This is a genomic window from Methylobacillus draconifructus (genome assembly GCF_045984385.1).
Taxonomy (GTDB): domain Bacteria; phylum Pseudomonadota; class Gammaproteobacteria; order Burkholderiales; family Methylophilaceae; genus Methylobacillus; species Methylobacillus flagellatus_A.
Genome location: NZ_JBJQIJ010000003.1, coordinates 459,021 through 515,495 on the forward strand (window position 1 = coordinate 459,021; position 56,475 = coordinate 515,495).

Sequence of the window (56,475 nt, forward strand, 5' to 3'; positions counted from 1 at the left end):
CTTAGTGACAACCGACAAGGGCAAGGCCCCGAGCGCGCCTTGTGAGGGATTTTTCATGTCGATGATGTCCGCCCCTCCTGCCAAGGCCTGCAATGCCTCTTCCGCGGAGGTCACACTAACCAGCAACTTGCTCATGCCTGGTTTCCCCCTGTCATTGCCGCCTTGTGGTTCTCGACCTTGTCGACAAGCCATTGCCAGGCCTCCAATTCACGCTCGCCAGCCGTCTTTTCAATCGCAATCTTCAAATAGTTGATCTCGGTTTCAATCTTTTCCATAGGCAGCATATGCAGGCGGCTTACCAGTACCGCCAACTCGATGACGGCGGCTTGCGCGCGGTTGAAACCGCGAAATGGCGCGTGGATTTCTTCATGAATCACGCGGAAATAAAGCTCGGGACGTGTCTCGTCGTCCTTGATTTCCAACAACTCCAACTCCTGATGCATCAACGCGGATGCCAACACCACGCCGTTGACCTTGCTGGCCCTGGCGAGCGGCCAATCATGGCGCCCGGTCAAGCCGCCGGCAAAAGGCCGTACGTCGTCGGTAAAGTTCAGGACGGCATACCGCGTCTCTAGTAGGTTGTCCAACGTCACGGAAGGCCGGAACGGCGCAATCAATACCAGGCCGTTGCGCTCCCTGACCCCGAAAGGAGCAATATGGACTTTTCCCTCGCTGCTGATCGAGGTCAGTATGCTTTCATAAATCATGCTTCAGGCGCTTTCCCTATTCTACGAGGCCCGCAAGTGGCCTCCTCAGCAGGCTGTTCGACTTTGCCTTCTTTTTCAACCTTGCGGGGTCCGCAAGCTGCGTCTTCCTTGCCTTGCTCGGCCCGCTTCTCTCTTTTTTCCTTCAGGGCGGCATCCCGGTGCTCCACCCTGCCTTCCGGATCTTTCGCCAACGTAGCGCAGCCCCATTCCAGTTCTTCGTCCTGGCTGTAGCGTTTCTTCAATTGCCAGGCGATCTGGGCGCGCGCCAGCTCTACGCCAAGGTAAAAGGCATGGGAACCGTCCTGTTCCACGTTGAGGTAGGGATAAAGCTTGAAAGGATCGGTATCGCAATGGATGCCATCGCGATTGAAGACATGCATGCCGTCCCGGCTGATGATGATACGGAAGCTCGGGTCCTTGATCTGGGAAGCCAACTCCTGCACTTCTTCAGGCGTGTAGGTAAAAGGGCGCTTGTCGTGCAGCCCCAGCAGGCCGTCGCTGTAATCCCTAGGCAAGCGGTTTTCCTCACGGGCCGCATACATGATGCGGCGTGCGACGTCAGCCTCGGCCACCGCATACACGGCATGGGAACTGACGGAGGTGGCCAGCACGGCATTGACCTTGAGCTCGGTAATGATGCCGAACAGCATCGCATTGATGCCTGTGGTGTCGGCATCCGTCAGCTCGGTCAAGTTCCCTACTCCCATCATGATCTCGATGCCCGGATAGCGCTTCCTGAGCCGCTGGTAGCGCACGATGGAATCGGTGAAGCCGAACGGAATGGGGTCCAGGATCGCATCCGCAATGAAGGGCCTGCCACGCTTCAACATGCCTTCTATGGCACGGTAAAGCGATCTCTGGTTGGTTGGCGTGGTGGGGATCAGGATGGGCGTGGACGCCACTTCGTCGGCAACCCACAAGGTTTTTTCAGTCAGGCTCAATAAGTAGTCCGCACCCGCTCTGCCGGCCAGCAGCAGATCGTCCGTGTTCAACGAGTCCACGCTCACCTTGAAGCCCTCCTGCTTCAAGGCTTGGATGGAATCCTTGAGGTGAGGGAAAGGCGTATTGGGCAAACACCCGAGATCAATCACGTCGGCGCCTTGGCAGCGAAACTCTTGCGCACGCGCCACTACGCCATCCACGGTCAATTGTGGCGCCTCGACAATCTCGGCGAAAATCTTGACGTCGAATTTGGACAAATCCACTTCGCGCCCTCCCCGGCCAAAAAACTGCGGTAAATCCTTGAGGTCATCAGGCCCGCGCACGACAGGAACGCCGTATTTTTCCACAAGCAGATCCAAATCGCCCTTGCACAGCCCTGGCACAATAATGCGGTCCGCGCCTCCCGCATCGGGTAAGCGCCGCATGATCAGCTGGGGCGTCAACAAGGCTGCAACCGAGACGCCGAGCTGTGCTATGCGGTAGCTGAACTCGGTAGGCTGCATGTCTTCAAGCACTTTATGCAGGCTTTTTTCTGCGAGCTTTCCTGTCAGGAATAGGATGTTTTCAGACATGCGAGCCTAGCCTGAATTGCTGCTTGCAATTGCTGCATATCACTGACCACCGTGGTGTCTTCATAGGTCTGGAGCCTTACGATATTGTCCAGATCAATACGGCGCGGGAACACCTTGACCATATTCTCCCGCGGAGCCTCCGACTCCACTTCGGGAGCGGTATCGCATGCAAACACGATACTTGGCACACCACACTTGCCCGCCTGGGCATATACATTGGTCACAAGGGTATCAGAAATTCCATATACCATCTTGGCAATGGTGTTGGAGGTTGCCGGTGCGATGACGACGCTATGATAAGTACCGTAGTAGAACATCTCCACCGGCACCGAGCTTGCCGTCTTGTCCTGGAAGACCTTGGCGACGCGGTGCTTGAAGCCGTACTGCTGGAGCACCTCTGCGGCCGCACGGCTCAGGAACAGATCCACATCGTCAAGGCCGTCAATAATCTCCAGGCATTCCCGCAGATAATGACCCGAACCAGTGATTGCCCAGGCCAACCTCGGCTTTTCTACCGTTTTCACGCCTGTCTTAAACTCCGAAAGGATGGCGCAGCACAATCGTTTCATCGCGCTCCGGGCCTGTGGAGACGATGTCCACCGGGACCTCGCACAATGCTTCCAGGCGCTTGAGGTAGTTGCGGGCATTCTGCGGCAGGTCTTCCCAGCGGCTGATGCCGAAGGTGTTCTCGTCCCAGCCCGGCAACGTCTCGTAAACCGGTTGGCAACGCGCGACATCGTCCGCTCCCACCGGCAGCAAATCGACTGGCTTGCCGTCCAACTCATAACCGGTACAGATATTCAGTTCCTTGATGCCGTCCAGCACGTCGAGCTTGGTAATGCACAAGCCCGTCAGGCCGTTGATGCGCGCGGAACGGCGCAAGGCGGCCGCATCGAACCAGCCGCAACGGCGCTTGCGCTTGGTCACGGTACCGATCTCGCGGCCCTTGTCCGACATCTGGAACCCTGGCGAATCCTCGGTTTCGATGTCCAATTCGCTTGGGAAAGGACCGCCGCCAACGCGGGTGGTGTAGGCCTTGGTGATGCCGAGCACATAATGCAGCATGCTCGGGCCGACCCCGGTGCCAGCCGCAGCCTGGCCGGAGATACAATTGGAGGACGTCACGTACGGATAGGTGCCGTGATCGACGTCGAGCAATGTGCCCTGCGCGCCCTCGAACAAGAGGTTCTGCCCAGCCTTGTTGGCCTCGTAGAGCGCAGCCGAAATATCCGTCACCAGCGGTTGCAGCAACGGTGCCTTGGACAAGGCGTCATCCAGTTGCTGCTGGTAGTCCACGGCCTCGACATTGAGGTATTTGGTCAATACGAAGTTATGGTAATCCAGCACCTCCCTGAGCTTTTCCGCAAAGCGCTCGGGATAGAACAAGTCGTAAACGCGCAGGGCGCGACGGGCGACCTTGTCTTCGTAAGTCGGGCCTATGCCCTTGCCTGTGGTGCCGATCTTGCGGCCAGGTTCGCGTGCAGCCTCGCGCGCCTTATCGAGGCGCACGTGGTAATCCAGGATCAATGGGCAGCCCGGGCTGACCTTCAAGCGGTTGCGCACTTCCAGGCCGGCCTTTTCCAGGCCGTCAATCTCGAACAAAAGATGGTTGGCATCGAGTACCACGCCGTTGCCGATATAGCAATTGACGCCTTCGCGCACGATGCCGGAAGGAACGAGGTTGAGCTTGTATTCCTTCTGCGAGGCACCTTGACCGATAACCAGGGTATGGCCGGCATTGTGGCCTCCCTGGAAACGCACGACACCCTGCGCATGGTCTGTCAACCAGTCTACGATCTTACCTTTACCCTCATCCCCCCACTGGGTACCGATAACGACGACGTTCTTACTCATGAATAGATCCAATAGATAGAGTTATAACTCGGGAGCGGCCACTACGACCCACTCTCCATTTTGCTGGACCAGGTTGCGATCGCAACCCAGCTCCGCACGATAGGGCTCTTGCCCTGGCAAATCTTGAATGACCACCTGCCCTTGCGCACGCAAACCTTCGATCACCAGGGCGAGGGAAGCATCTGCAACGGCGGGCGCGAAAATGGCGCCTGCCGCCTCGGCGACAGGCAATGAGCTGACCACGCCGCGCAAGTCCAAGCTGAACCCGGTCGCTGGCCGGGCCCGGCCGAAAATGGCGCCGACCTCGTCGTAGCGGCCGCCCCGAGCCAACGGCCCGGCATATCCCTGCGCATAGGCAGCAAAGACGATGCCGCTATGGTAGTGGTAGCCGCGCAACTCAGCGAGGTCAAAGCATACCTTGACGTCCAGGTCGGCCAACCCTGCGCCGACCGCCTTGAGGTCGCGCAGCGCCTGCTGGATTTTTGCCGTCTGCGGCAAACGCTTGGCAGCTTGCTCAAGCACGCTGATATCGCCGCTCAGCTCGGTCAGGCTGTACAAGGCTTCCAGGGTATCCGGGTTTAAATTCCGTCCCAGCTCGCGCACCGCCGACTGGTCTTTGCTTTGCAAGGCCGCGTACAGCTCCTGCTCCTGGGCTTCGCCGATCCCGGCATTTTCAAGCAGGCTGACAAAGATGCCGACATGACTGACATCGATATATAAAGTATCCAGGCCAACCGCATGCAAGGCCTTGACCATCAGCCTCTGGATTTCGATATCGCTCTCGACGCCCGCGTGCCCATAGAGCTCAGCGCCGACATGCAAGGGTTCGCGGCTGCGCGCGAGACCGTCTGGCGACGTGCGCAGGACGCTGCCGGCATAACACAAGCGCGTCACGCCCTGGTTGTTCAGCATATGGGCGTCGATACGAGCCGTTTGCGGCGTCATATCCGCCCGGATACCCATGAGCTTACCGGTCAATTGATCGACCACCTTGAAGGTGGCGATATCAAGGTCATGGCCGATACCGGTCGTCAGCGATTCCATGTACTCCATCATGGGAGGAATCACATATTGATAACCGTGCACTTTGAACAAGTCCAGCAAGCTGCGACGCAATTGCTCGACGCGGGCAGCCTCGGCCGGGAGTACATCTTCGATGTATTCAGGAAGTAACCAGTTACGCATTATTTTCTATAAGGTTTAAGGCTAGTGCAGCAATAGCACAATCAACAGGCCTGCCAGCATGGATGCCAGCCCGACGAAACGCAACTGCCCATCCTTCATTTCCACCATGCGCTGAAAGGTCTGCCTCCAGGTATGCGGTGCGATCAAGGGCAATATACCCTCGATCACCAGCACCAAACCAAAGGCAAGCAGCAAGCTGGAAGTCAAGATGGGCGTTCCTGCTTACTTGGCGGCGCTACCCGCGCGGCTGGAGTTACGCATGTATTTGAAAAAATCCGAACCCGGGTCAAGCACCATGACGTCGCTCTTGCTCTTGAAGCTATTGCGATACGCATCGAGACTACGATAGAACGCATAGAATTCAGGGTTCTTGCTATAGGCCTGGGAATAGATTTCCGCAGCCTTGGCATCACCCTCGCCCTTGATCTTCTGCGCCTCGCTGAAGGCTTCGGCAATGATTACCTCGCGCTGCCTGTCGGCATCTGCACGAATCTTTTCCGCCTCGCCAGCGCCCTTGGAGCGCAACTCATTGGCAACCCGCTTACGCTCGGCTTCCATACGCTGATAAACAGACTCACTGACTTCTTGAGGCAAATCGACACGGCGCAAACGTACATCCAGCACCTGGATGCCCATTTGGCGTGAGTCACGGTCCGCACGCTGACGCAGGATGTCCATGATCTTGCTGCGCTCGCCGGATACTACTTCATGAATGGTGCGTTTACCGAATTCGGCACGCAGGCCGTCATTGACTGTCTGCGACAAGCGGCGCTCAGCCTGCAATTCGTCACCTTTCACCGAAACGTAGTATTTGGCAGGGTCGACGATACGCCACTTGATGAAGGAATCCACCAGCACGTTTTTCTTTTCGCTGGTCAGGAAGCGGTCAGGTTCTACCCAGTTCAAGGTCAATATACGCTTATCGAAATAACGCACGTTATCCACCAACGGCACCTTAAAGTAAAGTCCCGGCTCCTTCTTCACCGATACAATTTCGCCCAGGCGGAACACCAAGGCATATTCGCGCTGGTCCACGCTAAAGGCAGACAGGCTCAGCAGCAGCAAGGCTGCGATCAGGCCCAAGAGCACTGTTCCAAGATTTCGCATTATCGGCTCTCCCTGTCTCGGCTACGGAATGAGTCCCGTGAACGCTGGATATTGACGTCAAGCTCGGAAGTGCTGCTTGGCACTACAGGCTGCACGCTGGATGCGGCAGCCGGATTCGCGCCGGAAGCCGACAGCAGCTTATCAAGCGGTAAGTAGAGCAGACTGTTGTTGCCCTTCTGGTCGACCACGACCTTGCTGACGCTGGACATGATCTGCTCTTGCGCATCCAGGTATAGACGCTGGCGCGTGACTTCAGGAGCGCGCTGGTATTGCGCCAATACTTGCTCAAACCGACTGGCATTACCCTTGGCCTCGTTCTCGACACGCAGCTTGTAACCCGCAGCCTCTTCCAGCAGGCGGGAAGCGGTACCGCGCGCACGCGGAATCACGTCATTGGCGTAGGCGTAGCCTTCGTTCTTCTGGCGCTCAAGATCCTGGCCAGCCTTCACGGCATCGTCAAATGCCGCCTGCACCTGCTCTGGCGGCTGGGCGTTCTGCATCGTGACATTGACGATGTTCACGCCGGTGGAGTAACGATCCAGGATTTCCTGCATCAGTTGCTTGGCCAGTACGGCAATTTCCTCGCGCCCTTCATACAACGCGAAGTCCATCTTGCTCTTGCCGACGATCTCGCGAATCGCGGTCTCGGCAATGCCGCGCACGGACTCTTCTGCAAAACGGTTGTTGAACAAGGTTTCTTCTACGTTCTTCAGGTTGTACTGCACCGCGAACTGCAGGTCGATGATGTTTTCATCGTCCGTCAGCATCAAGGACTCCCTCAACTCGCGGCCACGGCCGGAACCTCCCTCGGCAGAGCGGTAGCCCACCTCTATGGTGCGTACCTGCTCCATATTCACCACGGTGACGCTTTCGACTGGATACGGCAGGTGCCAGCGCGGGCCGGGCATGGTGGTTTCCACATGCTTACCAAAACGCAACACGACGCCGCGGGACCCTTGGTCCACGATATAGAAGCCTGTCGCAAACCAGATGACGGCCACCAAGCCTAGCACAGGCAGTACCGGGATCGTCCTTGCTTCGGGATTAGGTTCACCACCCGATCCACCATTCTTGCCGAACAAACCGTTCAACTTGCGGCTGAACTGCCGGAACACTTCATCCAAATCGGGCGGACCATCGTTGTTACGATTGCCCCAACCGGGATCGTTAGCCATGCATCACTCCGAAAAATCAAAAAATTATGCGTTTAGATAGGATTGCGACAGCTTTTCCTGCAATCCCTGCTGATGTTCGAGCAAAGCTTGACGCAAGAGGTCAAGCCCTTCCCCTGCCTTGGCAGAAACACGCACTTTCGAGATTCTACCATATTCGTCGCGATCAAGCCCCGGCGGGATTCCGACACGATCAATCTGGTTCAGCACCAATACTTGGGGCACATCCTGGGCGCCAATCTCGGACAGGACAAGATTGACCTGCTCAATCTGCTCGTCACGGCTATCGCTGGCCACGTCGACGACATGGAAGAGCAAGTCGGCCTGCACCGCCTCTTCCAGCGTCGCGCCAAAGGCTTCCACCAGCGCATGCGGCAAATGCTTGATGAACCCCACCGTATCCGACATCACGACCGGGCCGCCATCGGGAATGTAGAGCTTGCGCGAAGTGGTGTCCAGGGTCGCGAACAGCTGGTCGGCCGCATAGACGCCAGACTGGGTCAGCCGGTTGAACAATGTGGACTTGCCAGCATTGGTATAACCGACCAGGGACACGGACAGGACCTGGGAGCGCCGGCGGGCGCGACGCTGCATGCCGCGCTGCTGCTTCAGCTTGGCAAGCTTTTCGCGCAACTGCTTGACGCGGATGCGCAGCATCCGCCTGTCGAGCTCGAGCTGGGTCTCACCGGGACCGCCACGGACGCCGATACCGCCCTTCTGGCGCTCAAGGTGGGTCCAGCCGCGCACCAATCGCGTGGACAAATGCTCAAGCTGGGCAAGCTCCACCTGCAGCTTGCCTTCATGGCTTTGCGCGCGCTGGGCGAAGATGTCGAGGATGAGCCCCGTCCTGTCCACGACGCGCGCCTCGAGCAACTGCTCGAGATTACGCTGCTGGGAAGGGCTTAGATCATGATTGAACACTGCGACCTTGGCATCCGCGGCCTCCATCGTGGCGAGCAATTCATCCGCCTTGCCGCTGCCAACAAAGAACTTGGGGTCGGGCTTGGGACGGCGGCTTTCTACCGTCCCTGTAATCGACATGCCCGCGCTAATGACGAGCTGTCGCAACTCCTGCAGGCTTTCCTCGTATCCAGGATCGCCAAAATCCACGCTTACCAGTACGGAAGCATCTCCACCGACTGGCCGGTCAAACATATGAACAAATACTTGGCAAGAATTAACCTTCGGACGAGGAGGAAGGCCCATGGGGAATAGAAACCGCACGGCCTGGCACAATGGTTGAAATTGCGTGCTTGTATACCATCTGGGTGACGGTATTCTTGAGCAGGATGACGTATTGATCAAAGGAATCCACTTGCCCCTGCAGCTTGATCCCATTGACGAGATAAATCGAAACAGGCACGTGCTCCTTGCGCAACGTGTTCAGAAAGGGGTCTTGTAACATCTGCCCTTTAACGCTCATTTTGATGCTCCTTTACCTTGTAGTTGTATATATAGGGAGTTTTATTCTTAAAAAGTAACTTTACGTGAAAAACTTTCCCCAAGCTAGCGCTTGCCACTAACAATCAGCAATTCCCTGCCTCTCAATTAGTGGGGCCTACAAGCTGAAAAACAAGTGCCTATTGTCAATTCAGTTCCGACACAACGTCATCAACTTGACACTAGGACTGCATAGAAACCAAATTGTTCTGTCCTTTACAGGCTTTTTCTCCCTTATAGCTGCGCCTGCAAGACTGCCTGCATCCGTGCCAGGCCCTCTTCCCTGCCCAGCAACGCCATCACCGCATCGATGCTGGGCGACTGGGCGCCACCGGTCAGCATCACGCGCAACGGCATAGCCACCTTGGGAAACTTGAGTCCATTGTTGGTGACGGCAGCCTCAATGGCTTCATGCAGCTTTTCCTGCATCCAATCTATCTCCTTCAGCTCGCCGAACAACGCATTCATGACCGGCAATATTTCGGGAGTCACGTGCTTTTCCAATGCGGCTGCGTCAATCTCGGGCTTGCGGTAGAAATACGCAATGCTGCTGGCAAGCTGGTTGAGGGTATTGGCGCGATCGCGGTATAGCGAAATCACCGCCTGCAGGTCCACGCCCGCGTTGACGGCAATGCCGGACCGCGCCAGGCGCCCGGCAACATCGTCCGCCAAACGCCTCAAGTCCGCCTGCTTGATATAGTGGGCATTGAGCCAGTTGAGCTTTTCAGTGTTGAACTGGGCGGCAGAAGGCGTCACATGGTCCAGCCCGAACCACTCGCAGAACTGGGCCATGCTGAAAATTTCGTCATCGCCATGCGACCAGCCAAGGCGCGCCAGATAATTCAGCACGGCTTCCGGCAAATAGCCGTCCTCGTGATATTGCATCACACTCACGGCGCCATGGCGTTTGGATAGCTTCTGGCCGTCATCGCCAAGGATCATGGAGAGATGGGCATATTGCGGGATGGCAGCGCCAAGCGCCTGCAACAGATTGATCTGGCGCGGCGTGTTATTGACGTGGTCATCGCCGCGTATCACCTGGGTGATCCCCATATCCCAATCATCGACCACCACGCAGAAATTATAGGTGGGCGTGCCATCCGCCCGCGCAATGATCAAATCGTCCAGCTCTTCATTTGCAATACTGATCCGCCCTTTGACCAGGTCATCCCAAACCACGTTGCCCGTGAGCGGGTTCTTGAATCGCACGACGGGCGGAATATCTGCCGGCACGGCCGGCAATGCCTTGCCGGCCTCCGGCCGCCAACGTCCATCGTAGCGGGGCTTCTTGCCTTCCTGCATTTGTCGCTCGCGCATCGCGTCCAGCTCTTCCCGGCTGCAATAGCAGTAATACGCGCTGCCTTCATCCAGCAGCTTCTGGATGACCTCCTTGTAGCGGTCCATGCGCTGCATCTGGTAGAACGGGCCTTCATCCCAGCTCAAGCCCAACCAGTTCATGCCGTCGAGAATGGCTTGCACGGCCTCCGGCGTCGAGCGCGCCACATCGGTGTCTTCGATACGCAACACGAACTGCCCTGCATGCTTGCGGGCATAAGCCCATGAAAACAAGGCGGTACGGGCACCGCCGATATGCAGGAAACCGGTAGGACTGGGGGCAAAACGGGTACGAACTGTCATGGGAAATCGCAATGGAAATAAACGAGGAATTTTAACATGGCGCCAGGGCGGCAGCTGAATTGAATCACTTCACAAAAGAAAACCGGGACACGCCCGGTTTTCCTTAACGTATAGCTATTGATGTTGCGTCGCTATTTACTGGCCTGCTTTTCAGGCTGATCGTATTGGGCGGTTTTCCACCCTCCGCCCAGGGCCTTGAAGAGATCGACGGTTGCGGTCAACCTTGCCTGTCGGCTCTGGATGAACGCCAGCGCGGCATCGTTGTAAACCCGCTGCGAATCGAGCACATCCAAATAAGCGGAATATCCCGACTTATAACGGTTCTCAGACACCTGCAACGCCTTCTTCGCCGCTTCCTGGCTGATATTCAAGGCATCTTCGCGTTCGCGGCTCTGGCGGACCGTCACCAACGCGTCGTTCACTTCCTTGAACGCAGTCTGGATAGAGCTTTGGTATGTTGCCAACGCCTGCTTTTGCCTTGCGGTTGCCTGGTCGACACGAGCTGACAACCTGCCCGCATTGAAAATAGGCAGGCTCAATCCCAGGCCGGTAGACCAGATACGGGATGGTGCATGCATGATTTCATTCAAGGCCGCACTTTCGCCGCCATAGGTTGCCGTCAGGCTGATGGTCGGGAACAAGGCTGCCTTGGCAACCCCGATTTGGGCATTTTCAGAGATCAAGGTCTGCTCGGCCTCGCGGATGTCGGGACGTGCCTCCAGCAAGCTGGAAGGCAGGTTTGCCGGAGGGATTGGAGGTGCTGGCAACTGGTGAATATCCCCTTCCGGCACCTTGAGCTCAAGGTCTCCCGTCAGCACGGCAAGCTGATGCTGCACGATTTCGCGCTGGCGCACCAGGTCGGCAATCTGCGCCACCAGATTGGAGTTGGCTACGTCGGCCTGATGCACGTCAAGGATGGAGGCAACGCCTCCCTCGAGACGCCGCTTGGTCAACGCCAGGCTTTCCTCACGACTCTTCAAGCTGTCCCGCGACACGGCAATCTGCGCCTCCAGGCTGCGCAACAAGAGATAGTTGCTGGCCACCAATCCCGATAAGGACAAGCTGACCGTATCCTTGGCGAAATAAGTGCCCAAGGCCTGGGCCCTTGCAGCCTCACGCGCACGGCGCAACCTGCCCCAGAAATCCAGCTCGAAGTTGGTTCCCAGCTGCAGGTTGTAATTCTCACGAATCGCAGGTACATGGGACGGCAACGGGAAGGCACCGGTTTCCGTCACTTTCTGGCGCACGCCGTTTCCGCTCAGGTCAATCTGGGGAAACAAGGCAGCGCCCGCTTCGCGCATGGCGGCATCAGCCTCTTCAATCCTGGCCACCGCCTTGACGATATCCAGGTTATCGGCAAATGCCTTGTCCATCAGCTCGTTCAAGACCGGGTCCTGGAATGTTTCCCACCATTTATCCAGATTCAATGCGGCCTGTGCGTCTGTCTGCGTAGCTTCAGACGCATTGAAACTAGCTGGCAGCTTCGTGTCTGGCCGATGGTAATCCGGCCCCACCATACAGCCGGCCAAAGCCAATGTAACGGCAGCATAAATTATGTTGTGACGTACCATCATGCTGTTTCCTTTTGGTCATCGTGATGCACGCGGCTGCTGGTCTGCCCAGACAACCAGGTAAAGAACATCGGGATAAATATCGTGGCAATAAAGGTTGCCAGCAGCATGCCGCCGAATACGCCCGTCCCCATCGAGCGGCGTGCGGCAGCACCTGCGCCTGTTGCAATCACCAACGGCACGATCCCCAGCACAAACGCCATCGAGGTCATGACGATCGGGCGGAAGCGCAAGCGCGCGGCTTCGATGGCGGCCTGTTTGATCGGCAAGCCCTCTTCCAGCTTCTGGCTCGCGAACTCGACGATCAGGATGGCGTTCTTCGCCGCCAGGCCGACCAATGTCACCAGGCCAATCTGGAAGTAGATGTCGTTAGGCATGCCGCGGAACAACACCGCCAGCAAGGCGCCCACCAAGGCGAATGGCACCGCCATGATGACCGCAAGCGGCAACGCCCAGGTTTCGAACTGTGCCGCCAGGATCAGGAACACCATGATAATGGCGAAGCTGAATGCAAAGATCGCTGCATTGCCGGTGAGCTTTTCCTGGTAAGCCTGGCTGGTCCAGGCGAGCTGGTAGCCGTCAGGCAAGGTATCGTGGGCGATCTGCTCGATCAGACTGATGGCATCGCCGGAACTGACGCCATACGCGCCGCCTCCCATGACCTTGGCAGCCAGCAGGCCCTGGTAACGCTCCAACTGCTCGGCACCAATAATCTCCTTCACCTTGCTCAGCGCCGACATCGGGATCATTTCCCCGCCGGCGGCCCGCACATATACGCGCCCGATATCTTCAGGCTTCATGCGGTAAGCTGGCTCCGCCTGCAATTGCACGCGATAGGTACGGCCGGAACGGTTGAAGTCATTGACATACAAAGTGCCCATCGTGCTTTGCAAGGTGGCGTAAACATCCGCAATCGGCACCCCTAGGGATAAGGCCTTCGCCTCGTCCACCTCGATCGACAGCTGCGGCACGGTCGGACGGAAGAAAGTATTGATGCCGGACAGGCGCGATTCCTTGCGCAAGGCGTCCATGAAGTTGTTTACCACCTCGGAAAGGTGGATCGGGTCGGTATCTTCGCGGCTCTGGATATACATTTCCATGCTGCCGGAACTGCCGAGGCCGCGAATCGCAGGCGGGTTGAACGCGATCGCCATGCCGTCCGGCTGCATCATGCCGATGCCGAACAAGCGCTGCACAATCTGCTCGGCAGTGGTGGTGCGTTCATCCCAATCCTTCATCCGCACGAACATGGTCGCGGCACTGGTCTTGTTGCCGCCGCCGATCAGATCAAAGCCATTGATCACGAACTGGCTGGCCACTGCAGGATCCTCGGCAATCGCCTTGCGTACGTTTTCCATGGTCCTGCTGGTGCGGGTGAGGCTTGCGCCGTCCGGCATGATGGCAGCAGTCACCACATAGCCCTGGTCCTCTGGAGGGACGAAGCTCGTCGGCACGATGCGGAACAGGTAGACCCCGGCCGCAATGATGCCAACAAACACGATCGCCCCGATGATCCGGTGACGCAAGGTCAAGCCGACCACGGAGGTATAGAAGTTGGTCAGCTTATCGAAGCCGCGGTTGAAAGGCCTGAACAGCTTCGATTCGCCATGGACGTGCTTGAGCAGGATCGCACAGAGAGCCGGCGTCAATGTCAGCGCGACGATACCGGAAATCACCACGGCAACAGCGACCGTCACGGCGAATTGGCGGTACAGTTCGCCCGCGATGCCGCCCATGAAAGCCACGGGAATGAACACGGCGCACAATACCAGCACGATGGCCACCACCGCGCTGGATACCTGCTGCATCGACTTGATGGCGGCATTCAACGGGGAAAGTTTTTCCTGGCTCATCAGGCGCTCGATGTTTTCCAGCACCACGATCGCATCATCCACCACGATACCAATCGCGAGCACCATGGCAAAAAGCGTCAGCGTGTTGATCGAGAAGCCGAACAACCACAACCCGGCAAACGTACCAATCAGGGAGATAGGCACCGCGATGATCGGGATCAAGGTAGCGCGCCAGCTCTGCAGGAACAGGAACACCACCAGCACCACCAGGATCATGGCTTCGCCCAGCGTATGCACCACCTCGCCGATCGAAGCCTTGACGAAATCGCTGGTGTCGTAAGGAATGCGGTAATCCATGTCCTCGGGGAAGCGCTGCTTCAGCTCCTCCATCTTGGCCTTGATCGCCTCGGCGGTATCCAGCGCGTTCGCCCCTGTCTGCAGGAAGACCGGGATACCCACCCCAGGCTGCCCTTGCAAGGTCGTGCGGATATTGTAGTTCTGCGCGCCCAGTTCGATCCGCGCCACGTCCTTGAGGTAAAGGACGCCGCGCGGGCCGTTGGCCTTGACGATGATATTGGCGAACTGTTCGGGCTCGATCAAGCGGCCCTTGGCTGTCACGGTATAGACGATCTGCTGGTCATCCGGCGCAGGATCCTGGCCGATCCGCCCTGCGGCATATTGCGCATTCTGTGCGGCAATCGCAGCTGCAATATCGCTGGTGGTCACGCCCAATTGCGCCATCTTGTCCGGGCGCAGCCAGATACGCATGGAGTAATCCTGCGTACCGAACACGGTGACATCGCCCACGCCCTTGATACGCTTCAACTCGTCCAGCACATTGATCGTGGCGTAGTTGCTGAGATACAGCGGGTCATAAGTCTTGTTCGGGGAAACCAGCATCAATGCCATCAAGATGTCATTCGACCGCTTTTGCACGATCAAGCCGGTCCGGCGCACGTCTTCAGGCAACCGCGGCGTGGCAATGTTGACACGGTTGCTGACGTTGAAGGTCGCCTGGTCCACATCCGTTCCCGTCTCAAAGGTGACGGTAATGGTCAAGGTGCCGCTGGAGTCAGCGCTGGATTGGTAGTAAAGCAGCCCCTCGATGCCGCTCAACTGCTCCTCTATCGGCGCGGCCACTGTCTTGGCAAGCGTCTCGGCGCTGGCGCCTGGATAAGTGGCAGTCACCATGACTGTCGGCGGGGCAATTTGCGGATATTGCGCGATAGGCAGCTGGAAGGCGGCGGCCAAGCCTGCAAGCACAATAATGATCGATACGACCGACGCAAAAATCGGCCTCGTAATAAAGAATCTCGTCATGATTGCCCTCTTTTAGGCCAGCTTGCCGCTGGTGTTGGCTGCGGACTTCTGCGGCTCACCTTGTGCCGGCGCACCTTCCTGGGCAGGAGGATGCGGCTGCAAAGGCGCACCGGGACGGATCTTGATCAGGTTGTCGATCACCACCTTGTCGCCAGCATTCAAGCCCTTGAGGATCACCCAGTCACGGCCGCTCCAGTCGCCAGTGACGACGGGGCGCACCGCGGCATGATTGTTTTCATCCACGACATATACAAAGCGGCCTTGCTGAGAATTCATCACCGCCACTTGGGGCACCAGGAAGACGCCATCACGCTCCCCCACCACGACCTTGGCGCGAACGAACTGGCCCGGCAATAACTTTTTATCCGCGTTGGCGAATGTTGCACGCAATTGTTGCGTGCCCAAGGCAGGATCAATCTGGCTTGCAGCAAAGTTGAGCTTGCCGCCCTCGTCATATTCCGAACCGTCCGGCAATTTCAAGGTGATCTTCTTTACGGTTTTTTCCGTGACGGCGCCGCCAAGCTGCTGAATCTCATTGTCGGAGAGGCTGAAACGTACCCAAATAGGAGACAGCTGCACCACAGTGGTCAGCAGGCTATCGTTGGCAGACACCAGCGCCCCCTCAGAGAACTGGAAGCGGCCGGAAATGCCGCTCACGGGCGCCGTCACCTTGGTATAGGAAAGATTCAACTCAGCCTCGCGCACGCTGGCCTGGTATTGCAGCAAAGATGCTTTTGCCACGTCGTCGTCGGAGACGGCATTATCATATTCCCGCTGACTGATCGAGTTCGACTCCAACAACCCTTTTAGCCGCTCCGCCTCACGCTTGGTCTGGGCAATCCTGGCCTGGGCCTGGACCAACTGGGCCTTTGCCTGCTCAAGCGCAATCTGGTATGGCTCGGGATCGATCTGGAACAGCACCTGGCCTTCCTTGACGGGCGCGCCTTCTTCATACAACCGCTTCAGCAGAATGCCGCCCACGCGGGGACGAATCTCCACCTCGCGCGCGCCTTCGGTTTGAGCCACGGCCTCGGCAGAGACAGGAACGCTGGCGGGCTGCAGCTCGACGACACTAACAGGCAATGCCTGGGGGCCTGCCTGCCCGGCCTGCTGCTCGCCCTTGCTACAGGAAGCCAAGGCAAAAGCCGCCATCATGGCCAGCACGATTTTTTTACTGGAATTCAACCCTCTTGCATTGGTATGAACTGGATTCATCACGCGCACCCTCATATATAACCCCATGTCTTATAAACAAATTACTTGCTTACATTCACTAACGAATGTATATTATATACAATCACGTTTGTATGTAAAACTGTTTTCTCGTCAGGGATATCTTAAAGCACATGGCACGTAAAACTAAGGAAGACGCCGAACTCACCCGCCAGCGCATTATTACCGCTGCACGCGAAGTATTCGCCAAGCGAGGCGTGAGCCACACCACCATGGAGCATATCGCCACGCATGCACAAGTCACCCGGGGCGCCGTCTACTGGCACTTCGCCAACAAGATCGAGCTGTTTCAAGCCATGCGCGACCAAGCCATGCTGCCCTTCATTGAACAATTGGACGCTGCCGTACTGGATGATCAATCAGAAGACCCCTTGGCATCTATAGAGCAATTCTTTTGCAATACGATTAAAACGCTGGAAACAGACGCCTCAACCCGGCAAACCTATGAAATCATGATGGCAAAGTGCGAATATGTCGATGAATTCAATGAAGTGCTGCAACAAGTACTCATCACCTGCCAAAGCTTCATAGACAAAACGCAACTGCTTTACGAAAAAGCCAAACAAAAGGGCCTGATCCATCCGGAACTTGATCCCGCCACATTGGCTATGGATACGCAGTTATTCTTCGGCGGCGTGATCCACATGTGGATCAAGGATAACTCCAATTTAGGCTACCGTTCCCAGGCCATTGATTTCATTAAGCAACATATCCAGTTCCGCAGAATGACGCAAACCGGCCGTTGATTTCACCAACCTTGTAAAGTTCCAGCCATAACGATATGATTGGAAAAGTATTGGGAAAGGTAAATCGTGGATATTCACAGCGGCGAAATCTATGGCAAACAGACAGGCAGCAAGTTCGTCATGTATAACGTGCTCAAGGTCGGCAAGAATTCCATTATCCTGCAAAACATAGACAACCCGCTCAGCCTGTTTGAAACCACGCTGGCAAAACTGCAAGCATCCGGCTATGTGCGCATCAGCCAAACGCCTTACGTCAACATTCACGCCACCGGCAAGAAGCGCAAGTCCATCCGCAACCCCACGCGCTGCCCTCATACTCTGGATTTCCTGGAAGAGCGCGCTGATTCAGAGCGCCCCGCGCCCATCATGCCAGACCTGTTCAGCTAGCCCGGGCATTATTGCGTTCAATCCCTTACCGGCGGAGCAGCCCATAGTCGTGACCGTCTGAATTGACAATCTGCACTTCCACCAGATCGCCCGGCTGCAAACCATCCGCACCCGCAAGATAAACCACTCCATCAATCTCCGGAGCATCCGTTGCCGTACGGCCAATCGCTTGGTCGCCATTTACCTCATCAGTCAATACGGTACGGTTTCAATGCGCCCAATCTTGCGTTTTTGCTTTTCAGTGCTGATGCTTTCCTGCACTTCCATGAATCGCGCCAAACGCTCCTGCTTCAACGGCTCTGGCACATGATTACCCAGCGCATTCGCTGCAGCGCCATCCACTGCAGAATAAGCAAAACACCCTACCCGATCCAGTTGGGCTTCCTGCAGAAACTCAAGCAGGTGTTCAAAATCCTTATTCGTTTCGCCGGGGAAGCCGGCGATATAAAGTACTGCGGATGGTGATGCCGGGGCAAATGTCCCGCCAGGCCTTGATGCGCGCCAAGTTATTCTCGCTGCTGGCCGGCCGTTTCATCGCCTTGAGGATGCGCGGGCTGAAATGCTGCAATGGCACGTCGAGGTAAGACAGAATCAGTCCATCCGCAATCAGTGCACCAACTCGCCCGCTAGCCATATGGACGCCACGCCCAGCCCGATGAGGCCAACCTGCTGCAAGGTCGCACGCAATTCCGTCCGCTTGTGCAACCCGGGAATCAAGTCTGCGACAGCTACGTATATCATGCTGGCGGCAGCCAACCCAAGAATCGTGGGAATCCAGCCTTGCACCAAGCCTAGGGCGAAATAAGCCCCCACAGCCCCGACCAGGGTCGCCATGCTCGACACCAGGTTAAACAGCAATGCCTGCTGCTTGCTATACCCTGAATGCAGCAAAATCAGGAAATCACCCACTTCCTGGGGAATTTCGTGGGCGATGATGGCAACCGCAGTGACGAATCCCAGCCGCACATCCACTAAGAAAGCAGCCGCGATCAACACCCCATCCACGAAATTATGGAAAGTGTCGCCGATCATGATCATCAATCCGCTACGGCCATGATCATGATCCCCATGCTGGTGGTGATGAGCATCTACCGCATGCGCCTCACATGCTTCACCATGACAATGGCGCCACAACACCAGCTTCTCCAGCATGAAAAATAGCAGGATACCCAGCAGCACCGTAGCCGACATCACCTCAAGGCTGCTTGATATCTGAAATGCATGCGGGAGGATTTCGAGGAATACCGCCCCAAGCAACGCGCCTATGGCATAACTGATCAACATGGGCATCCAGGCGGCCTTGGCCTTGAGTGCAAAAAATGCCGCAGCGAGCACACTCAATACTCCGCCGGCGACACTCACCAAAATAATCATGAGCAATATGGACATAAGAATGAATTATAAGGGACACCTCAATTTTTATGAGCATAGCCTTGCGTTTTTTATAAAACCCATATAATGTTAATGCTAATAATTATTATTTGTAGTTGCAGGTAGATCCCTTACCTCCCCCCTACTGGGAAACTACCATGACTCCGGATAATCATCTTGCTCATAAAGAAGATTATCCATTTGCCCCGACGGTGAGAGTCCGTGGGGTTTTTTGTATGTAGTTGAGTACTAGCGCCTTCTCGGGGAAGGGACTGTCAGGTGCTCTCAAGCGAGGAATAAATCAATGAAAATGACAACCACATTTGCTGCTTTGGCTTTGGCTGGTAGCGCATTTTTCAGCAGCCAGGCTTTCGCTGCCGACAATGTTTGGTACGAAGACTATCCATGGGGTGACGTTGCAAATGCCACCGATTATGCCGAATGGAATACATTCGTTGGCAGACGCGATGCAACACCGCAATACGGCAGCAACGGCTACGTCAATGCGCAAGCTGGAGTATTTGTTACCAGCACTGGAAATCTCTATCACTTCACCAACAACGATGCGACTTACAACTTCCAGTTGACCAGCATTGGCGCAGTTGGCGATGTTTTTGATGTGTATCTCAAGGTCAAGACCAATGGCTCCACCTTCCTGCCTACAGCCACGCTTGACGGTGTATCAGCGACTAAAGTCACTCAATTCTTTGATGTTGTGGAATTTGAAGGCATGGGTTCTGGCTACGTGGAAGAAGCCTACTGGGTTTGGCAAGACGTCACGATTACCAGTGTAAACCAAGTATTCAACTTCAATGCCATTGCAAAATCCCACGTAGGCCTGGATCAACTGGCCCTTGCTACTGTAGCTGTTGCTGCCGTGCCTGAGCCAAGCGCCTACGGCATGATGGCAATCGGTCTAGGCATCCTGGGCTTCATGGGCAGCCGCTCCCGCCGCAAGAACATCGCCTGATCGTCATAATACTTCCGGCATTCACCGATACCGGCAACTGGACATAATGTCCAGATGCCGGTTTTTCTCGCCCATGCTCCAGCTCAATGCAGCCCATCATGAAAACCTTCCAAAAACCTGGCTATTTTCGCATCGCCTGCGCAGTGATGCTGTTTTTGCCAGTGTTAACAGGCTTGCCGGCACTAGCTGCCGATCAACAGCAAACCACTCCTGCAGTGGCAGTGGAGTCGACAGAAAATAAATCAACATTCAATAAGAATGAGAGAAAGCCATCCACTACGCGCCCCTCTTCAAAACCTCTCCCTCCTGAAGCCACAGTACTGCCGGAAGTCGGCGTCAGTGCCAGCCGCATTAAGCAGGATGCCGTCACTATCGACCGAACTCAAACCATTACGACCATAGAGGCCAAGGAACTGGAAAGAACGCAACCAGCCACTATTTTCGAGGCTGTTCAAAATGTGCCCGGTGTAACATTTGAAGGCGGGCCTCGACCAAGCGGCATGTCTTTCAACGTGCGAGGCTTTGCAGATAATGAAGACGTTCAAGTCCGTGTGGACGGCATCCCGAAAAGCTTTGAAAAATACCGGTTTGGCGGCACTTTTGCCGAGCCGGAACTATTGAAATCCATTGAGGTGCAACGAGGGCCGCAAATCTCCAGTGGCTCAGGCTCCATAGGCGGAACCGTCCTGCTCAGGACGAAAGACGCTGCCGACCTGCTGAAGCCCGGCCAGCGCTATGGCGCGCGCCTGAAATTTGGATACGCCAGCAATAACGATGAATTCCAGAAATCCTATCTTGTGTATGCACGCCCTCACGATGCAATTGATATTTTGTATAACCGCGCCTATCGAAACTCCAACGACATTACTCATGCTGACGGCAGCAAGCTTGAAGCGTCCAATGTAGACTCAACATCCCAACTCCTGAAAATCAGTATCTTCCTTACGGATACGCTCGAGCTTTCCACATCAGCCGTATTACTGGAAGAGTCCGGATTGCAACAATACGATGCAATAGGGGCGAATCCCGACTTATTCGGCAACGTGGACCGCACGATAGAAGACTACAGTATCTCTGAAACCATCCGCTGGAATCCCAACCATCCTTGGATCAATCTTGTTGCTACCGTGGGCAAAGGTCATACAAAAATGGACGACAATTGCTACTATGCGATCAATGTAAAATGCACAAGGAATTTAGGCACGAGATATGATCATTTGAAGTTTAAAAGTACGACGATCGACATTGCCAATACTGCTGATATTTTCAAGCAAGACACACTCAGCCTGTCATTATTGACCGGGTTGCAACACCGTAGCATCAGCAAGGAAATCAGCAGGACCTATTCACAGAACAGCAGCTGCCGTGACCCGCTTCGTGATCCGAACTACTCTTGCAATGACGGATTCTGGGCTGCAAGCGTTTCTGGTAAAAATACCTACTCTGCCTTTTACGTCCAACCAAGACTGCAAATCGACCGGCTGGGCATCATTCCCGGTGTCCGCATCGACCATTATGAAATGAAAATTCTGGAGCCTCGCGTCAAAAACCATCTGGCAGAAAAAGGCTTGTCCGACAGCATCAGTTTTACCCATAAAACTTACAGCCTTGGCCTGACTTTTGACTTAATTCCCAGGCAACTGACCTTGTTCGGAAACTATGCCCAAGGATTCCGTCCGCCATCCACCAATGAATACTTCTCATATTCGAGTGCAGCTGACTTTCCTTACAACGGCTACGATGGCGGCGAAGGAAACTGCGCAACCCCATCTACCAACTACATCTGCGGAGACGTATACAAGCTACAGAAGAGCGAATCACGTGAAATTGGCTTGAGCTATGAAAACCCACGCTTATTCAATAGTGAAGTGCAATTGATTTCAAAACTGACCTATTTCGAGATAGACACTGATCACCTATTACGCTCCTTCAGCATGGATCCAACCACAGGCATTGCAACGCAAGACGGTAAAGAAAAAAGAAAAGGCAATGAGTTCGAAGGGAGTCTGCTATACCGCGACTTCTATGCCCGGGCTTCCTTTTCCAATACTTGGGGTACAGAAATCAACAATGAAGAGCAATCGGCAAAACTTTATCGCATTCCCGCAAAAACCTTCAATTTGACCATGGGCACTCAGATACTAAAAAATCTGGGCTTCAATATCAGCTATAGAAAAGTATCTCCCCGCATGGCGTATATAGGCACTTCCGGGCTTAATATTCAGGACGGATACGAAATATTCAATGCAGGACTGTATTGGATCGCCGCCCCGAATCTTGCTTTTCGCTTGGTTGGTGAAAATATCAAAAACAAGGACTATTACCTAAATGCAAGCGGGGACCTTGGCGGATTCCAAGGCAACCGCGCCGCAGGCCGCAATATCCGCTTCATTACTGAAATAACCTTCTAATTTCAAATGCAAATGTATGTATATTGCTATTGCATCACTCAATGATAATTGTTATCATTTGTTTTAATGTTGCTATCAGTATGCAAGTATCATTCAAATAAGAAGCGGATAGATTTAACCTTATGTTGCCAGCAAAAGCCCCTGTAAAGACTTGCCTAATCAACCTATTGGATGAGTTGGTTGAGCATGATGGCTTCGGCAGCCTCAAGGTCGATATACGCCTGCTGCGTCGCGGGCAAAAAGAAATCATCATTGATTGCGGCAAACAGTACCGCTTTGTCGTGGACTTCCAGCCCGCAAGCAATGATCAGGATAAAAGCCAACATAACACGGCCGATTAATGGAATTGGTTTTCTGACCGTACCCGTTCATAGGGTGATGGTCATTGATTGCTCGACGGTGTGGGTCCGTGAGCCTAAATGTTGAATTGAATGTCTACGCCTTCAAGGGGAAGGGGTTGGTGGCATTCACTTTATAAAGGTATTCATGATGAAACTTTCAGCTTTAGCTCTCGCTACAGGTTTGGCATTCAGCTCTTCCGCTTTCGCAACTGTCAATGCTTGGGATTCCGCAAGCACACCTTGGGGTTCTGCAACAATTACAGACTACGCAGAATGGAATGAGTTTTCTTGGGACAGCGTAAGTGGCAACAACTTCACTGACGCGACCCCGGATGTGGCAGGCAGCGGCACTCTGACTGCTACTGGCACCCCTATCATCACATCCACCGACAATATTTACAGCTGGCAGGAAAATGCCATTTCCTACAACGCTGTGTTGAACACCTCAGCCACTGGAGTATTTGACGTTTATCTGCGTGTTGCTGTTGCAGGTCTTGAGCCATCCACCACAGCCTATCTGAACGGTGTGGCAGCCACAGCCGTAGAAACATTCTACCAATACAATGGCACTCAATTCGGCCTGGTCGATGCTGAGCGCGAATACTACTTCCTGTGGAGCGATGTCAGCGTTAATAGCAATCTCACCTTCACATGGACTGACCTGACAGCCCATACAAGCCTGGACCAATTGGCCCTCGCCACTGTTGCGGTTGCAGCAGTTCCTGAGCCAAGCACCTATGGCATGCTGGCACTCGGCCTCGGCGTGCTTGCCTACGCTGGCCGTCGTTCCCGCAAGAACAACGCCTAAACGCTAATCAACTAAAAGCAATATCACTAGCCCGTACTTTGTGCGGGCTAGTATCTTTATATTACATCGGGGTAATACATCATGACTTTTTCCATAAAAATGGCGGCTATCGCCTTGGCAGTAGGTACGACATTCGCCACGACATCGTTCGCTGCTACCAATGCTTGGGATTCCGCAACGCCATGGGACGACTCCCTGGTTGTGCAATATGCCGCTTGGGATAACTTTGCGTCTTCATTCCACAATACAACGCCAGAATATGGCGCAGGCGCTACGCTTACCGAAACCAGCACCCTGGCTTCCCTTACCAGCACCCAGAATATTTACAACTCTTTTGGCGTAAGCAACTTCATCGCCATCCTGCTCGGCTCGCCAACCGCCACCGGCACATTTGACGTTTACCTGCGTGCAGCTACCACAGGCACCCTGCTCAATACAGAAGCGACCCTGAACGGCGTATCCGCCACTTTGGTAGAAACCTTCCTGTTGTCAGGCCGTGGCGTAGAGCAAGAAGTTTATTGGAAGTGGAGCGATGTATCTGCAGCCGGTATCTATGTCTTCAATTTTGGTGCAGCTGAAACACACCTGAGCCTTGATCAACTCGCATTGGCCGTCGTTACCGCCGTACCGGAACCAAGCACCTACGCAATGCTCGCATTGGGTCTAGGCGTTCTCGGAGCGACTGCCCGGCGCGCTCGTAAGTAATTAGTCTTCAATTATTTTATTAAGTTAGGTATTAAAACAATGAACACAACATTATCTTCGATCGCATTGGCAACCTCTTTGATATTCAGCGGCTCCGCATTGGCGGCTGGCGGCGTCTGGGACTCTGCTGCACCGTGGGGTGATGCTGAACCAGTTCAATTAACAGAGTGGAATACTTTCGACACCTTATCCGGCGATTCCACCCCCGAAATTGGCGCAGGCACCATCAACCTTTCTCCTGCTGGTTTCACCTTCCAAAATGGTGATATCTATACCCTGTTCAGCCTGCCAACCATTACCGCCACCTTGGCTGGTACTGCAGGTGTTTTTGATGTGTACCTGCGTGTAGCCACTCAAGGCAACAGCCTGGCTTCCGAGGCTTCGCTTAACGGTGTTGCCGCCAATAGCATCCTGGCCTTTACCGATGGAGCAGATCAAGGTGCCGGTAGCGAGCAAGAACTGTATTGGGTTTGGAACAATGTAACAGGTGCAGATCTGTACACCTTCCAGTTCAAGGCTGCCGAAGCCCACATCCTGATCGACCAGGTAGCCCTGGCCACGGTTGCAGTAGCCGCCGTGCCCGAGCCCAGCACTTACGCCATGTTGGCTCTTGGACTGGTCATGCTCGGTGCTGCAAGCCGCCGTCGCAAGAAGTAAGTTTATTAGTTAGCCGTATGCCCGGCATGCATTTCACATGCCTGGTTTTGCTTGAACATTTATTTGGTCCTTCCTTATCCCATCATGACAATTGCCAGCTCCATCATGTCGAACCGCGGCACACTATTGGCACTTGTTTTATTCTCTGCCTTGCTACATCAGCCATTGCTCGGCCTGGCAGAAGAGTCTGAGGAAGATCAAGAACAACCTATTAAAAAAGTAGCTCCTACCCCAACATCTACACCAGCTCCGTCCGCCAGAAGCAATCCTCAAGATACCATTTTGCCGGAAACCAGCGTCAGTTCTTCCAGAATTCGTGACGTACGCATCAATAAAACACAGTCCATTACCAAGATAACTTCAGAAGACTTGGAAAGACGGCAAGTCTCGACTGTATTTGATGCTGTCAGGAATACTGCTGGCGTCAGTATCGATGGCGGGCCTCGCCTGAACGGCATGAGCTTTAATATCCGCGGATTTGAAAGCAATGATGTTGCAGTATCTGTAGATGGCGTATTGAAAAACTATGAAAAATACAGATCAAAAGGCACTTATATTGAACCTGACCTGTTGAAAACCATAGAAATCAGGCGTGGGCCGCAAATCAATAGCAACTCCGGCTTTTTAGGCGGTGCCGTCATTACCGTCACCAAGGATGCCGAAGACTTTCTTCGTCCAGGACAAATGGCAGGTGCAAGACTCAAATTTGGTTATGGCAACAACAATAACGAATACCTGCGCTCATATCTGGCTTATGCGCGTCCGCATGACAAAATTGATTTGATATACAACTATACCAATCGCCAGTCCAACAACATCATGCAGGGTAATGGCGAAGAACTTGCATATTCCAATCTCAATATCGTTTCTGAGCTTTACAAGATCACATTATTCCCGATCGACTCCCTGAGAATATCTACTTCACTCGCCAAGCTCACTCAAGGGGCGACCGTCCAGCAATACGATACACTGTCCCAGTTGGGTTCGGGCTTTTCCACGCCCTACGTGCTACGTGCGATTGATGAGGAAACCATCTCCCAAACTTGGGAATTCACGCCAGATACAAAATGGATAAACCTTAAGGCCAGCATAGGCACAGGACACACTGATCAGGACGAGACAACGCCAAGAGGCTGGCAAGGTAATGATACCAACCCGCTTCCCAACAACAGCTATTGCGATGGCAATTTTATTTTACGAAACAGCATCACCAATAATCCAATCATCCCATCCAACCCTAACAATACTGCGCGTGATAATGCCAGAATCTGTCGTGGAGACCGTTTGGATGCCTATCAATTCCACAATACTAATTTTGACCTGGCGAATACCGCTCAAATCTACGAAACCGATGGATTCGGCCTCAGCTTGTTGACCGGCATCCAATATGCCAAGCAAAAAACTGAGACTGAGCGCAGTTATGACAACCCTGCTTCCATGCGCTGGATGACGCAAGATGCCAACCCTGTCGCCTCATCCATCAAAGTGAGCACGGCGTTTTATATCCAACCGACAATACAAATCAAGCGGTTGACTATTACGCCTGGCTACAGAAAGGACTATACATCCTTAGAGGCGCTGGATGCCAATCGAGAGGCAATGGAGAAATCCAATCAACGTCATAAAATCCACGTCAATGAAGAAATCTATAATTTGGCGTTAGCCTATGACCTAATCCCAAAAAACCTCGTTATTTTTGCTAATTACGGGCAAGGTTTCCGTCCGATTTCTGCAGGCAACGCCTTCCTGATCTCCGGGTATGTTAATGGAGAACCAGCAGGCAGCTCAAGTCAATGTCCTAGAGACCATTCATCTTGCGACAATATATACAAGACCCAAAGGATCGAGAGCTCCGAAGCTGGTATCAATTACTCTACGAATCGACTGTTCAATCAACCTATCCAGCTAACATCCAAAGCAACTTTCTTCCATAGCCACACAAGCGACTCCGTCGTGGGTATCAGCAGCAACGCCCCAATCTACGGCACTCAAGTGCGCAATGGCTGGGAGTTTGAAAACAGCTTAAATTACAAAGCTTTTTATGCTCAAGCTTCCTATTCGCGGATTGCAGGAAAAACCTTGCTTGAGTCGGGGCAGCGCATACCAATCTACACCTTGCCTGGTAATGTTTTTAATCTCACATTAGGGTTTAGCATCACCTCAACGTTCGACTTCAACATCAATTACAGGCGGATATCGGACAAGCGTATTTTAAGCGGCTCAACAAATGGCATTAATGGTAGTCAAGGAACGCAAGACGGTTATGAATTATTCAATGCTGGAATACGCTGGAGCCCCTCTCAGCACCTGACTTTCCGCTTGGTCGGGGAAAACCTGGGCGATAAGCAATATAATCTTGACGGTGGTTTCGCCGGCGATCTCGGCCTACCCGGCCCTGGACGTAATATCAAATTCTATACAGAGCTTATCTATTAGCTCTATCATCAAATTATCAACTCATTTAGATCAAACCAAAGGAGTTATCATGAATCAATTGGCGACAACCGAACAGCAATACCAGGCCTTCCACAATGCCAAGAAGGAACAAAAACTGCGCAACCGTGAAGCGGCGCAAGCCATCGGCATCAGCGAAGGACAGGCCATCGCCAACGCCATCGGCCGCGAGACCGTACGCCTCAAGGGGCCGTTCCATGAGATCATCGCGGAAGTGCCAAAGCTGGGCCGCGTGATGGCGCTTACCCGCAATGAAAGCACCGTGCATGAGAAAGTCGGCACATACGAAAACGTATCGTTCGACCATGTCGGCCTGGTTGTTGGCCCAGACATCGACTTGCGCATTTTCTATTCGCAATGGAAGCATGGATATGCAGTAACCGAAGAAACCGAAAAAGGCACCCAGCGCAGCCTGCAGTTCTACGATGCCACCGGCACGGCGATCCACAAGATCCACCTCAAGGATTTCAGCAATGTGGATGCCTGGAACGACTTGGTACAAAAATACCGCAGCGACGACCAGACGCCGGGCCAGGAAGTCGAGGTGGCCAAGCCTGCTTCCGCAGAGACGCCCGACAGTGAAATCGACCAGGAAGGCTTCAAGGCCGCCTGGCTAGCCATGAAGGATACGCACGATTTCTTCATGCTGTTGCGCAAGTTCGGCGTTGGCCGCACCCAAGGGTTGCGCTTGGCGCCTGAGGGCCATGCGTACAAGGTGGATAACAATGCCGCCAAGCAAATGCTGGAAGCTGCCGCGGCAGACGGCACCAGCATCATGTGCTTTGTCGGCAATCCGGGCAATATCCAGATCCATACCGGCCCGATCAAGAACGTGAAGGAACTCGGCCCCTGGATCAACGTGCTGGACGAGTCGTTCAACCTGCACTTGCGCACCGACCTGATCGTGGAAACCTGGGTTGTCAAAAAGCCGACTGAGGACGGCATCGTGACTTCGCTGGAAGTGTTTGATAAAAATGGCGAAATCATGGCGCAGTTCTTTGGCGAGCGTAAGCCGGGCAAACCCGAGCTCGAAGCTTGGCGCAACATCGTGGCCCAGCTGCCGACACTGAAATAATCAAAGGAAAGCAATGAAAATCCGCGCCCTGTTGCTCGCTACCGGCTTGATGTTCGGTAGCCATGTTGCTATTGCGGCTGAGAAGCTGCTGACGATAGGTGGTGCCGTGACCGAGATTGTCTATGCCCTGGGCAAGGGCGACGAAGTCATTGCCAATGACATCACCAGCGTCTATCCCCAGGCCGCCGCCAATAAGCCCAAGGTAGGCTATATGCGGACCTTGTCCGCGGAAGGACTGGTGTCTACCGGTGCGACGCTGATCATCGCCGAGGCTGGCGCAGGCCCCCGCAACGTGATCGACCAGGTGCGCAATGCCGGCATCAAGGTGCTGCAGCTGCAGGAAAATTCGCATACCCCGCAGCAAGTGGCAGCGGATATCCGTACCATAGGCAAACAGCTCAACGCAAGCAGCACGGAGCAACTCGCCAAGCAATACGAAGCTGCCTGGAAAGAGGCGGAAGCCAAGCTTGCAAAGCTGCCCGACCATCCTCGCGTATTGTTTGTCATGAATAATTCAGGGCGCGGCGCCCAGGCGGCCGGCGACGATACTGCCGCATCGGCCGTCATCAAGTTGGTGCATGCCGAGAACGTGATGGCTTCGCAATACAAAGGCTACAGGCCGCTGACCGCTGAAGCGCTGGTGGCAGCCGCTCCCGATGTGATCATCACTACCAACGAGGGGCTGGAAGCCAGCGGCGGTTTGCAGAACTTCCTGAAAACGCCGGGCCTCAATATGACGCCCGCAGGCAAGAACAACCGGATTGTCAGCATGGATACGCAATACATTCTCGGATTCACTCCCCGCCTCCCCGCCGCGCTTGTCGAGCTGGGGCAAGCCATTCGCAAGCAATGAGCGGAGCGGCACCCTCCTTGCGAATGGCCTTGCCTGCAAGCCGTAGCCTGCAATTACGCAGCCGTGTATTGATCGGGCTGGGCGTGACACTTTTCATCCTCGTCGTACTGGCGGCAGGCATAGGCGCGGTCAGCATTGCGCCGTTGGACGTCGTCAAGCTGTTGACCAGCCCGCCCGGGTCTGCCGCATGGCAATCCATTCCGCAGGAGCACATGCAGCAAGCCATGGTGCTGTGGAATATACGCCTGCCCCGCCTGGCCCTCGGCATACTCACCGGCGCGGCATTGGCCGTATCCGGCGCGGCGATGCAGGCACTGCTGCGCAACCCGCTGGCAGAGCCCGGCTTGGTAGGCGTTTCGGGAGGAGCGGCCCTGTTTGCAGCGCTGGCCATTGTGCTGGGCGGCGCCTGGATGGCGGCATTGCACGACGTTATCGGCGAGTTCGCCCTCCCCATCTTCGCCTTCATCGGCAGCCTGATTGCCACTATCCTGATTTTCGTCATTTCAACGCGCCAGGGGCGCACCTCGATCGCCCTGATGCTGTTGGCCGGGATTGCCATCAGTTCGCTCTGCGGGGCGCTGATCGGCTTGATGACGTTTATCGCCTCGGATTTGCAGATGCGTTCGCTCAACTTCTGGTCCTTGGGCAGCCTGGGCGCCGCCACTTGGCCGATGGTCACCATGGTGGCTTGCCTGAGCGGCAGTTCCGTCCTCATCCTGCTCAAGCAATCCAGCGCGCTCAACACGCTTGCGCTCGGCGAAGTGCAGGCCAGTCTGTTGGGGGTTTCCGTACGCCGCCTCAATCAGGTATGCATCGGCGCGATTGCGCTTGCCGTGGGCGCCGTGGTGTCGGTGACGGGCATCATCGGCTTTATCGGCCTGGTGGCGCCGCACCTGGTGCGGCTGGCGATTGGCCCGGACCAGCGCCTGGTCATGCCGGCCTCCGCACTGGTAGGCGCCATCCTGGTGCTGCTGTCGGACTTGCTTGCGCGCACGATTGCCGTGCCGACGGAGGTGCCCGTCGGCATCATCACCGCCCTGCTCGGGGTGCCCTTCTTCCTCGCGCTGCTGTTCCGCATGCGCCGCAAAATCGGGGTATAGGGATAGTCATGCTGAAAGTCATCAATACCGGACTCGATATTGGCAGCAAGACATTGCTGCGCGATATCAACTTCATGATTCCACCAGGAGAGCTGGTGGCGATCTGCGGTCCCAACGGGGCCGGCAAGAGTTCGCTCATCCGCCTGCTGTCGGGGGAATTGAAGCCCAGCCAAGGCGAAGTGCATTGGGGCGACAAGCGCCTATCCGAATGGAATTTGCTCAAGCTCGCGCGCCAGCGTGCGCTCATGCAGCAACAGGCCGAAGTGGGCTTTGCCTATACTGCACTGGAAATCATCCTATTGGGGCGTCATCCGCACCATCAAGGTGCAAACCGCCCGCAGGATTACCAGATCGCCATGGCGGCCATGCAGGAAGTCGATGCGGCCCATCTGGCCGAGCAGGTGTATACCACCCTCTCGGGAGGGGAGCAGGCGCGGGTGCAGATGGCGCGCGTGCTGGCCCAGATATGGGAGCCAGGCGAAGGCCCCAGGCTGCTCCTGCTGGACGAACCCACCGCGGCACTGGATCCACGTCAACAGCACCGCATTCTCGAGATCGCCCGCAAATGGGCGGACAAGGGCGATGTGGCAGTAGTCGCCATCGTGCACGACCTCAATCTTGCCGCCCAATATGCCGACCGTATTGCCTTGCTGCGCGACGGCAGGCTGCAAGCAATTGACCGGGTGGAAGCCATCATGACGCCCGCCATGGTCGAAGCCTGCTTCGACCTGCCCTGCATACTGCTCAACCACCCTGATGGCGGCACGCCCATGATCGCCGCACGCCGGCACCATTCCCAATGGAGGAAGCGAGATGAGCACGCTCAAGACCATTGAAATCAAGGCATTCGTGCCGGCCAAGGATTTCCAGCTTTCCCAGCAGTTCTACCAGGATATCGGCTTCGAGAAGCGTTCTGAAGGCGGCGGCATCGCCTATTTTTGTTATGAACATTGCGCTTTCCTGCTGCAGGATTTCTATGTACAGCCTTACGCGGACAATTTCATGATGCATTTGCTGGTGGAGGATGCGGATGCCTGGCATGAGCGTATCCGGCAGTCCGGCATAGCCGAGAAATATGGCAGTAAAATCTCAGAAGTGACCGACCAACCATGGCGTATGCGCGATTTTGTCTTCACCGACCCGAGCGGAGTGCTCTGGCGCATCGGCCATAATATCTAGCAAATACTCCTGGCCTGTTCCTTGCTTGATAAGCAATGTGTGACATTGCAATCTGCAAGAAAGGAATGGTGCCTCATGAAAAGCTTCTGGACATTATGCTGTATCGCCGGCCTCAATCTCCTCAGCACATCGGCCATCGCCGCTTCCGAGCAACAACTGCAAGTCGAGCCGGTGCTGCGCAGCGTCAAGGCCTGGGATGGCAAGAACTACGCCAATTACCCGGGCGGCAAGCCGGAGCTGAGCGTGTTGCGCTTTATCATTCCGCCCAACACTTCCCTGCCATGGCATAGCAATCCTGTGCCCAATGTCGCCTATATCCTTTCCGGCGAAATCACCGTGGAAAAGCATGGCACCGGCGAAACATTGCACCTCGGCCCAGGGCAGGCGCTCCCCGAAATGGTGCATGCCGTGCACCGTGGTTATACAGGCAATAGCCCTGCGGTATTGATTGTGTTCTACGCGGGCGGCGAAGGCATTCCATTACTGGAAGAGCAATGATCGAAGCAGTACAAGGCAAAGAGTATAACTTCAGGAAATTTTATCAGCTGTCCTAGATATTTATTTTAGCGTTACTCCAGCCAGATCAGGCTTGCCATACGACCTGCGGCCTGGTCGCGGCGGAACGAGAAAAAACGCCCGGCATCATGATAAGTGCATAGGCCCCCGCCGTAGGTTTCTGTCACGCCGACGTTCGCCAAACGCTGCCGCCCTAGCTGGAAAATATCGCCCAGCCATTTTCCGGCAGGAGCGCGCTTGAAGGCCTGCTCAGCCCTTGCGTCCTTTGCAATGAATGCCCCCCTCACCTCATCACCCACCTCGAAGGCGTCAGGCCCAATGGCCGGGCCCAGCCAAGCCAGCAAGTCGCTGCCGGGCTTACCCATTTCGACGACCGTCTTCTCTATCACGCCATCCAGCAGGCTGCGCCAGCCCGCATGCACAGCAGCCACGATGGTGCCTGCCTTATCGCAGATCAGTACAGGCAGACAATCCGCCGTCATGACGGCACATACAGTGCGACGGGTGCGGGCAAAAGCGGCATCGGCATCAGGCGCGCAGCTGGCGATACCTGCATCCACCACCGTGATGCCATGCACCTGGTTGAGCCATACCGGCTCCGTGGGCACGTAGCAGTTCAGGCGCTGGCGGTTGGCCGCCACATCCAGCGGCGCATCACCGACATGCATCCCCAGGTTCAGGCTGTCGTAAGGTGATTTGCTGATGCCGCCCGCACGCGTGGTTTGCAACGCCCTGACATTGGCCGGCGCGGGCCAATCTGGAACAATCAAGTCTTGGTCATTCAGCATCCTCGTCCTCCTCGAACCAGTCATCGCCTTCTTCGTCGTCATACTCATAGGCGAATTCGTCGTCATCGACGTAGAACGCATCCGCCTCTTCCGGCGGCACGTTTTCGGCGCGGATCGCTTCCAGCAGCACCTTCATGTCAGCGGCAAGCTCGACTTGCCACTCCATCGGTTCGCCAGTCGCAGGATGCTTGAGCCCAAGCCGGATGGCGTGCAACGCCTGGCGCTTGAAATCGAGCAATACGCTCCTGAGATTGTCGGAGATATGGCGTAGCGGCAGAATGCCGCGTATGCCGTAGACCGGATCGCCGACGATAGGCGCCTTGAGGTGCTGCATATGTACACGGATCTGGTGCGTGCGCCCGGTTTCGAGCAGGCAGCGCATATAGGTATGCACGGAAAAGCGGTCCAGCACTTCATAATGGGTGACTGCGGGCTTGCCCATGCGGTTTACGGCCATCTTGGTGCGGGCGTGCGGATGGCGGCCGATAGGCTGGTCTACCTTGCCGTTGCGCCACACCTGCCCCCAGACGATGGTGCGATACTCGCGCTTGACGGTGCGCGCCTGCAACTGCCTCACCAAGTTTGTTTGCGCAGCCAGCGTCTTGGCAACGACCAGCAGGCCGCTGGTATCCTTGTCCAGCCGGTGCACGATGCCGGCCCTGGGCACGTCCTTGAGCTGCGGCGCATGGTAGAGCAAGGCATTGAGCAAAGTGCCGCTCCAGTTGCCTGCCGCGGGGTGCACCACCAGCCCGGCAGGCTTGTTGATCACCAGGATATGCTCGTCCTCGAACACCACGTCCAGCGGGATATTCTCGGGCTCGAAAGCCAATGCCTCCGGCGCCGTTTGCGGCGTGATTTGCACTTGCTCCCCGCCCCACACCTTGAATTTGGCTGTGGGGGTTTCTTCGGCGATGGTGACCAGCCCATCCTTGATCCAGCCCTGTATGCGCGAACGCGAATGTTCAGGCATCAGGCGTTGCAGCGCCTGGTCCAGGCGCATGCCTCCAAGCTCCTGGGTAATTGTGAGAGTAATAGGCGTTGCGGTGTTGCTCATCGGTTATAATCAATCATTATGCGCTGCGCCAAGGCGGCGGCATTGTGTTAAACGGCACCCACAACCTTAATCATGGATTTTTGTAAATGAAGCATAGTTTAGCGTTAATTGCAGTACTCTGGCTCACAGGCTGCGCGATTTTCGGCTCGCCGACGGAGCTGGATGAAACGAAGGGTTGGCCGGTGCAGCGTATCTATGCCGCTGCAACGGAAAACATGACCACGCGCGACTATGAAAAAGCCATCAAGTATTTCCAGATCCTGGAATCCCGTTATCCGCATGGCCGCTATGCCACCCAGTCACAACTTGAAGTGATTTACGCGCATTACAAGAAAAACGATCCTGCCGCCACGATGGCCGCGGCAGACCGCTTCATCAAGCTGCATCCCAACCACCCGAACGTGGACTATGCATACTACATGAAGGGCCTGGCCACCTTCAACGAACGCGGCGTCATCGAAAAACTCACCAAGCAGCAAATCAGCGACCGCGACCCCAAGTCGTTGCGCGAATCCTTCCTTGCCCTCAAGGAGCTGGTGAACCGCTTCCCCAACAGCCGCTATGTCAAGGACGCCACCTTGCGCATGAGCTATCTGGTGAATTCGCTCGCCCAGCATGAGCTGCACGTCGCCCGCTACTATATGAAGCGCCAGGCTTACGTGGCTGCGGCCAACCGCTGCAAATATGTCATGGAGTTCTACCCCGACACGCCCCATATCGAAGAAGCCTTGGTGATCCTGATCAGCGCCTACGACGCCATGAACATGGATGACCTGCGCGACGACACCAAGCGCGTGCTGGCACAGAACTATCCCAACAGCCCCATGCTCAGCAACAATGTGCCCAAGGACGAACGTGTCTGGTGGAAGTTCTGGGAAAGCCTGCTGTAGGGCCGTTAACAAAACGCTTCCGGCGTTGTTGCCCTGCCTTGCCGTACTCTGCTTTTACTGTCTGCGGCAGGAGCGCCTAGCCAAGTCTTTTCGCTAAGTTTTGTCAGACGCTTTTAATACGCTCACATAAAAACATGGCCGGGCATTGCCCGGCCAATAATTCGCTAACTCTCTTTCCTAGCAGACATTCAATCTACTTCTTGGTCGCTGCCGGCTTTCTGACATTCCGTGCATTTGCCACCACGCCAGGCTTTTTCTTCACCTTGCGCCCTTGATTCTCGTTCTTCCGTGCATTCAAGGCGGCACGTTCCGCAGTCTTGCGCCTGCGCATGCTCACGATGCCCTCTCCCTGCTTGCGTTCTTCCGGCTCGGCAAAAGGATTGTTGCCCTGGTTGAACTGCACCCGCAGCGGCGTGCCGGTCAATTGAAACGCCTTGCGGAATATCCCGGCAAGGTAACGCCTGTAACTGTCCTTGATGCCGTCCACATGGTTGCCGTGGATCACCACGATAGGCGGGTTGCTGCCACCCTGGTGCGCATAGCGTAGCTTGGGGCGTATGCCCTTGCTGATCGGCGGCTGGTGCTGCATGGTCGCATCCTCCAGCACCCGGGTCAGTTGCGGGGTTGAAAGCTTGGCCATGGCAGCCTTGTAGGCGCCATCGACGGAACTGAACAGTTCGCCCAGGCCTTTCTTGCGTAATGCGGAAATATAGTGGAACTTAGCAAAATCGAGGAATTGCAACTTGCGGTCGATCTCGCGCTTGATCCACTCGCGCTTGTCCTCTTCGAGGCCATCCCACTTGTTCACGGCCACCACCAGGGCGCGGCCACTGTCCAGGATGTAAGCCGATACGTGCGCATCTTGCTCGGTGATGCCTTCCTGCGCATCGACGACGAGGATGGCGACATTGGCCTCCTCGATCGCCTGCATGGTCTTGATTACGGAAAACTTCTCCACCGCCTCGAACACCTTGCCGCGCCTACGCACGCCTGCCGTGTCGATAATGGTGTAATGCTTGCCGTTGCGCTCGAGGTCCAGATAGATCGAGTCGCGGGTGGTGCCGGGCTGGTCGAATGCAATGACGCGCTCTTCGCCGAGCAATGCATTGACCAAGGTGGACTTACCAACATTCGGGCGGCCCACAATCGCCACCTTGGGCACCTGGTTCGCCTTGGCCTCTTCTTCCTCATCCGGTTCAGGGAAGTTTTCCAGGGCCAGTTCGACAAGGTCGCGCACGCCCTCGCCATGGGCTGAGGAAATAGACAAGGGATCGCCCAGGCCAAGTTCGTGGAACTCGGCACTGGCAATCGCGCGCTGCATGCCTTCCGTCTTGTTGACGGCCAATAGGATAGGGCGTTGGCTCTTGCGCAGACGTTCGGCAATCACCTTGTCTTGCGGCGCCAAACCGTTGCGTCCGTCCACCAGGAAAATCACCACGTCGGCTTCATCGATCGCCAGCAATGTCTGGCGCGCCATTTCCTTGAGGATGCCGCTATCCACCAATGGCTCGAAACCGCCGGTATCGACGACCAGGTAGGGTTTGCTTCCCACCACGCCGCGGCCATAGTGCCGGTCGCGCGTCAGCCCCGGCAGGTCCGCCACCAGTGCATCGCGGGTTTTGGTCAGACGGTTGAACAGGGTCGACTTGCCCACATTGGGCCGGCCTACGAGGACGATGGTCGGCAGCATCATTGCGGAACTACTGAAACAGCATACAGACCGCCCTTGCGGGTCTGGACTAGGAAACCATTGGTGCCGATAGCAACCGGCTGAGGCATGATGGCGCCTTTTTCCGTTTGCAATCTGGCAACGAAATTACCTTCATCCCGGTCCATGAAATGGATATAGCCCTCGACATCGCCCACGGCCACTACACCGCCCATAGGCAGCGGCGCGCTCAGCAGGCGGTTCTTGAGATCGGGCTGGCGCCAGAAAGTACGGCCGCTTGAATAATCAAGCGCAAACACTGCGCCGGACGCATGCGAGACATAAACACGGGCTTCTTCCGCGCCCAGGCCGGTATAGCTCGAAATGTCACGATTCCAGGTGACCCGCCCGGTCGTACGCTCGACGGCTGCAACACGGCCTTGATAGGCGACTGCATATACCAGCGGGCCATCCACGACCGGCAGGCTGGTAATGTCGGCGATACGCTCCAATTCCGTCGTTCCCTTTGGCAAGGCCACCGATGCCTCCCACAAGGTCTTGCCGTCCTCGGCCCGCAATGCAACAAGCTTGCCGCCCGCAAAACCAGCATAGACAGCGCCGTCGGCAATGGTCACGCCTGCACTACTGCGCAGTGTCAGGGTTGGGGTCGCGCGCTCGTATACCCATTTGCGCGCGCCGTCCTTGGCATTCAAGCCAAAGATCCGGCTGTCGCCGCAACGTACCACCACCACGCCGTTATCCACTTGCGGTGCGCTCAAGACCTCGCTGCTGACCTTGGACTTCCACAACAGTTTGCCTTCGAGATCGTATGCCAACACATAGCCCTTGGGCGTCCCGACCAGCACCAATTGGCTGCCCAGGCCGACGCCGCCCGTGAGCGCTTCGCCGGCATTGATCTTCCAGACCTGCTTGCCGCTGATCGCATCAAATTTGGCGATTTCGCCGTTGCCGCTTGCGGCATAGACAAACCCTTCAGCCGCTGCCGGGATAAAGTCGGCAAGGCCTGAGTCGCCCAGCTTGGCAGACCAGACAATCCTCGGCTTCAAGGTAGGCTTGAAGTCAACCAGCTCTGCTGGCGGATCCGCCTGGTCGCGCCCGAACATGCGCTCGGATATATCGGTCTTGAGGTCGGTGATCGTGGTGCAACCGCCCAACACCAGGGCAGCGGCGACCAGCAATGAAATTGAACGCAAACTTAGCTCCACTTAACTGCCGAGTGCTTCCAGCTTGTGCTCGGTATATTTGTAGTAATCGCCTTGCATATCCAGCTTGGCAAGCGCATCCTTGTAAGCGGCCTTGGCATCGTCGGTCTTGCCTTGCGCCACAAGCACATCGCCCTTCAGGTCGGCAAACAATCCGGCGTATCCTGCGTCATGCTTTTCAGACAAGGTCTTCAACGCCTCGTCGTAGGCTTTTTCCTCGTACTGGATGGAAGCCAGCTGCAGCAATGCGATCGCGCGCACCGCATCTTCCTTGGCGTTCTTGGCAGCCCATGTCAACTGCGACTTGGCGCTTTCCAGGTCCTGTTCCTGGTAGTTGAGCTTGGCCACGGCTACGGCAGCGCGTCCCGCATATGGCGTGGAGGCGTATTTATCGATCAGCTCGGCAGACAGCGCCCGGATCTTGGCGGCATCCTTGATATCGGTACTGGCCATGTTCTGGTATTGCACGGAAGCAGCCGCCGATTGCTGGTGCTGGTAGTACTTCCAGCCTTCATAGCCGCCAAAGCCCACCAGGGCGATTGCCGCCACGCCGGCTACGAGATTGCCATTGCGCTTCCACCAGCTCTTGAGTGCATCCAGCTGATCCTGTTCTTCCAAATCGTATGCCATGCTCTTTCCTAAAATTACGCAGCCGAGGACTTGCGTCCAGGGATAGAATTCAACAAATTACGGGTGTAGTCCTGGGTTGGTGCGTCATAAATGCTCTCCACCTTCCCCTGCTCCACGATGCGCCCCTTGTACATCACGGCGACATCATCCGCGATATGACGTACCACGCGCAGGTCATGGCTGATGAAGATATAGCTCAAATCCATTTCCTGCTGCAGGCTTTGCAACAACAACAAAATCTGCGCCTGGATCGATACATCCAGCGCAGAAACCGGTTCATCGCACACCACGACCTTGGGCTGCAGCACAAGCGCCCGGGCAATTCCGATGCGCTGGCGCTGCCCGCCGGAAAACTGGTGGGAATACTTATTCATATCGGCAGCGCTCAGGCCAACCCGCTCCAGCATCTGCACGACCTTGTCCTGCTGCTCTTTGGCGGTGCCGATCTCATGAATCACCAGTCCTTCCGCCACAATGTCGCGCACTTTCATGCGCGGATTGAGCGAGGCGAACGGATCCTGGAAAATCATCTGCAAGTGCCGGCGTTCGCGCCGCAAGGCGTTGCCTGAGAATCCTGCCAGGTTATTGCCCTGGAAAATGACTTCGCCGCTGTCCAAGGGCTGCAATTGTAACAGACAACGCGCCAAAGTGGATTTACCGCTGCCGGACTCCCCCACTACCGCCAGCGTGCTGCCGGCCCGCAGTGAAATGCTCACGTCATCCAGGGCCTTGACCTTGGTGCTGCCAAAACCGAACCGCCCGCTACGCTGGGTATAGGTTTTGTTGAGGCCGCGGGCGAGCAGGATATATTTGTCCGGTGCGGTACTCATCAGGCGGCTCCTGTCTTCAGCCAGGCATAGTCGATGGGCTTGAGAGGCTTCTTGCCGTCGGCATCGGGCACGCAGTCAAGCAAGGCGCGAGTATAAGGATGCTGCGGATTCTGCAGCACCTCTTGCACGGGGCCCGCCTCCACAATCTCGCCACGGAACATGACCACGACATTGTCCGCAATATCGGCCACCACGCCAAAATCATGCGTGATGAACAGCATGCCCATGTGCATGCGCGTCTTGAGCTCGGCCAGCAGCTTGAGGATTTGCGCCTGCACCGTCACATCAAGCGCAGTCGTGGGTTCATCGGCAATCAGCATGGCAGGCTCGCATGCAATGCTCATGGCGATCATGACGCGCTGGCGCTGGCCGCCGGACAACTCGTCCGGATAGCTGTTGGCGCGCTCGGGCGGGATGCCCACCTGCTGCAACAAGCCGGCAACCCGCGCCTTGAGGGCTGCGCCATTCAGCTTGAGATGCTGCGCCAGGCTTTCGCCTATCTGGTAGCCGACAGTCAATACGGGATTGAGCGAAGTCATGGGCTCCTGGAAAATCATGCCGATTTCCCTGCCGCGAATTTTCTGCAGCTGGGCATGGCTCGCCTGCGCAATATCGCGGCCCTTGAAATGGATGCTGCCGCTTTTCAACTGCAGCTGGTCGGAGAGCAAGCCCATGACGGCCAACGCGGTCAGGCTTTTACCGCTTCCGGACTCGCCCACGATGCAAGTGGTTTTGCCGGCTTCCAGCGCAAAGGAAACATGGTTGACCAGCAAACGCTCGGGCTCGGCCCTGGGAGCGATGGTCAGGTTCTCAATGCGCAGCAGTTCGGTCATGTATGCAATGCCTCTATGGCCTGGGACAGGGACATTCTCCGTTGCTCTCCACTTTCGCGCAATGGTTTCAGGCAAACCTCGCCGGCGGCGACCTCGTCGTCGCCCAGAATCAAGGCGTAAGGCGCGCCGCTCTGGTCGGCTTTTTTAATTTGCGACTTGAAACTGCCGCCCCCCGCATGCAGGTTTACGTTCAAGCCGCTGTCACGCAAGGCTTCCGCAATAGGCAATGCGGCTTTGCCGGCCGCATCGCCGACATTCACGAGATAGACATCGGGGCTGTGAACTGCTTCAATGCCGCATTCCTGCATCAGCAGGAAGACGCGTTCAAGGCCGATACCGAAACCGCACGCCGGGGTTTCCTTGCCGCCCAGGCTCTGCACCAGGGTGTCGTAGCGGCCGCCGCCTGCGATCGTGCCCTGGCTGCCCAGCTTGCCGGTGACCCATTCGAACACGGTACGGTTATAGTAATCCAGGCCGCGCACCAGGCGGGTGTTCAACGTCCACTTGACGCCGAGCTGGTCAAGCCGGCTGGTTACCCCGTCGAAGTGGGCGCGGCTTTCCTCGCCAAGGCTGTCCAGCAATTTGGGGGCGGCCTCGATCATGGCCTGCATTGCAGGGTTCTTGCTGTCGAGGATGCGCAATGGGTTGGCATGTAAGCGCCGCCTGGCGTCATCATCCAGGATGTCCGCATGCTGCTCGAAATAACGGATCAGCACCTGGCGGTATTCGGCGCGCTCCGATGCGTCTCCAATGGTATTCAGTTGCAGCTCGACCGCGTCCGCCACGCCAAGCTCGCGCCAAAGCCTGGCCAGAATGGCGATCTGCTCGGCATCGACATCCGGACCGGTATAGCCGAACGCTTCGGCGCCGATCTGGTGAAACTGGCGCTGACGGCCCTTCTGCACGTTCTCGTGCCGGAACATCGGGCCGATGTACCAGAGGCGCTGCGGCCCGTTATAGGTCAGGCTGTGCTCGACCACGGCACGCACGCATCCGGCGGTTCCCTCGGGGCGCAAGGTCAGGCGGTCGCCGTTGAGCTTGTCTTCCCAGGAATACATTTCCTTTTCGACGATATCGGTGTGCTCGCCCACCCCGCGAATGAAGAGTTCGGTCGGCTCGACGATAGGCAGGCGGATATTGCGGTAGCCATACTGTGCCAGGACGCGCCTGGCGCCGTCTTCCAGACGCTGCCAAAGCGCAGTATCCGCCGGCAGGATGTCGTAGAAACCCTTGATGCTTTGAAACTTATCGGACATAGATGCTTGATTCAGTCTTATTTTCTAGATTGCCTTGAGCGGAATGGTTTTCAGGCCTTTGCTCGATTCCTGCTGGCGCAAGCGCCCGCCCTCGGCATAATTGACGCGCACGTATTCTTCCACGATCACCTTGAAGTCGTCGGCGATGCCCTCGCCCTTGAGGGTCACGGTTTTCTCGCCGTCGACATAGACGGGGGCGACAGGCACTTCCCCTGTTCCCGGCAGGCTGATGCCGATGTTCGCGAGCTTGGATTCGCCGGGGCCGTTGACGACGCAACCCATCACGGCCACGCTCATGTTCTCCACTCCGGGATACTGGCTGCGCCAGACCGGCATTTGGTCACGCAGGTAACGTTGAATTTTCTGCGCCAACTCCTGGAAAAACGTGGAAGTCGTCCGCCCGCATCCGGGGCAAGCGGTCACCAATGGGGTGAATGAACGTATGCCCATGGTCTGCAGGATCTCTTGCGCCACCACCACCTCCTTGGTACGTGGCTCGCCCGGTTCCGGGGTGAGCGACACCCGAATGGTATCTCCTATTCCATCTTGCAACAGTACAGACAAGGCGGCAGTGGACGCCACAATCCCCTTGGAACCCATCCCCGCCTCCGTCAACCCGAGGTGCAGGGGATAATCGCAGCGGCTGCCTAGGTCGCGGTATACCTTGATCAGGTCCTGCACGGCGCTTACCTTGCAGGAAATGATGATACGGTCGCTGGGCAATCCCAGGTCTTCCGCCTCTGCCGCATTCTCCAGCGCCGACTGGATCAGCATCTCGCGCATCAGGGCATCCGCCGTCAATGGCGCGGCACGCTTTGAGTTTTCATCCATCATGCGCGCCATCTTGGCCTGGTCCAGGCTGCCCCAGTTGACGCCGATGCGCACAGGCTTGTTGTAGTCGATCGCCGCCTTGATCATGGAGGAAAACTGCTCATCGCGCTTGGAGCCCTTGCCCACATTGCCCGGGTTGATGCGGTATTTTGCCAGCGCTTCCGCGCAATCGGGATACTGCGCCAGCAAGCGGTGGCCATTGAAGTGGAAATCGCCCACCAGCGGAACATTACAGCCCATATCGTCAAGCTGTCGCCGGATCGCGCCCACCTGCGCGGCGGCCTCCGGCGAATTTACGGTAATGCGCACGACCTCCGAGCCCGCGCGCCAGAGCTCATGCACCTGCTGCACCGTGGCTGCGGCATCAGCGGTATCGGTATTGGTCATGGACTGCACCACCACCGGGGCACTACTGCCCACCGGGACATGACCGATCATCACTGTCTTGGTGGTACGCCGACTGAGAGTTTGATATCCCAAGACGCTACTCCAGTGTCAAGCGGGCCACGTTGACCTTGGTATAAGGGACAAGATCAACAGGCTGGTTATTGTATTCAAGCTTGGTACCAGCGGTATTGCCGATCACGATCCTGAACGGCGGCCTGCCAGCAATGACTTCCTCGCTGTTGGCGGCCAAGGTCTTGTTCACGATTTGCTTGCCGCTGCCATCCGCAATGCTGATCCAGGTTGCTTCATTGACTGAAAACTTGAGGCGTGCTTCCCCTGCGGCTGGCTGAGCTTGGGCATTCTCACTCGCTGCTGTCTGCGGAGCCGGAGCAGGCGGGGTTGTAGGAGCCGATGATTCTGCCTGGGATTGTTGTGCCCCAGTAGACGGCGCGGGCACAGGTTGCAGCGGCGCTGCAGGCGCTTCTGGCGAGGTTGGCGGTACAGGATCAGGCACGGCAAGGTTTTCCACTACACGCTCGTCAGAAGCTACGTCCTCGTTGCCCAGCATTTCAGCAACAGGCGCTTCCGGCAATCCAGCGCTAGGATCATGCTTCTGGAAGAAGTCGACGTAGAGCACCCAGCCCGCCAGTAACACGACAAGCAGTATCCCAAACCAGACGTAGGGCCGCCATGAGGTGCCGGCCTCGCCGGAAATGACGATATTGGCCGAGGGAATGCTGATCGCCTGGCTATCCTGCACGGGCACATATTGACTGTAGACGCGCAATAAAGGAGCCGCGTCGATATTGACCAGGCGCGCGTAGTTACGGATGAAGCCTCGCGTGATCACAGCTTCTGGCAGCACAGCGAAATCGTCATTTTCCAGCGCCTGCACCTGGCGCAGGCTCAGGCGCAGGCGGTTTGCAATATCCTCGGCCCCCAGGGCAAGGTTTTCCCGCGCGGCGACCAAGGCTGGCCCGATACGGTCGATATAGGATGGCGCTGCTTGTAATTCCTGTTCAGGAGAATTTTGCTCGCTCATTATTACTGTCCTGACAATAATTGTTTTGTCTGCTCGGAGTTGGGGAACTTCCTCCTCAGCTGTAAGGCATAGCTGGCTTCGCTGTCACGGTCCCCGGCTTCACGTGCGAGCTTGATGCCCAACCATAGCATATCGGCGGTGGGGCTATTGCTTTGCAATGCCGGATTTAAGTAATTGCGCGCAGCCTCGTATTCTCCCCGGCTGTGGGCAATCACCGCCAATTGATAGCCGGCCTGGAACAATTGCGGCTGCAGTTGCAAGGCATGTTGCAAATAAAGCTCGGCCTGCTTGATATCCTTCTTGCGCAACAGGCAGGTGCCGGCGTTCATGTAGGCCACGCCTGGCGTGACGTAGAGCGGGTTCTTTACCGCTTCGGTAAACTGGGTAATGGATTCGTCGATACGGTTGCGCGCGCAGAGAAAGCTGCCGTAATTGTTGCGGGTCTCCGAGCTTTTCGGATCCAACTGCAATGCCTTGCGGAATGCCGTGTCGGCCTTCTCGTCCTCCCGCAGGGTGCCGTAGACCAGGCCCAGACCGTTGTACGCAGGGGCATAGAAAGGATTGATCTGCGCAGCAAGCTCGAACTCCTCCAGTGCTACCGCAATCTGGTTCTGGGCATAATAACCCGCACCCAGCTCGGTATGCACACGGGCACGCTCGCGGCTTGCCTCGGTATCCTGCTTGGTTTCAGTGGCAGCACATGCAACAAGCAGCAACCCGGCGGCCATCACCAGGCATTTCCTCACGCAATGGCCTCCACCTTGATGCGGCGCAACGAGCGCTTGGTCTTGTCGTGCACCTTACCGGCCAGCTGGCCGCAGGCTGCGTCGATATCCTCGCCGCGCGTCTTGCGTGTCGTGACAATATAGCCCGCCTGCATGAGAATATCGCGGAAGCGGCGGATATTGTCCGGCTTGGAAGTGCCATAGCCGCTATTGGGGAACGGATTGAACGGAATCAGGTTGAACTTGCATGGCACGTCCTTGACGATATCCAGCAACTGCTTGGCATGCTCGACCGTATCGTTGACGCCATCCAGCATCACATATTCGAAGGTGACGAAATCGCGCGGCGCTTTTTCCAGGTAGCGCTGGCAAGCCGCCATCAGTTGTGCAATCGGGTACTTGCGGTTGATCGGCACGATCTCGTCACGCAATGCGTCATTGGGAGCATGTAGGGAAACGGCCAGCGCCACAGGGCACTCCTCGCGCAACCTGTCCATCGCCGGCACCATACCCGAGGTGGACAAGGTCACGCGGCGGCGGCTCAAGCCGTAGGCCGAGTCGTCCAGCATGATGCTCATGGCCGTCACCACATTATCGAAATTGGCAAGCGGCTCGCCCATGCCCATCATCACCACATTGCTGATGATGCGCTCCCCTTTGGGGTCGCGCCCAAGCGCCTTGTTTGCCACCCATAGCTGCCCGATGATCTCGGATACGCTGAGGTTGCGGTTGAAACCTTGGCGCCCTGTCGAGCAGAATGTGCAATCCAGCGCGCATCCCACCTGCGAGGAAACGCACAACGTGCCGCGCTCGTCTTCGGGGATGAACACGGTTTCGACGCCATTGCCTGCGCCTACGTCAATCAACCACTTGCGCGTACCGTCTTCCGATATTTGCTCGAGATGGACTGACGGAGGCGTAATCACGGCCTCCTTGGCGAGCTTTTCACGCAACGCCTTGGCAATATCGGTCATCTCCCCGAACTCGTTCACGCCAAAATGATGCATCCAGCGCATCATCTGTTTGGCGCGAAACGGCTTCTCGCCAATACTCTGGAAGTATTCGGCGAGCGCTGCCTGGTTGAGATTGAGGAGATTGACCGTCATGCGCTATACCTTAGCGGCTGTAAACGTTGGACTGTGCGAAGAAATACGCAATTTCGTTCGCAGCGTTTTCCAGGGAGTCGGAACCGTGCACGGCGTTGGCGTCGATGCTGTCGGCAAAATCGGCGCGGATAGTGCCTGGCTCGGCCTTCTTCGGGTCGGTAGCGCCCATCAGCTCACGGTGCTTGAGCACGGCGTTCTCGCCTTCCAGCACTTGCACGACGACGGGCCCGGAGATCATGAACTTGACCAGGTCGTTAAAGAAAGGACGCTCCTTGTGAACAGCGTAGAAACCCTCAGCATCAGCCTGAGACAGTTGCACCAGCTTGGAAGCGATGATCTTGAGGCCGGCATCTTCAAAACGGGTGTAGATCTTGCCGATCACGTTCTTGGCAACTGCATCGGGTTTGATAATGGATAGGGTACGTTCAACAGCCATGATGACTCCAAAGATAATTATTTGATAAAAACAACTACGGAAAGACCGATAAAATAACATTTTAGCGGCTTAAAATAAAGCTGGGGCGCAATATTTACCACGTATTTACCCTGCAAAAACCAGGCACTTAACTCACCAAGTATTGACATGCATGGTGACAGGTTCGCGACATTTCATGCCTTAGGCAAAATAAATTGATACTCTCATAAAAAACCCGCCAATGGCGGGCTTGGTCAACCTTGCTGCAGACTACGTTGCCTGCGCGCCTCATACAGGCAGATGCCGCTAGCCACCGAGACATTCAGGCTCTCGACCGAACCGAACATCGGAATGCTGATCAAGCTGTCGCAGGTTTCCTGGGTCAGTCTGCGCAGGCCTGTACCCTCCGCTCCCAGCACCAATGCCAAAGGGCCTGACAAGTCAGTAGATGGCAAGTCTGCATTGGCTTCTGCTGCAGCCCCGACAATAAACACCCCTGCTTCCTGGAGTTCGCGTAAGGTGCGCGCCAAGTTGGTCACCGCGATAAACGGCACGGTTTCCGCCGCGCCGCAAGCGACCTTGCGCACTGTGGCATTCAAGCCGGCAGCGCGGTCCTTGGGCGCGATCACCGCATGCACCCCCATCGCATCCGCCACCCGCAGGCAGGCACCAAGGTTATGCGGGTCTTCCACTCCATCCAATACCAGAAAGAATGGCGGCTCCTTGAGGTCGGACTCCAGAATGTCGTGGATATCCTTGTAAGGAATGGGCGTATCCACCACCCGCGCAATCACGCCTTGATGCCGGGCATTGCCGCCTGCTATCCCATCAAGGCGGGCCCGTTCCACCTGCATCACCCGCACATTGGCATTTTCTGCCATATGCAATAAATCCTTCATCCTCGCATCCACCCTGTCCTTGTCGATCAGGATTTCCTGAATGCTCGTCCCATGCTGGCGCAAACGGCTCAATACAGCATGAAAGCCAAACAAAATACGTGCATCACTCATTCAATCAACTAGCTTTCTTCTTGGTTGTCACTTTGGCGCGGGATTTGCCGCTGCTTGCGCGAGGCGGTTTCGTCCTTGCCTTTTTCACCGCTGGTTTTGCAGCCGCCTTGCGCGCCTTGGGCTTGCTCACTACCTCCTGCACCAACGCCTCGATCAGCGGCGCTGCTGCTTTGGCAGCGGCAGGCTGGCGGCGTTTAGGTTTTTCCGCCACGGGTTGCGTCGCTGCCTTCATAGCCTCCGTTGCCGCAACCGGCTTGCCGCGGCGGCGCCTGAACGATTCCTTGGGAGCGTCGGGGGCGGATGATGCCTGTATTTGGTCCTCCCTGGCAACTAATCCGAAGTCCACGCGGCTGGTTTCAAGGTCCACGCGGTTCACCTTGACGCGCAGCCTGTCTCCCAATCGGAAGCGGACGCCGGTCCTCTCGCCCAGCATCTCATGCCTGATCTTGTCGTAATTGAAATAGTCGTTCCCCAGCTCGGTCACATGAAGCAGGCCTTCCACATAGACACCGTCCAGGGCCACGAACAGCCCGAAGCTGGTGACCCCTGCCACAGTGCCGTCGAACTCCTCGCCGATCTTGTCCTGCATGTAGTAGCACTTGAGCCAAGCTTCGACGTCCCGTGTCGCATCATCGGCGCGCCGCTCGGTCATGGAGCAATGCTTGCCCAGCTCCTGCCAGTCTCCCGCCTTGTATGTTTCACCATTCAGCGCCGCCTTGATGGCGCGATGGATGAGCAGGTCGGGATAACGGCGGATTGGCGAGGTAAAGTGCGCATAGGCCTCATACGCCAGGCCGAAATGGCCGATATTGTCAGGGCTGTACACCGCCTGTTGCATGGAGCGCAGCAATACGGTTTGCAACAGCTGCTCGTCGGGGCGCCCCTTGATCTGGGCCAGCAATTTTCCATAGTCTTTGGCATGCGGGGTATCGCCGCCGCCCAGGGTAAAGCCGAACTCGCCCATGAAGGTACGCAAGGCTTCCAGCTTTTCCTCGGTCGGGCCGTCATGGATACGATACAAGGCAGGATGCTCCCGCTTGCCGAGAAAATCCGCGGCACACACATTGGCGGCCAGCATGCACTCCTCTATCAGGCGATGCGCCTCATTGCGCGAAGTAGCCTCGATGCGCTCGATCTTGCCGTTGTCGTTGAACACCATCAGGGTTTCATTGCTTTCGAACTCGATCGCGCCGCGCTTCTCGCGCGCCGCCAGCATGACCTTGTACAACTTATATAAATGCTGCACATGCGGCACCAGCCAGTCATATTCGCGCGCAACCTCGCCCTTCGGGTTGCTGATCATGTCAAACACTTTGGTGTACGTCATCCGCGCCTTGGAGCGCATGACGGAAGGATAAAATTTGTATTGCTTGATGCTTCCCGTATTGCTTATCTGCATGTCGCAAATCATGCAAAGCCGATCCACGTCGGGGTTAAGCGAGCAAAGCCCATTGGACAAGGCTTCCGGCAGCATGGGAATCACACGTCGCGGGAAATAAACGGAATTGCCTCGCTCATACGCATCCTTATCGAGACCGTCGCCCGGCCTGACGTAAAAACTGACATCCGCGATCGCCACCACCAGCCGCCATCCCGTTCCCTGAGGTTCACAGTAGACCGCATCATCAAAGTCGCGCGCAGTTTCACCATCAATCGTGACCAGAGGTAATTCGCGCAAGTCGATACGCCCCTTCCAATCAACGGCACGTACCTGCTTGGGATACTTCTGCGCCTGCTTGAGCGCAGCCTCGGAAAACTCATACGGCAGATGGTGCTTGCGCAGGGCAATCTCGATTTCCATCCCTGAATCGGCATAATTGCCAAGCACCTCAATCACCTTGCCTACCGGCTTGGCATGCGGCGATGGCTGCTCGGTCAGCTCCACCGTCACCACCTGGCCGTCCTTCGCCCCCATGTCGAGGTGGTAGGGAATCAGGATATCCTGGTTCACGCGCTTATCCTCTGCCGCAACGATGGTCACCCCATGGCTGCTGATCACACGACCGACCAGCGTCTTGGTCGAGCGCTCCAGCACCTCGACAATCCGCCCCTCCGGCCTGCCCCTTCTGTCCGTCCCGGCGGGACGCACCATGACGCGGTCGCCATGCATCACCTGCGACATCTCACGCGGAGAAAGAAACAAGTCGTCGCCCCCGCCATCGGGAATGAAGAAGCCAAACCCATCAGGGTGCCCCTGCACCTTCCCCGGAAGAAGATTGACCTTTTCCGCAATACACAAGGCGCCCTTGCGGTTCTGGATAATCTGACCATCGCGCTCCATCGCCCCTAAACGGCGCGCAAAAATTTCCTGTTCGGATTTCTTGATGCCGACCAACTGATAGAGCTGCTCCACCGTCACAGGAACACCCTGCTCCTCCATCACCGATAAGATAAACTCTCGGCTGGGCAAGGGGTTGGCATATTTCGCCAGCTCACGCTCGGCATAAGGATCATTCGCCCTGGGGGCTCTGGACTTGCGCTGGGGAGCGGCTTTTTCCATATTTGTTTTTCTAATCTGATTTTTTTTCGTTGACAAAGTATAGCTTTCCTATAAAATGCGCGGCTCATCGATATTCGATGCCCAGATGGCGGAATTGGTAGACGCGCTAGGTTCAGGTCCTAGTGGTGGAAACACTGTGGAGGTTCGAGTCCTCTTCTGGGCACCAAATGATTGATCAAAAGGCGCACCGTTACTGAATTTCAGGCGGTGCTTTTTTGTTTCTATACCTAAAACTATACCTTCCAGCACTTCCCTAGACCAAAACTGTAATCTCATAGCAGGCATTGTCCCACTAAAACCATTACAGGTCTAAGACAATCTCTGCCCAACTCTCCTGCAGTATAAAACCCAGATCACCCCGGCCTTTTTACCGAGTCCGAAAACTCCCACTTTTTCCGAGTCAAGAAATTCCTCTCGCATAATGACCCTGATTTAATCGTCCTATCGGTGGTACGAAACTCTCTCACGTATGACTTCCGATAAATCGAGAGCCAACTACAACCAGGGTTAAAGAACGGTTCTGTAGCAAATGGGTAACGGTTATGTAACGCTACATCATGCCCGAGCCGCAGAGACTAGCAAAAGCTAACAGCCTCAACATTCTTCAACAGCCTTTTTATGGACTGTATTATTTCCGGTGCCTCTACCCAGCTTTAGACGTCAACTATCGCGCGCGTATTGGTAGGGCTATTCCGGTGACGAGATAATCATCAGGTTGATGACGGCTGATAGCGTGGTGCTAACATTCCATATGCCACCAGCCTTTTGATATTGTTCCTGCTGCATTGCCTCAATCCTGGCCAATGCCTCCTCACTGGGATAATAATCTATCCGGCGTGGTAAACGTGCCCGCCGTCTGCGTTGTCTTTCAGCAGAGGTTACAGGGATGAGGCTATTAGCATCACTTGTCATTGGATTTGCTCCCACGGCGTATTGCTTGTCTGAGCCACCTGAGTATTAGCCATGCCGCCCAGTGTGATTTAACTAGTTTCATCCCTCTAGAACACCCAAATAAACCTACTGTAGATGGTATATCTAGAAGGTGTACGATTTCCGTACAAGAGAGAGGCCATTTTTTCGCTCTACAAGTACGGTTTTCGGGCCTAGGAATCACGCCTCTTGTACGGAAATCGGGCCTGTAGCGATGTCTGTAAGTACGGTTTTCGGGCAAGAGGGGGTAATTTTTACTGACCAGTGACTGTATGATCCCCTTGGCAAAGATTGAGGGCCGCAATCCATGTCTTGAGTGTGATGTAATGGCGCCCAAGTTACTGCGTACAGGCTGGTAGTGCTCGGAAACTTCCCTTGCCGAGTGCAAAAGATAAGGCCTCGCTCTATCAGCACATCCAAAGAGCGACGTACTGTATCTTTTGAGGTCCAGCCACGATCCTCTGAAAGATAGCGCCATGAAGCCTGTAAGCGGCCATTGTTGGCATTGCCTGCTGATAGCTGCATAGCTATATCCAAGAGTAATTTCACTTGTTGGCCAGTAAGAGATTTGAAAGCCTCTGACTCCATGACTACGTGAGGCAGCGCTAGAAACCTTCCACCGTCCCGCTGATGCTTCGATTGTGGCTTCCTCATGCATTATTTCCCCTCCTGCATAGCAAGTCTTGCTGCTGGTGGAATTAGTGCCCGCAATGCGTCCTTGGCTTTCTGATAGGCGTCCTTCCCGTTGCTGGCACTATGGACTGCACTGGCCGCAATGAATTGGGCAGCCACCAACATGCTCTTGTGTGGGAATGGCAAAGAATTACGCTCACCGGCGCCAATCCCTACCGCCTTGTTCACTAGCCTGTTGAAGTTCATGTGGATATGGCGGCTGTTGGCATCAAGGTGAGCTAGTTCATCGTGCATGGCGTGATAGCCTGGTAGGTACTCGGTTTGATGGCTTTCCAAGGCTTTACGGGCATCGCGGAATGCCTGGACCAGCTTGACCTTGAGCGCGCGCACCTTGGCAGTATTACGGCTATAGGTGAGCAAGAGATAGGCTTGATCTTCGTTGAGCATGGCATAGCGTCCTGGCTGACCTCTCCCTTTGATTTCTCCGGTTTGAAACCGGATTATTCCCAATTGCTCAAAGTCGCTTTTGTAGTCCTTGATTAACTCATAGGTGTTCTGATGTTTCACTCCCAGGCTATCGGCAATCAAGCGGCTATCAATGCGAGGTTCAGATTTAACCTGAATATGGATTAATGGCTGGTGGTTCATGCTGCTGCCCTCCATACGTAACGGGCTACACGATGCTGCTTGCCTTGCTCGGTAGTGTCGTTGGTCCAGACGGTATCTATCTTGCAACCACGTTCCCGCAGCTCAAGAATGCGTGCAGCAGGCATCATGATATCCAGATCGCGCCGAGCTTCTATAGTGGTGATTGAGCCATGCTCTCGTAGAGCTATTGCCAGCCTTACGCGTTGAGATTCTGCCGAATTATCGTTATGCTGGTGGGTACGGTTTGGGGCTGCCTTCGGGTGGCCTTTTTTATTGTCCATGATTAGGCGGCCTCCTTACCCTGGCTAGCTTTAATCCTAGCTTGCGCCCAGGCTTCCACATCTGAGGCTTTCCAGGCAGTGATGTTTTTGCCTAGCTTGATGGGTTTTGGAAATGTGCCTTTCTTAACCCAAGCCCAAATGCTGGAACTTGAAATACCAAGGCGGGACTTGAGATCAGTAATGCGATAAAACTGAGGAGAGGTGATTGATGCAATTTCCATGCTGGTTTCCTTTACTTAAGTAACCCAGTCCCGCTTGTTTGTGTCTAATGCGGTACTGCATGGAGTGCATCGTAGTTTTCTACGAGGATGAAGGGTGAGACGTTAAAACCAAATTATTTTTGCCTTTTAAGGTCGCAATAATACTACGCACTGACCTTTCACTGGCATCTTCACCAGGAAACACTACATTAGCAATAGAAGCAAGGTGTGCATTCAATGGTTGACCAATCATTGTGGTACCGTCTGCTCTCCGTGCCATTAGAAAATAATTACCCAAACAAACAATAAACTCTCTCTGCTGTGGATTTCCTATACTCTTTCTTACTGCGCCAGTCTTGCTCATTACCTTACCGGCTTTATCTTTTGCAAGCTTGGCAAGACCTTCTAACAGCCCTGATGCACTCGGCCAATAATGCAAGACATTTCGCGCCAGACTATCTCGATCCACAACATGAAGACTATGAAGTTTTTCCATCCCAAGAATAGTCAATTCATCGTCATCAAGAAGCATATAGGCTGGCACGTCTAAATCTTCACTTTTACGAACTTTTCCAGCCAGCAGGTTAAGTTTTTCGCTTAGATTCAATAAGTCCCTCTTAATATCCTCTCTATTTTCGCGCGGCATTTTCTGGCTTTTAAGCTTTGCATGGCATATCCAACTCCATAGCTCAAGCCAATCTTTCTCTGATTTCAGATGCTTACCCAGTGCTATCCATGCCTTATTCATATTTTCATCTTCAACGTTAAGAAGCCTTCCCAGAATCACTTTCCCAGGGAACCGCCTAACCTCAGAATACTTTTTCACTAATACATTAGGTGCATGTTCTGAGTATTTCATTACGAATCTTTCAAAGACAAGCCCCCCGGGCAAGGGCTCCCGGCTTTCGCCCCGTCGAGCTAGGTGAGGTAGTACAATTTATCCAAGCCTTTGCTGCAATCTAGATGGACTCTCGCTGCCATCGCCTATAGCACCAATGACAATGCTATTTAGCTCCTTGATTCTCATGGAAACGCCTTTGATGAATAAAGACTCATGCCACAAGTCCACATGATCTTCCCCAATGGTTTTGCTTCTCTCAATTAATTCTTTGGTCAAAGCTTCTATTTCCCATGTCGCTTTAAGAGCAATCTCCCCCCTAGCATCATCAATGAAGGCGGTGGTTTTATTGTCTGGAATGGTTAATGTATTTCTAGCCATGATGCAATTCCTTTTCTTGATCTAGCACAGAACCAAACTCAAGCTCGTAAAACCCTGTCTTTTTCCCAGCTAGCACCTCGGTAATATCCTCCAAGTCACGTGCCGCCGACTTCAAGAACTGAGAGAGAATATCTGCTTGATAAATACTATCGCTTTGCTGATTAAGCTCCTGAATTAAAGCTCGCACCATCTGATAGCCGGATAGCATATTGATAGACAGCCTTTCGCATTCATCTGCTACTTTTTGAATAGTTTCCATTGATGGGGATTTATTGCTCATGCTGTAGTCACCTCATTCAAAAGGCTTTGTGTTTCTGCTACTTGATATATGAGCAAATCCAGAGCAGCGCTTAACGAACCTTCACATAACCCAAAACCTTGATCAGAAGTTTTGCAAGTCAAGGTGTACAAGCAATCTAGCGTTCCCTTGATATGCTCAATCTTAATTTGAGCTTTATCTAAAGCATCTTGGGAATTTAGAGATGATGAAGGCCTGATTGCTGTGACAATGTTAGAATCGGCGCCAGCCATAGCGTGATACTCCTTTGCAGTATTGCGTTGTGGTGAGGGTTGGCTGGTGGACCTCTCACAGTTAACCAGCCTTCCCGCTAATGCCTGATACCGTCAGGCAGCGGTGTTGCTCTTTGCTGCTGCTATTGCAGGCTTGATCTTGGGCTTGAACGATCTCCTGGCCTGCCACAGGTCATAAGAGGCCTGTTCAGCCAGCCACAGATCGGCCCTGCCTCCATTCTCCACGCCCAGCCATTGTTCGAGCCTGAGCGCCATTTCAGGGGAGATGGCAGCACGGCCATTCAGCACGCGCGAAAGGGATGGCCTGGCAACCCCTAGCTGCTCCGCTGCCTCTGTCACTGTCAGCCCCAAAGCGGGCAAGATATCTTCCCGTAAGGTTTCCCCTGGGTGAGGTGGGTTAAACATTCTGCTCATGATCCAAAATCCTTTTAGTGATAGTCCTGATAATCCACCAGCACGGCATGCTCGCCTTCAAAGGTAAAGGTCATGCGCCAATTGCCATTCACCGATACCGCGTAATGCCCATGTAAACCGCCTGCAAGGGGATGAAGCCCCCAGCCAGGCACATTCATATCAGCAGCAGCCTTTGCTTCGTCCAAGCGCCTCAATTGCCGTGATAGCCTGGCGGCATGATCTGGCCTGATGCCTTTCTTGCTGCCACTCTCAAAAAAGTCTTGCAGCCCTTTATGCCGGAAAGATTTAATCATCTAAAACTGTACTCTGATACGTTACACATTTCAATATCTCTCAATCTGAAACACTACTGTCTCAAGCTGTTTTCAAAGGGATTACTTTTGCCCCACTCTGTACCGCATCAATGTAATCTGCCCATCGCTGAATAATCTGGTGGCGCTCTTCGAGGAATTGCGCGCGATCATAGGCTGCCTGTATCTCATCCTTCTTGGCATGGGCTATTTGGGCCTCCAGCACGTCAGGATCAATCCTCAAGCGCTCACGAGCAATCGTTCTGAATGTCGCCCTGAAGCCATGGGAAACTGTCACACCACGCAAGCCAGCCTCTCGCAGTGCCTTGCTGATGCTATCCCGGTTCAGGTGCTTGCCCATTGGGTCACGCTCACCAGGGAACACAAACGGGGAATTGCCACTGTAGGCAATAGCTTCTTGCAGCAATGGGATTAGCTGCCTGGGTAAGGGGGTGATATGGTCATTGCCTGTTTTCATGCGCTTGGCTGATACGTGCCACTCCCCTGCTTGCAGATCCAGTTCTGATTTGAGCATGCCCGCCACTACCCCAGGGCGTGAAGCGGTATATAGCAAGGTCTGCACTGCAACCCGCATTTTGTGAGAATCGATACCGTTGATCTTGTCCAACATGCTGGGCAAGTCGTTAGTCTTGGTCACTGCCGCGTAATGCGCCCTCTCTGTCTTCGGCAGCACACCCTTCAGGGATAGCAGCTTGCCATCCTCACGCAAGCCTTCCTGAATGGCATAGTCAACAATCTGATTCACGTATTGCCTGGCTTTCACGGCCAATCTCGGACCGCGCTCATGGATATACAGCAGCACAGGTTTGACATCAGCGCTGGAAAGCTCAGAAATCGCTCTAGGGCCAATTTTAGGGTAAAGGTAATCATCTAGTACCTCCCTAGCCTTTCGCGCCGTCTCTGAGGCCCAGCCTTTCGATTTATGGGCATGCCACTCCTCACCCACTGACTTGAATGTTCCCCGGACGCTGACTTTGAGTTGCTGCTTGGCTTCTTTCTTTGCGATAGCAGGATCAATTCCAGCAGCAAGCCTCTCTCGCTGATCCTGGGCAAGTGCTCTAGCCACAGGCAAAGAGGTTTCAGGATATGAGCCCAAGCCGATCCAGTTCCTACGACCGTCAGGGCGCGTATAGCGAAACACCCAACGCTTATTTCCACCAGCATCAACAACCAATGACAAACCACGCCCATCAGCCAGCGTCTTTCCTGGCTTGGCAGCATCAATCTGCTTGATTGTTAGACCTTTGGCGAGTTTAGGCATAGCGTTCGGGTACCACCGAAATTTCTATACCGAAAAATATACCAAAGACTTGCTGGATTGTGTTGGACTATTTTGGATGGCGTTGCACAGTATTTTCTACAACACCCTATGACAAAAGGATTTTACGAGGATATTTTTGGATTAGATCAGATTACCCTGGATGACTATTCTGGTTTTCTTCTGGCACCAAATGATTGATCAAAAAGCGCACCGTTACTGAATTTCAGGCGGTGCTTTTTTGTTTCTACATCTAAAATATTACCTTTCAGCACTTCCCTAGACCAAAACTGTAAATTCATAAGCAGGCATTGTCCCACTAAAGCGGTGACAGGTCTAAGACAATTCCATCATTCTGTCGTTTTATGGACTAGCAAAAATTCTCGTAGTATTTAAACAATAGCTGCCTAAACGCAATCAAAGACCTTTAACTACCTGCCTAGCGATACATGGCTAGCAACTTCCATATCTTCTACAGTCGGAATAATCCGACACAAGCTCGGCAATTCTACTGATAGCAGAGCCTGAGCAATCTCCCCTACTATTGGTAACATGCTCTGGAAATTGATCGTTCAATTGCAATGCTATTGAAAAAACGCCGTACATTCAGACGAATGACCATTTGCAACCCTCAGATATCGAGCGTTTTAAAGATTACCAATGAGAGAATAGCCATGGATATGCTTCTGGAAACTTTATTGAGAATAGAAAATGGGGAAACCACATTAACACCTACAACTCAACAAGATATGGTTAGATTCCAGGTCGCGGTCGT

At 55.0% G+C, this 56,475-nt stretch carries 60 protein-coding genes, 1 tRNA gene and 1 pseudogene (2 of these 62 running past the window's edge); 17 read left to right on the forward strand and 45 right to left on the reverse strand.

Annotation, left to right across the window (positions count from 1 at the left end):
• From ACKF11_RS08485 to ACKF11_RS08555, 15 genes are all read right to left on the reverse strand, one after another.
• On the reverse strand, positions 1–135 hold the beginning of the coding sequence (locus tag ACKF11_RS08485; RefSeq protein WP_407996700.1) for a (5-formylfuran-3-yl)methyl phosphate synthase. 576 nt of this gene lie to the left of the window's left edge; 135 of the gene's 711 nt are visible here — the first part of the coding sequence; its start codon is at positions 133–135; the stop codon falls past the left edge of the window.
• Positions 132–707 carry a DUF447 domain-containing protein gene (locus ACKF11_RS08490; RefSeq protein WP_407996701.1) on the reverse strand — a complete coding sequence of 192 codons (576 nt, stop codon included), beginning with the start codon at positions 705–707 and terminating at the stop codon, positions 132–134. Before ACKF11_RS08490 ends, ACKF11_RS08485 begins: the two co-directional genes overlap by 4 nt.
• Positions 704–2,221, reverse strand: a complete 1,518-nt coding sequence (locus ACKF11_RS08495) for a DUF6513 domain-containing protein (protein WP_407996702.1) — start codon at positions 2,219–2,221, stop codon at positions 704–706. Before ACKF11_RS08495 ends, ACKF11_RS08490 begins: the two co-directional genes overlap by 4 nt.
• The gene (locus ACKF11_RS08500; protein WP_407996703.1) at positions 2,197–2,790 is read right to left on the reverse strand and encodes a flavoprotein; all 594 of its coding nucleotides are present in this window, start codon (positions 2,788–2,790) and stop codon (positions 2,197–2,199) included. The genes ACKF11_RS08495 and ACKF11_RS08500 overlap by 25 nt, the downstream gene beginning before the upstream one ends.
• A complete protein-coding gene (locus ACKF11_RS08505) occupies positions 2,753–4,075 on the reverse strand; it encodes an adenylosuccinate synthase (RefSeq protein WP_407996704.1) in 1,323 nt (440 codons plus the stop codon). Before ACKF11_RS08505 ends, ACKF11_RS08500 begins: the two co-directional genes overlap by 38 nt.
• A gap of 21 nt (positions 4,076–4,096) precedes the next feature.
• Positions 4,097–5,260 (reverse strand): ATP phosphoribosyltransferase regulatory subunit, encoded by a 1,164-nt coding sequence (locus ACKF11_RS08510; protein ID WP_407996705.1) that lies wholly within the window; start codon positions 5,258–5,260, stop codon positions 4,097–4,099.
• Positions 5,261–5,281: 21 nt separating this feature from the next.
• Positions 5,282–5,467, reverse strand: coding sequence for a DUF2065 domain-containing protein (locus tag ACKF11_RS08515; protein WP_407994960.1), 186 nt, complete (start codon positions 5,465–5,467; stop codon positions 5,282–5,284).
• A gap of 15 nt (positions 5,468–5,482) precedes the next feature.
• On the reverse strand, positions 5,483–6,367 hold the full coding sequence (gene hflC, locus ACKF11_RS08520) for a protease modulator HflC (protein WP_407996706.1): 885 nt from the start codon (positions 6,365–6,367) through the stop codon (positions 5,483–5,485).
• Positions 6,367–7,542 carry an FtsH protease activity modulator HflK gene (gene hflK / locus ACKF11_RS08525; RefSeq protein WP_407996707.1) on the reverse strand — a complete coding sequence of 392 codons (1,176 nt, stop codon included), beginning with the start codon at positions 7,540–7,542 and terminating at the stop codon, positions 6,367–6,369. The genes hflC and hflK overlap by 1 nt, the downstream gene beginning before the upstream one ends.
• Before the next feature lie 24 nt (positions 7,543–7,566).
• Positions 7,567–8,694 carry a GTPase HflX gene (gene hflX, locus ACKF11_RS08530; protein ID WP_407996708.1) on the reverse strand — a complete coding sequence of 376 codons (1,128 nt, stop codon included), beginning with the start codon at positions 8,692–8,694 and terminating at the stop codon, positions 7,567–7,569.
• A 22-nt stretch (positions 8,695–8,716) separates the two neighbouring features.
• Positions 8,717–8,962 (reverse strand): RNA chaperone Hfq, encoded by a 246-nt coding sequence (hfq, locus tag ACKF11_RS08535; RefSeq protein ID WP_309565400.1) that lies wholly within the window; start codon positions 8,960–8,962, stop codon positions 8,717–8,719.
• 251 nt (positions 8,963–9,213) lie between these two features.
• Positions 9,214–10,617, reverse strand: a complete 1,404-nt coding sequence (gltX, locus tag ACKF11_RS08540; RefSeq protein WP_407996709.1) for a glutamate--tRNA ligase — start codon at positions 10,615–10,617, stop codon at positions 9,214–9,216.
• A 131-nt stretch (positions 10,618–10,748) separates the two neighbouring features.
• Complete coding sequence (locus ACKF11_RS08545) at positions 10,749–12,191, reverse strand: efflux transporter outer membrane subunit (protein ID WP_309565402.1); 1,443 nt, start codon at positions 12,189–12,191, stop codon at positions 10,749–10,751.
• A complete protein-coding gene (locus tag ACKF11_RS08550; RefSeq protein ID WP_407996710.1) occupies positions 12,188–15,301 on the reverse strand; it encodes an efflux RND transporter permease subunit in 3,114 nt (1,037 codons plus the stop codon). The genes ACKF11_RS08545 and ACKF11_RS08550 overlap by 4 nt, the downstream gene beginning before the upstream one ends.
• Positions 15,302–15,313: 12 nt before the next feature.
• Entirely contained in the window at positions 15,314–16,516 is a 1,203-nt protein-coding gene (locus ACKF11_RS08555) for an efflux RND transporter periplasmic adaptor subunit (protein ID WP_407996711.1), read from the reverse strand.
• Positions 16,517–16,647: 131 nt separating this feature from the next.
• On the opposite strand from ACKF11_RS08555, the gene ACKF11_RS08560 reads away from it, so the two are divergent.
• Entirely contained in the window at positions 16,648–17,280 is a 633-nt protein-coding gene (locus ACKF11_RS08560) for a TetR family transcriptional regulator (protein ID WP_407996712.1), read from the forward strand.
• A 66-nt stretch (positions 17,281–17,346) separates the two neighbouring features.
• Positions 17,347–17,667 carry a hypothetical protein gene (locus tag ACKF11_RS08565; RefSeq protein WP_407996713.1) on the forward strand — a complete coding sequence of 107 codons (321 nt, stop codon included), beginning with the start codon at positions 17,347–17,349 and terminating at the stop codon, positions 17,665–17,667.
• Positions 17,668–17,684: 17 nt separating this feature from the next.
• Here ACKF11_RS08565 and ACKF11_RS08570 read toward each other — a convergent pair.
• Together ACKF11_RS08570 and ACKF11_RS08575 are read right to left on the reverse strand one after the other, a co-directional pair.
• A pseudogene (locus ACKF11_RS08570) lies at positions 17,685–18,277 on the reverse strand (radical SAM protein); the annotation flags it as partial.
• Positions 18,274–19,056, reverse strand: a complete 783-nt coding sequence (locus ACKF11_RS08575) for a ZIP family metal transporter (protein WP_407996714.1) — start codon at positions 19,054–19,056, stop codon at positions 18,274–18,276. The pseudogene ACKF11_RS08570 and the gene ACKF11_RS08575, both read right to left, overlap by 4 nt.
• A 286-nt stretch (positions 19,057–19,342) precedes the next feature.
• Between ACKF11_RS08575 and ACKF11_RS08580 the strand changes: the two genes are divergently transcribed.
• Both ACKF11_RS08580 and ACKF11_RS08585 read left to right on the forward strand, forming a co-directional pair.
• Positions 19,343–20,008, forward strand: a complete 666-nt coding sequence (locus tag ACKF11_RS08580) for a PEP-CTERM sorting domain-containing protein (protein WP_407996715.1) — start codon at positions 19,343–19,345, stop codon at positions 20,006–20,008.
• 98 nt (positions 20,009–20,106) lie between these two features.
• Positions 20,107–22,419 carry a TonB-dependent receptor domain-containing protein gene (locus ACKF11_RS08585; protein WP_407996716.1) on the forward strand — a complete coding sequence of 771 codons (2,313 nt, stop codon included), beginning with the start codon at positions 20,107–20,109 and terminating at the stop codon, positions 22,417–22,419.
• A 164-nt stretch (positions 22,420–22,583) separates the two neighbouring features.
• Here ACKF11_RS08585 and ACKF11_RS08590 read toward each other — a convergent pair whose 3' ends face one another.
• Positions 22,584–22,745 (reverse strand): hypothetical protein, encoded by a 162-nt coding sequence (locus ACKF11_RS08590; RefSeq protein ID WP_407996717.1) that lies wholly within the window; start codon positions 22,743–22,745, stop codon positions 22,584–22,586.
• Positions 22,746–22,905: 160 nt separating this feature from the next.
• Here ACKF11_RS08590 and ACKF11_RS08595 point away from each other — a divergent pair, with 160 nt between their 5' ends.
• The 10 genes from ACKF11_RS08595 to ACKF11_RS08640 all read left to right on the forward strand — a co-directional run bounded on the left by ACKF11_RS08595 (position 22,906) and on the right by ACKF11_RS08640 (position 32,089).
• Positions 22,906–23,568, forward strand: coding sequence for a PEP-CTERM sorting domain-containing protein (locus tag ACKF11_RS08595; RefSeq protein ID WP_407996718.1), 663 nt, complete (start codon positions 22,906–22,908; stop codon positions 23,566–23,568).
• An 81-nt stretch (positions 23,569–23,649) separates the two neighbouring features.
• Positions 23,650–24,273, forward strand: coding sequence for a PEP-CTERM sorting domain-containing protein (locus tag ACKF11_RS08600; protein ID WP_407996719.1), 624 nt, complete (start codon positions 23,650–23,652; stop codon positions 24,271–24,273).
• A 39-nt stretch (positions 24,274–24,312) separates the two neighbouring features.
• Positions 24,313–24,930, forward strand: a complete 618-nt coding sequence (locus ACKF11_RS08605; RefSeq protein ID WP_407996720.1) for a PEP-CTERM sorting domain-containing protein — start codon at positions 24,313–24,315, stop codon at positions 24,928–24,930.
• Positions 24,931–24,981: 51 nt separating this feature from the next.
• Positions 24,982–27,366, forward strand: a complete 2,385-nt coding sequence (locus ACKF11_RS08610; protein WP_407996721.1) for a TonB-dependent receptor domain-containing protein — start codon at positions 24,982–24,984, stop codon at positions 27,364–27,366.
• 49 nt (positions 27,367–27,415) lie between these two features.
• The gene (locus tag ACKF11_RS08615; RefSeq protein WP_407996722.1) at positions 27,416–28,459 is read left to right on the forward strand and encodes a hemin-degrading factor; all 1,044 of its coding nucleotides are present in this window, start codon (positions 27,416–27,418) and stop codon (positions 28,457–28,459) included.
• Between the two features lie 13 nt (positions 28,460–28,472).
• Positions 28,473–29,312 (forward strand): heme/hemin ABC transporter substrate-binding protein, encoded by an 840-nt coding sequence (locus tag ACKF11_RS08620; RefSeq protein WP_407994978.1) that lies wholly within the window; start codon positions 28,473–28,475, stop codon positions 29,310–29,312.
• A 23-nt stretch (positions 29,313–29,335) separates the two neighbouring features.
• Entirely contained in the window at positions 29,336–30,412 is a 1,077-nt protein-coding gene (locus ACKF11_RS08625) for a FecCD family ABC transporter permease (RefSeq protein ID WP_407996801.1), read from the forward strand.
• An 8-nt stretch (positions 30,413–30,420) separates the two neighbouring features.
• Positions 30,421–31,248 carry a heme ABC transporter ATP-binding protein gene (locus tag ACKF11_RS08630; RefSeq protein ID WP_407996723.1) on the forward strand — a complete coding sequence of 276 codons (828 nt, stop codon included), beginning with the start codon at positions 30,421–30,423 and terminating at the stop codon, positions 31,246–31,248.
• Positions 31,226–31,591, forward strand: coding sequence for a VOC family protein (locus tag ACKF11_RS08635; protein WP_407996724.1), 366 nt, complete (start codon positions 31,226–31,228; stop codon positions 31,589–31,591). The genes ACKF11_RS08630 and ACKF11_RS08635 overlap by 23 nt, the downstream gene beginning before the upstream one ends.
• Positions 31,592–31,666: 75 nt before the next feature.
• Entirely contained in the window at positions 31,667–32,089 is a 423-nt protein-coding gene (locus tag ACKF11_RS08640) for a cupin domain-containing protein (protein WP_407996725.1), read from the forward strand.
• A 71-nt stretch (positions 32,090–32,160) separates the two neighbouring features.
• Here ACKF11_RS08640 and pgeF read toward each other — a convergent pair whose 3' ends face one another.
• The gene (gene pgeF, locus ACKF11_RS08645; RefSeq protein WP_407996726.1) at positions 32,161–32,895 is read right to left on the reverse strand and encodes a peptidoglycan editing factor PgeF; all 735 of its coding nucleotides are present in this window, start codon (positions 32,893–32,895) and stop codon (positions 32,161–32,163) included.
• Entirely contained in the window at positions 32,885–33,949 is a 1,065-nt protein-coding gene (gene rluD / locus ACKF11_RS08650) for a 23S rRNA pseudouridine(1911/1915/1917) synthase RluD (protein WP_407996727.1), read from the reverse strand. The genes pgeF and rluD overlap by 11 nt, the downstream gene beginning before the upstream one ends.
• An 86-nt stretch (positions 33,950–34,035) precedes the next feature.
• On the opposite strand from rluD, the gene ACKF11_RS08655 reads away from it, so the two are divergent.
• The gene (locus tag ACKF11_RS08655; protein WP_309565423.1) at positions 34,036–34,839 is read left to right on the forward strand and encodes an outer membrane protein assembly factor BamD; all 804 of its coding nucleotides are present in this window, start codon (positions 34,036–34,038) and stop codon (positions 34,837–34,839) included.
• Between the two features lie 193 nt (positions 34,840–35,032).
• Here the strand turns inward: ACKF11_RS08655 and der are convergent, their stop codons facing one another.
• From der to rnr, 13 genes are all read right to left on the reverse strand, one after another.
• The gene (gene der / locus ACKF11_RS08660; protein WP_407996802.1) at positions 35,033–36,529 is read right to left on the reverse strand and encodes a ribosome biogenesis GTPase Der; all 1,497 of its coding nucleotides are present in this window, start codon (positions 36,527–36,529) and stop codon (positions 35,033–35,035) included.
• The gene (bamB, locus tag ACKF11_RS08665; RefSeq protein WP_407996728.1) at positions 36,529–37,701 is read right to left on the reverse strand and encodes an outer membrane protein assembly factor BamB; all 1,173 of its coding nucleotides are present in this window, start codon (positions 37,699–37,701) and stop codon (positions 36,529–36,531) included. The genes der and bamB overlap by 1 nt, the downstream gene beginning before the upstream one ends.
• Positions 37,702–37,713: 12 nt before the next feature.
• Positions 37,714–38,340, reverse strand: a complete 627-nt coding sequence (locus ACKF11_RS08670) for a YfgM family protein (protein ID WP_309565425.1) — start codon at positions 38,338–38,340, stop codon at positions 37,714–37,716.
• 14 nt (positions 38,341–38,354) lie between these two features.
• Positions 38,355–39,170 (reverse strand): ATP-binding cassette domain-containing protein, encoded by an 816-nt coding sequence (locus tag ACKF11_RS08675; RefSeq protein WP_407996729.1) that lies wholly within the window; start codon positions 39,168–39,170, stop codon positions 38,355–38,357.
• Complete coding sequence (locus ACKF11_RS08680; RefSeq protein WP_407996730.1) at positions 39,170–40,003, reverse strand: ATP-binding cassette domain-containing protein; 834 nt, start codon at positions 40,001–40,003, stop codon at positions 39,170–39,172. Before ACKF11_RS08680 ends, ACKF11_RS08675 begins: the two co-directional genes overlap by 1 nt.
• The gene (gene hisS, locus ACKF11_RS08685) at positions 40,000–41,259 is read right to left on the reverse strand and encodes a histidine--tRNA ligase (RefSeq protein ID WP_407996731.1); all 1,260 of its coding nucleotides are present in this window, start codon (positions 41,257–41,259) and stop codon (positions 40,000–40,002) included. The genes ACKF11_RS08680 and hisS overlap by 4 nt, the downstream gene beginning before the upstream one ends.
• A 24-nt stretch (positions 41,260–41,283) precedes the next feature.
• Positions 41,284–42,570 carry a flavodoxin-dependent (E)-4-hydroxy-3-methylbut-2-enyl-diphosphate synthase gene (gene ispG / locus ACKF11_RS08690; RefSeq protein WP_407994990.1) on the reverse strand — a complete coding sequence of 429 codons (1,287 nt, stop codon included), beginning with the start codon at positions 42,568–42,570 and terminating at the stop codon, positions 41,284–41,286.
• A 4-nt stretch (positions 42,571–42,574) separates the two neighbouring features.
• The gene (locus ACKF11_RS08695) at positions 42,575–43,519 is read right to left on the reverse strand and encodes a helix-turn-helix domain-containing protein (RefSeq protein ID WP_407996732.1); all 945 of its coding nucleotides are present in this window, start codon (positions 43,517–43,519) and stop codon (positions 42,575–42,577) included.
• Between the two features lie 2 nt (positions 43,520–43,521).
• A complete protein-coding gene (gene pilW / locus ACKF11_RS08700) occupies positions 43,522–44,265 on the reverse strand; it encodes a type IV pilus biogenesis/stability protein PilW (protein WP_407996733.1) in 744 nt (247 codons plus the stop codon).
• Positions 44,262–45,350 carry a dual-specificity RNA methyltransferase RlmN gene (gene rlmN / locus ACKF11_RS08705; protein ID WP_407996734.1) on the reverse strand — a complete coding sequence of 363 codons (1,089 nt, stop codon included), beginning with the start codon at positions 45,348–45,350 and terminating at the stop codon, positions 44,262–44,264. The genes pilW and rlmN overlap by 4 nt, the downstream gene beginning before the upstream one ends.
• Before the next feature lie 10 nt (positions 45,351–45,360).
• A complete protein-coding gene (gene ndk / locus ACKF11_RS08710) occupies positions 45,361–45,786 on the reverse strand; it encodes a nucleoside-diphosphate kinase (RefSeq protein WP_309565433.1) in 426 nt (141 codons plus the stop codon).
• A 233-nt stretch (positions 45,787–46,019) separates the two neighbouring features.
• Positions 46,020–46,775 (reverse strand): 23S rRNA (guanosine(2251)-2'-O)-methyltransferase RlmB, encoded by a 756-nt coding sequence (rlmB, locus tag ACKF11_RS08715; RefSeq protein WP_407996735.1) that lies wholly within the window; start codon positions 46,773–46,775, stop codon positions 46,020–46,022.
• A 4-nt stretch (positions 46,776–46,779) separates the two neighbouring features.
• Positions 46,780–49,275: a ribonuclease R gene (gene rnr, locus ACKF11_RS08720; protein ID WP_407996736.1), complete on the reverse strand. Its 2,496-nt coding sequence runs from the start codon at positions 49,273–49,275 to the stop codon at positions 46,780–46,782.
• A 79-nt stretch (positions 49,276–49,354) separates the two neighbouring features.
• Here rnr and ACKF11_RS08725 point away from each other — a divergent pair.
• A tRNA-Leu gene (locus ACKF11_RS08725) sits at positions 49,355–49,441 on the forward strand.
• Between the two features lie 521 nt (positions 49,442–49,962).
• Here the strand turns inward: ACKF11_RS08725 and ACKF11_RS08730 are convergent.
• The 12 genes from ACKF11_RS08730 to ACKF11_RS08785 all read right to left on the reverse strand — a co-directional run bounded on the left by ACKF11_RS08730 (position 49,963) and on the right by ACKF11_RS08785 (position 56,002).
• Positions 49,963–50,187 carry a hypothetical protein gene (locus ACKF11_RS08730; protein WP_407996737.1) on the reverse strand — a complete coding sequence of 75 codons (225 nt, stop codon included), beginning with the start codon at positions 50,185–50,187 and terminating at the stop codon, positions 49,963–49,965.
• A 675-nt stretch (positions 50,188–50,862) separates the two neighbouring features.
• Positions 50,863–51,486, reverse strand: coding sequence for a Rha family transcriptional regulator (locus ACKF11_RS08735; protein ID WP_407996738.1), 624 nt, complete (start codon positions 51,484–51,486; stop codon positions 50,863–50,865).
• On the reverse strand, positions 51,483–51,767 hold the full coding sequence (locus tag ACKF11_RS08740) for a helix-turn-helix domain-containing protein (protein WP_407996739.1): 285 nt from the start codon (positions 51,765–51,767) through the stop codon (positions 51,483–51,485). The genes ACKF11_RS08735 and ACKF11_RS08740 overlap by 4 nt, the downstream gene beginning before the upstream one ends.
• 2 nt (positions 51,768–51,769) lie before the next feature.
• Positions 51,770–51,988 carry a helix-turn-helix transcriptional regulator gene (locus tag ACKF11_RS08745; protein WP_407996740.1) on the reverse strand — a complete coding sequence of 73 codons (219 nt, stop codon included), beginning with the start codon at positions 51,986–51,988 and terminating at the stop codon, positions 51,770–51,772.
• Positions 51,989–52,067: 79 nt separating this feature from the next.
• Positions 52,068–52,826 carry a hypothetical protein gene (locus ACKF11_RS08750; protein WP_407996741.1) on the reverse strand — a complete coding sequence of 253 codons (759 nt, stop codon included), beginning with the start codon at positions 52,824–52,826 and terminating at the stop codon, positions 52,068–52,070.
• 78 nt (positions 52,827–52,904) lie between these two features.
• Positions 52,905–53,186 carry a hypothetical protein gene (locus ACKF11_RS08755; RefSeq protein ID WP_407996742.1) on the reverse strand — a complete coding sequence of 94 codons (282 nt, stop codon included), beginning with the start codon at positions 53,184–53,186 and terminating at the stop codon, positions 52,905–52,907.
• Positions 53,179–53,466, reverse strand: coding sequence for a hypothetical protein (locus ACKF11_RS08760; RefSeq protein ID WP_407996743.1), 288 nt, complete (start codon positions 53,464–53,466; stop codon positions 53,179–53,181). The genes ACKF11_RS08755 and ACKF11_RS08760 overlap by 8 nt, the downstream gene beginning before the upstream one ends.
• On the reverse strand, positions 53,463–53,717 hold the full coding sequence (locus ACKF11_RS08765; RefSeq protein WP_407996744.1) for a hypothetical protein: 255 nt from the start codon (positions 53,715–53,717) through the stop codon (positions 53,463–53,465). Before ACKF11_RS08765 ends, ACKF11_RS08760 begins: the two co-directional genes overlap by 4 nt.
• Before the next feature lie 93 nt (positions 53,718–53,810).
• A complete protein-coding gene (locus tag ACKF11_RS08770) occupies positions 53,811–54,131 on the reverse strand; it encodes a HigA family addiction module antitoxin (protein ID WP_407993563.1) in 321 nt (106 codons plus the stop codon).
• 14 nt (positions 54,132–54,145) lie between these two features.
• The gene (locus ACKF11_RS08775; protein WP_309565444.1) at positions 54,146–54,424 is read right to left on the reverse strand and encodes a type II toxin-antitoxin system RelE/ParE family toxin; all 279 of its coding nucleotides are present in this window, start codon (positions 54,422–54,424) and stop codon (positions 54,146–54,148) included.
• Between the two features lie 61 nt (positions 54,425–54,485).
• Entirely contained in the window at positions 54,486–55,703 is a 1,218-nt protein-coding gene (locus ACKF11_RS08780; protein ID WP_407996745.1) for a tyrosine-type recombinase/integrase, read from the reverse strand.
• A gap of 164 nt (positions 55,704–55,867) precedes the next feature.
• Positions 55,868–56,002, reverse strand: a complete 135-nt coding sequence (locus tag ACKF11_RS08785) for a hypothetical protein (RefSeq protein ID WP_407996746.1) — start codon at positions 56,000–56,002, stop codon at positions 55,868–55,870.
• 372 nt (positions 56,003–56,374) lie between these two features.
• Here ACKF11_RS08785 and ACKF11_RS08790 point away from each other — a divergent pair, with 372 nt between their 5' ends.
• Positions 56,375–56,475, forward strand: the 5' end (the start) of a protein-coding gene (locus ACKF11_RS08790; RefSeq protein ID WP_407996747.1) for a hypothetical protein. It continues 181 nt past the right edge of the window; only the first 101 of its 282 coding nucleotides appear in the window; the start codon lies at positions 56,375–56,377; its stop codon lies beyond the right edge, outside the window.

Coding starts and splice junctions, on each gene's coding strand:
- ACKF11_RS08490 (WP_407996701.1), bottom strand. CDS start 707: ATGATTTATGAAAGCATACTGACCTCGATCAGCAGCGAGGGAAAAGTC.
- ACKF11_RS08495 (WP_407996702.1), bottom strand. CDS start 2,221: ATGTCTGAAAACATCCTATTCCTGACAGGAAAGCTCGCAGAAAAAAGC.
- ACKF11_RS08500 (WP_407996703.1), bottom strand. CDS start 2,790: ATGAAACGATTGTGCTGCGCCATCCTTTCGGAGTTTAAGACAGGCGTG.
- ACKF11_RS08505 (WP_407996704.1), bottom strand. CDS start 4,075: ATGAGTAAGAACGTCGTCGTTATCGGTACCCAGTGGGGGGATGAGGGT.
- ACKF11_RS08510 (WP_407996705.1), bottom strand. CDS start 5,260: ATGCGTAACTGGTTACTTCCTGAATACATCGAAGATGTACTCCCGGCC.
- hflC (WP_407996706.1), bottom strand. CDS start 6,367: ATGCGAAATCTTGGAACAGTGCTCTTGGGCCTGATCGCAGCCTTGCTG.
- hflK (WP_407996707.1), bottom strand. CDS start 7,542: ATGGCTAACGATCCCGGTTGGGGCAATCGTAACAACGATGGTCCGCCC.
- hflX (WP_407996708.1), bottom strand. CDS start 8,694: ATGTTTGACCGGCCAGTCGGTGGAGATGCTTCCGTACTGGTAAGCGTG.
- hfq (WP_309565400.1), bottom strand. CDS start 8,962: ATGAGCGTTAAAGGGCAGATGTTACAAGACCCCTTTCTGAACACGTTG.
- gltX (WP_407996709.1), bottom strand. CDS start 10,617: ATGACAGTTCGTACCCGTTTTGCCCCCAGTCCTACCGGTTTCCTGCAT.
- ACKF11_RS08545 (WP_309565402.1), bottom strand. CDS start 12,191: ATGATGGTACGTCACAACATAATTTATGCTGCCGTTACATTGGCTTTG.
- ACKF11_RS08550 (WP_407996710.1), bottom strand. CDS start 15,301: ATGACGAGATTCTTTATTACGAGGCCGATTTTTGCGTCGGTCGTATCG.
- ACKF11_RS08555 (WP_407996711.1), bottom strand. CDS start 16,516: ATGAATCCAGTTCATACCAATGCAAGAGGGTTGAATTCCAGTAAAAAA.
- ACKF11_RS08560 (WP_407996712.1), top strand. CDS start 16,648: ATGGCACGTAAAACTAAGGAAGACGCCGAACTCACCCGCCAGCGCATT.
- ACKF11_RS08575 (WP_407996714.1), bottom strand. CDS start 19,056: ATGTCCATATTGCTCATGATTATTTTGGTGAGTGTCGCCGGCGGAGTA.
- ACKF11_RS08580 (WP_407996715.1), top strand. CDS start 19,343: ATGAAAATGACAACCACATTTGCTGCTTTGGCTTTGGCTGGTAGCGCA.
- ACKF11_RS08585 (WP_407996716.1), top strand. CDS start 20,107: ATGAAAACCTTCCAAAAACCTGGCTATTTTCGCATCGCCTGCGCAGTG.
- ACKF11_RS08590 (WP_407996717.1), bottom strand. CDS start 22,745: ATGTTGGCTTTTATCCTGATCATTGCTTGCGGGCTGGAAGTCCACGAC.
- ACKF11_RS08595 (WP_407996718.1), top strand. CDS start 22,906: ATGATGAAACTTTCAGCTTTAGCTCTCGCTACAGGTTTGGCATTCAGC.
- ACKF11_RS08600 (WP_407996719.1), top strand. CDS start 23,650: ATGACTTTTTCCATAAAAATGGCGGCTATCGCCTTGGCAGTAGGTACG.
- ACKF11_RS08605 (WP_407996720.1), top strand. CDS start 24,313: ATGAACACAACATTATCTTCGATCGCATTGGCAACCTCTTTGATATTC.
- ACKF11_RS08615 (WP_407996722.1), top strand. CDS start 27,416: ATGAATCAATTGGCGACAACCGAACAGCAATACCAGGCCTTCCACAAT.
- ACKF11_RS08620 (WP_407994978.1), top strand. CDS start 28,473: ATGAAAATCCGCGCCCTGTTGCTCGCTACCGGCTTGATGTTCGGTAGC.
- ACKF11_RS08625 (WP_407996801.1), top strand. CDS start 29,336: ATGGCCTTGCCTGCAAGCCGTAGCCTGCAATTACGCAGCCGTGTATTG.
- ACKF11_RS08630 (WP_407996723.1), top strand. CDS start 30,421: ATGCTGAAAGTCATCAATACCGGACTCGATATTGGCAGCAAGACATTG.
- ACKF11_RS08635 (WP_407996724.1), top strand. CDS start 31,226: ATGAGCACGCTCAAGACCATTGAAATCAAGGCATTCGTGCCGGCCAAG.
- ACKF11_RS08640 (WP_407996725.1), top strand. CDS start 31,667: ATGAAAAGCTTCTGGACATTATGCTGTATCGCCGGCCTCAATCTCCTC.
- pgeF (WP_407996726.1), bottom strand. CDS start 32,895: ATGCTGAATGACCAAGACTTGATTGTTCCAGATTGGCCCGCGCCGGCC.
- rluD (WP_407996727.1), bottom strand. CDS start 33,949: ATGAGCAACACCGCAACGCCTATTACTCTCACAATTACCCAGGAGCTT.
- ACKF11_RS08655 (WP_309565423.1), top strand. CDS start 34,036: ATGAAGCATAGTTTAGCGTTAATTGCAGTACTCTGGCTCACAGGCTGC.
- der (WP_407996802.1), bottom strand. CDS start 36,529: ATGCTGCCGACCATCGTCCTCGTAGGCCGGCCCAATGTGGGCAAGTCG.
- ACKF11_RS08670 (WP_309565425.1), bottom strand. CDS start 38,340: ATGGCATACGATTTGGAAGAACAGGATCAGCTGGATGCACTCAAGAGC.
- ACKF11_RS08675 (WP_407996729.1), bottom strand. CDS start 39,170: ATGAGTACCGCACCGGACAAATATATCCTGCTCGCCCGCGGCCTCAAC.
- ACKF11_RS08680 (WP_407996730.1), bottom strand. CDS start 40,003: ATGACCGAACTGCTGCGCATTGAGAACCTGACCATCGCTCCCAGGGCC.
- hisS (WP_407996731.1), bottom strand. CDS start 41,259: ATGTCCGATAAGTTTCAAAGCATCAAGGGTTTCTACGACATCCTGCCG.
- ACKF11_RS08695 (WP_407996732.1), bottom strand. CDS start 43,519: ATGAGCGAGCAAAATTCTCCTGAACAGGAATTACAAGCAGCGCCATCC.
- rlmN (WP_407996734.1), bottom strand. CDS start 45,350: ATGACGGTCAATCTCCTCAATCTCAACCAGGCAGCGCTCGCCGAATAC.
- ndk (WP_309565433.1), bottom strand. CDS start 45,786: ATGGCTGTTGAACGTACCCTATCCATTATCAAACCCGATGCAGTTGCC.
- rlmB (WP_407996735.1), bottom strand. CDS start 46,775: ATGAGTGATGCACGTATTTTGTTTGGCTTTCATGCTGTATTGAGCCGT.
- rnr (WP_407996736.1), bottom strand. CDS start 49,275: ATGGAAAAAGCCGCTCCCCAGCGCAAGTCCAGAGCCCCCAGGGCGAAT.
- ACKF11_RS08730 (WP_407996737.1), bottom strand. CDS start 50,187: ATGACAAGTGATGCTAATAGCCTCATCCCTGTAACCTCTGCTGAAAGA.
- ACKF11_RS08735 (WP_407996738.1), bottom strand. CDS start 51,486: ATGAACCACCAGCCATTAATCCATATTCAGGTTAAATCTGAACCTCGC.
- ACKF11_RS08740 (WP_407996739.1), bottom strand. CDS start 51,767: ATGGACAATAAAAAAGGCCACCCGAAGGCAGCCCCAAACCGTACCCAC.
- ACKF11_RS08745 (WP_407996740.1), bottom strand. CDS start 51,988: ATGGAAATTGCATCAATCACCTCTCCTCAGTTTTATCGCATTACTGAT.
- ACKF11_RS08750 (WP_407996741.1), bottom strand. CDS start 52,826: ATGAAATACTCAGAACATGCACCTAATGTATTAGTGAAAAAGTATTCT.
- ACKF11_RS08755 (WP_407996742.1), bottom strand. CDS start 53,186: ATGGCTAGAAATACATTAACCATTCCAGACAATAAAACCACCGCCTTC.
- ACKF11_RS08760 (WP_407996743.1), bottom strand. CDS start 53,466: ATGAGCAATAAATCCCCATCAATGGAAACTATTCAAAAAGTAGCAGAT.
- ACKF11_RS08765 (WP_407996744.1), bottom strand. CDS start 53,717: ATGGCTGGCGCCGATTCTAACATTGTCACAGCAATCAGGCCTTCATCA.
- ACKF11_RS08770 (WP_407993563.1), bottom strand. CDS start 54,131: ATGAGCAGAATGTTTAACCCACCTCACCCAGGGGAAACCTTACGGGAA.
- ACKF11_RS08775 (WP_309565444.1), bottom strand. CDS start 54,424: ATGATTAAATCTTTCCGGCATAAAGGGCTGCAAGACTTTTTTGAGAGT.
- ACKF11_RS08780 (WP_407996745.1), bottom strand. CDS start 55,703: ATGCCTAAACTCGCCAAAGGTCTAACAATCAAGCAGATTGATGCTGCC.
- ACKF11_RS08785 (WP_407996746.1), bottom strand. CDS start 56,002: ATGAATTTACAGTTTTGGTCTAGGGAAGTGCTGAAAGGTAATATTTTA.